The following is a 57,171-nucleotide window of genomic DNA, read 5'->3' on the forward strand; positions in this document are numbered from 1 at the left end:
ATTGTGTTTTTTCCATGTGTGATAGTGAGCAAACATTGCAAAACCGCTAAACCAACTACCGACAATAACGAGGGTAAGACCGATGTAAAAACCAGGATGAGCTTTTAACGGAGCATAAAATGTATAGAGAACGGTAGCCTTATTTAATAGTATAAAAACAGCAGTAATGGCGGTCCCGATTGTCATAAGCCAAAACCCAATCCAACCTACCCTGCGCACTCCTTTTGAAAGAGTGCCTGTTGTTTTGCTCATACAAGCAAATAAAAAACCTATAATAAAAAATGTTGTTAATACGAGTCCTAGTAATACGCCGTGTGTTGTTAACACTTGATAATAACCGATTCCAGCTGGAAGATTAAACTTTCCAGATCGGACAAGTACTTGCAATAACCCGCATCCCCCCCCTAAGAATAGAGCGATAAATGCAACATGTATATGAGCCATTGCTAATTTTGCATCTCGTTTACTTATTTTATCTTGCAGTGCAATCATTTCTCGGTCACCTCTACTTTCGCGCTCATCATATGATGGCCAGTACCACAATATTCATTACATACGATTAAATACTCACCAGCTTTTTGAAACACTTGAGAAGCTGTGCTCACATAGCCGGGCTCAACCATCATATTCACATTTGTTCCCGCGATTTCAAAGCCATGTACAACATCTTTCGTCGCGACAACAAAGTCAACTTTGGCTCCTTTTGGGACTTTAATGACATTTGGTGTAAAGGAAAATGCTTGTGAGACAATTGTTACTTGATAATGATCTTTACCAACCTGTTTTACACCAGGATGATCAAAGGGAGCAGTCGCATTTACTTTTTCTGGATCGATTGTCGTTAAGCAGCTAGGTGGCTGGTTTCCCATATAAAATGCGCTTACTCCAATTACAGCTAAAAATACAAATAATGAACCAACACCGAAAATGAGCCAAATTTTTTCATACTTATGCAAGTGCATATCCCATCTCCCCCTTGTTTCTGAGTAACACTACAATCGATTTAAAAAAATTTGATATACACTAAACCATGTGAAGATTAAAAAGAAACCAAGTAAAAAAACAAAAATTAATGTACCTTTGAGTGAACTCTCCTTTTGTTTTCTCTTCACTGATTGTTGTAAATTACGTTCTCCCATGTGTTCTCCCTCCTTGAGAAAGTGAATCTTATATTTTTATCATACGAAAGATTCGGACAATTTCCATATCGCCAGCGTGGCTTTCAAAAATTGTTCATTGATATAATTAAAACTATGTTCATGATGAAAAGTTGATAAATCATGATTCATTACCGATTTTGTAATGGTTAAATGTGAAAAAAATGTGAAGTGAATGTTGGATTTGCGATTTTATTAAGGAAATTATAGAAATACAAATTAAAAAATCGACATAAAAATCCTCTTTCCTTTTAGGCGGACGAGAGCATCTGGCCATGCATAGAAACGATCAGGGCTTTTTTCTACCACATGCAAGGTTTCAAACAAAAGGAGAAAGTAAGTAGCGGTCATGTTGTATTCTGCGTAGCAGCGACTTATAAAGAAAAGCGGAAGCGGCTCGCTCAGAACAAGAGGGGGATGGAGCTAGACAAAGATGTTGAAAATGGTGAATGATTATTATGGAATGGAAGGGGTTGCAAAAATCGAACAAAATTGGTCTGTAATGAATTTTTGTACGTGTTTTTTTAGGAAATGCTTTTCAAAGTGAAAAATGTACGTTATAATCCTTCTATAAAATGAAATAAGTTAGCAACACTCATATAATCGCAGGGATATGGCCTGCAAGTTTCTACCGAGGTACCGTAAATGCTTCGACTATGAGTGAGGACGAATATACTGCTATAGTTGCATTCTTTTTTTGCGAGGCTCCAAAAGCACGTCTCTCACTTGTATTGGGTGAAGGCTGCTTTTGGAGTTTTTTATTTGCATAAGAGGAGGAACAAACTATGAAATTATTACAAGAGAAGATTATGTGTGAAGGAAAAGTATTGTCAGATGATGTGTTAAAAGTAGATGCATTTTTAAATCATCAAATTGATCCAGTGCTTATGCAAGAAATCGGAAAAGAGTTTGCAAAGCGTTTTAAAGACGATAAGATTACAAAAATCGTGACGATTGAGTCTTCAGGAATTGCTCCAGCTGTGATGGCTGCATTACAATTTGGTGTAACGGTTGTTTTTGCAAGAAAGCGTAAATCGTTAACATTACAAGATAATATGTATACTGCAAAAGTATATTCCTATACAAAGCAAGAAACGAACGAAATCTCTATATCGAAACAATATATAAATGAAGACGATCGCGTTCTTATTATTGATGACTTTTTAGCAAATGGTCAGGCAGCACTTGGTTTAATGAATTTAGTAGAGCAAGCTGGAGCAACGGTAGCAGGTATCGGAATTGTAATTGAAAAAGCATTTCAAGATGGAGGAAGTAAATTACGTGAGAGCGGTGTTCGTGTAGAATCGCTTGCGGAAATTGCATCGCTTGACAACGGGACAGTTCGTTTTGTGGAACGTGCGGTAGCGGAGGTAGAATGATGAAACTACATCCTCTTAAAATCGCGTCTCTTGGTATTCAACATATGTTGGCGATGTATGCCGGGGCAATTATCGTTCCGCTTATTGTTGGGGGCGGACTTGGATTGAATCAGCGTGAGCTTATGTATTTAGTATCAATTGATTTATTAATGTGCGGCATTGCGACGATTTTACAAGCGTTAACGAATCGTTTCTTTGGCATTGGACTTCCCGTTGTGTTAGGCTGCACTTTCACGGCGGTTGGACCAATGATTGCAATTGGTAAGCAGTACGGGGTATCTGCTGTGTACGGTTCTATTATTGCAGCAGGACTTTTCGTTGTGTTATTTGCTCGTGTGTTTGGAAAGCTTGTAAAACTGTTTCCACCAGTTGTTACAGGTTCAGTTGTAACCGTTATTGGAGTTACATTAGTTCCAGTTGCGATTAACGATATGGCTGGCGGTGTAGGAAGTAAAGACTTCGGTAGTGTATCCAATTTAGCGTTAGCATTCGGAGTATTGTTATTTATCATCATCATGTATCGTTTTTTTGATGGTTTTATTCGCTCTATTTCTATCTTATTAGGTTTATTATTTGGTACAGCAATTGCTGCGTTAATGGGAAAGGTAAGCTTACAAGCTGTAGCAGAAGCGGATTGGTTTCATGGCGTGCAGCCATTTTACTTTGGTACACCAACATTCGAATTAACACCGGTCATTACAATGATTCTCGTTGCTTGCGTAGGAATTGTTGAAGCAACAGGTGTGTATTTTGCACTATCTGATATTTGCAACAAAGAAATTGGTGAAAAAGAATTAGCGAAGGGATACCGCGCAGAAGGGATTGCAATGGTGTTAGGTGGCATTTTTAACGCATTTCCGTATACGACATATTCACAAAATGTCGGTCTTGTCCAATTAACAGGTGTGCGTAATCGCGTTGTTATTTATACATGCGGTGGTATGCTGATTGTCCTTGGATTTATTCCGAAGATTGCAGCAGTAACAACAATTATTCCAAAGCCAGTATTAGGCGGTGCTATGCTCGCTATGTTCGGAATGGTTATGGCGTACGGTATTAAAATGTTAAGCAGTGTTAACTTTGCAAAACAGGAAAATTTATTAATTGTGGCGTGTTCGATAGGAATGGGGCTTGGTGTAACAGTTGTGCCAACATTATTCTCACAGCTTCCAGAGAGCGTTCGTATTTTAACAGATAACGGAATTGTATTAGGAAGTGCATCAGCCGTTCTTTTAAATATTGTGTTTCATATGATTCCGCAAAGACAACCGAAAGTAAAAGAAGAACAAGTTGCTAAGGGAGAAGAAAGCGTAGCAAATTTTGCAGGTTGAACGGATTAAATAATATATCTTTATCCAACATATTGCCGTCTAAAATATGTTAAAACGTCGTCTGTATTTTCTTTCCTTTTGGAATGAATTTAGAGGTAGCGTTTTTTATGAAAAGAAAAAGAATTAGTGTTCGTGTTGTTGAACTAACAGGTGCGTTTCTACAATAAGTGGAGACGCATTTTTCTTATTGTGCTAATGTGGCAGGTTGGTGGAAGAAAGACAAAGGATAATTCAAGTGTAAAATAGAAAACAGGGATATGATAACAGAGGTGGGATATAGTGATGGAAAGACATTTTAAAGAGGCACATCATTTTTGCAGTAAGAATAGAAAAGATTTAGAAAAGGATATCATATGTGGTTGCTTTTATTGTTTAAAAATATTTATTCCCACTGAAATTGATGAGTGGTGGGATGATGAAGATACAGCAGTTTGCCCTTATTGTGGAATTGATTCTGTTATAGGGGAGAGTTCTGGATTTCCAATCACAAAATTGTTTTTAAAAGGAATGCATAAGGAGTGGTTTTAGTATACAGGCTTGTTAACTACTAACAGCTGATTGTTGCTTAGAAGCTATTATTTCACTAACGGGTGCAAGAGTTGAACAACAAATCTTAAAGGACTTGATACTCTCCAAGTCCTTTTTCCTGTCTATTAGAACCACTTCGGAAGCATAGCGGAGGTCAATAAAGCACACACGCCCACAGATGCTCAAAATGGCTCGTGGAGGCGTTTTAAGAGGTATCTCCTCTCTTTATATAAGTTATGCTTAGCATCATGTAAGCCTAAATCATTGCTTATATAATGCTGTTAATCTACTATTTATTGAGTAATTCAAGTTCATATAAACAAAAAAGGTAAATAAACCCCGTTTTAAATATATAGTATGAAAGAATATACTTAAATTAATGAGCAAGATAGTTGAATAAGAAATATTAACTTATATGATATGTTAATTTTAAATAAATTGATAATCAAATTCAGATAAGTACTACCACCAATTAAGATGTAGGGGCGATTCAAAATGGATAACTGGAGAAATAATACGATTTGGTTTGAGCAAATACCAGATAATCTTCACGCTTACTTAAACTTAAAAGAAGTTAAATTTAATGAGATGAATCATGAAAATATTGAATATTTAACTCTTTGGTATCACAAAAGTAAATTACATAATTTAGTTGATTTATCTATTCCAGAAAGTCTTCTCTATCTCGATTTAACTTGGGCGAATATACATAATTTCATCGGAATAGAAAAATTGACTAATTTAAAGAGGCTAGAATTACACTATTGTACTAAATTACAAACTGATTCTGGTTTGTGTGGATTAGCAGATACGCTAGAACATTTACATATTAATCAATCAAAAAACTTCGTCCCAAATGAGGATTTATTCTCTTTGAAAAACCTTCGAGTTCTTCGCCTTAATTCTTGCGGTAATCTGGAGAATTTGCATTTTTTAAATCAATTTCCTAAGCTAATTGAATTTCGATTTGTTGATACTAATGTGTTAGATGGAGACTTATCACCAATATTAGACCATCCAACAATCCGAAGTGTAGGCTTTCTAAACAAGAGACATTACAATATTAAAGATGATAAGATGGATGCTATGTTAAAGGATAAAAATGGTGGAGAAAAATTTGAAACTGCTATCAAGTTTGGAAAATATGAGACTTTTAGATATATTTATTAACTAAATTTGTTATTAAACTAACGGGACAGGTTTGTTGGAGAAGAACAATCGATTATTATAATTAATTATTAAGGTAGTATCTAGTCCTTAAGGGGGATTCAAAATGGCTAAAGAAAAATCTAAAAACGCAGTATCAATAGGAGATATCTTTGCAGTAAATTTACCAGATGGTAGATATGGGGCAATAAGAGTTGCTGACCACATAGACAATTCTTATCTTATTATTACAACACCATATATCGGAACAGAAATTCCATCTATTAGAAATGAACTTTTAGGTAATATCCTTCTTCAGAATCGTTTTTTTATGATAATAGCCGTGCATTAATTTGGGTTGATGGAAAAGCACCTAAAGAGGTTATTTACATTGGGAATATTCCTTTGACGAATAATAAAGGAAAAATAATATGTAACTCATTCAGTGGGAAATGGGACAATTTTGTTGGAATGGAAGCCTTTTTAGAGTGGCGATGGGAATATGATAGAGAAAACTTTGAGAAAGAAATTGGGGAAGAAGAAAAAAGAATTAAAGAAGAATATGATAGTAAACCTCAAAAACCTAAAAAAGTGATGCAGGATAAAGCCTTTTGGTCAATTATTTCCCTACTTAATTTTAATGAAAATGATGAAGAAAAAGTAATAGAACCTGCTGTAAATGCACTGGCTAAAATGAGTGTAAAGGATATAAAACAATTTGAAGAAGCATTGTCATATAAACTATATTTATTAGACACTAAAGAACACGCTAAAAACATAGGGGAATATTCATATAGTGAAATAAAAGAGCATTTCTCAGTGGACTTATTCTTGTATATTAGGTGTTCAGTCATTACTCAAGGGAAAGAGTATTTTGAGGACTCCCTCAAAAATCCTCAAAATATGCCGCAGGATAACTCCTTTGAACCTTTACTGTTATTAGCATCCGAAGCATATACAAGAAGAACTGGAAAAGAGTTCGAATATATCACAGGTTGTGATTATGAATCATTCTCAAATATTGAAGGTTGGGGTACCGTCAGGAAAATGCGGATTTACAACGATAAGGAAATTCCAATATTAAAAACCCCAACTTCTCCGTAAATTTATAGAGAAAATTGGGGTTTGTATTACTTCATTAAGGCTCCCTTTTCTTGAATAAGGCTGATAGTAAAACCATCTTCAAAAGTCCTTTTCAATACGAAAATATATACAAATTAGTTAATCCAATGAGAAGGTCGATGTATATGAGAAGGTAATGATGTCTTTACATCACCTTTAGCCGAATTAATCTGCATTTGGGTCAAAAACATACTGGTGGACAGATTTGCACCACTAAAATTAACATCTCGCAAATCCGCACCAATAAAATTCACTGCCCTTAAGTCCGTATTTCTCATGTCCGCGGCAATCAAATAGGCTCCCCTAAAATCAGTTGCTCTTAAATCTTTTCCCTTTAACTTTTTACCCATCAAATCAGCTCTCGCATGGTTAAACTCTTTAATTTTTCGAAGACTAGGCATTTTATCGATTGTATTTCTTCTGACAAAATCACTTGCTGAAGTAAGCAGTTCATTTAAAGAAAATCGATACATCACCAAATCAAGTGACAATAAATTATCTGCGTCCAACTCCGTTAAATCCTGCAATTCCTTTAACTGTTTTCTCAATTTATCAGCTAAATCATCCGGTATATTGTAAGACAGAGCTTCTGCCACGTACGCTATCATTTCATGTATTTGCTCCATGATGGGAAACACTTGAAACATTTTCTTCCCAATGTCAGGGTTTTCTCGCCAACTCTGACCGTTAAAAGTAACTTGAGAAACGACTTGTCCAGCACCCAAACAATCAAATACTGTACAGCCTTTGAATCCTTTCTCCCTCAACTGACTATGAATTTGGCAACTATAATCAGACTGCAAATTCATACAAGGAGTGCCTGCCGATTTGTTAATCGGAAAATCACTTGATGCTACAATATTAAGTGCTGTGCAGCAAAGTCCAAAGCACTTCGTACAATCAGCTGTTAAATTTTCTCTAATATTTTTAGCTGTTTTATTATCCATTTTCTACCTTCTATTCTTTAGTTAAAAAACTTTTTAATTTATTATATAAGACTTGAAGAATATGCTCCTTTAATGGAATAAGGAATGACTATTTGTTCCCTTCCGATAGCTTTCTATATAATGAAGCCCTGGATACATTTGTAATTTCGCAAATTTGATTTACAGTCATTTCTCCCTCTTTATATAGCTTTACTGCATAATTCATTCCTGCGTGATTTTTATGATATTTCTTTAACCGGCCTTTAAACTTCCCTTCTTTCTTAGCCAGATCAATCCCTTCACGTTGACGCATGCGGATAAGATCTCGCTCTAATTGGTTAACACCAGCCATTACTGTAATTAAGAATTGGCTGTATGGATTATCCTCTGATAAATCTAGCCATGAATCCTTGATTGATTTTAAGCTTGCCTTTTTACTTCGTATTATATCAATCAATTCAAATAAATCCTGCGTACTTCGAGTGATCCGAGTTAGATCTGTAACATAAACAATGTCATCTTTCCGTAAATCCTCTAACATTTTTTGAAGGTGCTCACGCTCCTTTGTTGCTTCAGAAACTTTTTCTTCAAAAATAATATCCATTCCGATTTCGTTTAATTGCTGAAATTGCCTTGAAGGATTTTGGCTAGTCGAACTGACACGTATATAGCCGATTTTTCGCAAAATATCACCTCTTTTTTGAGACAAGTCTTATGAGACACTCTTAACTATGATTTTATCATTCTACTGCACTTGTATCAATAGAGTACACTCTATTGATATATAATTGAACTAATTAACTGAATAATTACAGAAATGAGATGATACTGTATGAAAATTGTGAGAGGTAGAGAATTACTTACACCGGAACAGCGACAGGCCTTTATGCAGATTCCTGAAGATGAGTGGGTGCTAGGAACCTACTACACCTTTTCCAAACGAGATTTAAAAATTATAAATAAGCGAAGGAGAGAAGAAAACCGTTTAGGGTTCGCCGTTCAATTAGCCATTCTTCGGTATCCTGGTTGTCCATACACTCATATCAAAAGTATCCCAGATTCAGTCATACATTATATATCGAAACAAATCGGTTCCACTCCATCTTCGCTTAGTCTTTATCCTCAAAGAGAAAATACACTTTGGGATCATTTGAAAGAAATTCGTAATGAATACGACTTTGTAACTTTTACTCTAAAAGAATATCGAATGACATTTAAGCACCTTCATCAATTAGCTTTGGAAAATGGTGATGCCATTCATCTACTACATGAATGTATAGATTTTCTAAGAAAAAACAAAATCATACTGCCTGCTATCACTACACTTGAAAGAATAGTGTGGGAGGCAAGGGCAATGGCTGAAGAGAAGCTATTTAATACGGTTAATAAATCTCTAACAAATAAGCAAAAAGAAAAGCTTGAAGAAATCATTACTTGGCAGCATCCATCGGAATCCAATAAAACGATATTGGGTTGGTTAAAGGAACCACCGGGTCATCCTTCACCCGAAACATTCCTAAAAGTAATAGAACGACTCGAATACATACGCGGAATGGAATTAGAAACGGTACAAATTAGTCATTTGCATCGCAATCGCCTGTTACAGCTATCTCGCTTAGGTTCAAGATATGAGCCTTATGCATTCCGTGACTTTCAAGAGAATAAACGATATTCGATATTAATTGTCTATTTATTACATCTTACTCAGGATTTAACTGATAAAGCTTTTGAAATTCATGACAGACAAATACTCAGTCTGTTATCAAAAGGCCGTAAGGTCCAAGAAGAAATTCAGAAACAAAACGGTAAAAAGCTGAATGAGAAGGTCATACACTTTACGAATATTGGCCAAGCTTTAATCAAAGCAAAAAAGGAAAAATTAGATGTTTTTGACGTTTTAGAATCCGTTATTGAATGGAATTCTTTTGTCTCCTCAGTGGAAGAAGCTCAGGAACTTGCACGTCCTGCCGACTATGATTATTTAGACTTGCTGCAAAAACGATTTTATTCACTTAGAAAATACACGCCGACGCTATTAAGGGTATTGGAATTTCATTCTACAAAGGCAAATGAACCACTTTTACAAGCTGTAGAGATTATTCGAGGAATGAACGAATCTGGTAAGCGAAAAGTACCTGATGAATCACCTGTTGATTTTATTTCGAAGCGTTGGAAAAAGCATTTATATGAGGATGACGGTACAATCAATCGTCATTATTATGAAATGGCAGTCTTAACGGAACTAACAGAACATATTCGTGCTGGTGATGTATCCATTGTGGGGAGTAGACAATATAGAGATTTTGAGGAATATCTGTTTTCGGAAGATACATGGAATCAAAGGAAAGAGAATACGAGGTTATCGGTTAGTTTATCATTCGAAGACTATTTGACGGAGAGAACCAGTAGTCTTAACGAAAGACTAAAGTGGTTGTCTGCCAATTTCAATAAATTAAATGGGATTTCTCTTGAAAAAGGAAAACTGTCAATTTCACGCTTAGAAAAAGATGTTCCAGAAGAAGCAAAAAAATTTAGTGCAAGTCTTTATCAAATGCTACCAAGAATAAAATTAACCGATTTACTTATGGATGTTGCTTATATAACAGGATTTCATGAGCAATTTACTCATGCTTCCAATAATCGAAAACCAGATAAAGAAGAAACGATCATTATCATGGCTGCCCTTTTAGGAATAGGAATGAATATTGGGTTGAGTAAGATGGCTGATGCCACACCAGGACTTACATATAAGCAACTAGCCAATGTATCCCAATGGCGCATGTATGAAGATGCAATGAATAAAGCCCAAGCCGTATTAGTAAATTTTCATCACAAATTACAATTGTCTTCCTATTGGGGAGACGGTACAACTTCTTCGTCAGACGGAATGAGAATGCAGCTAGGTGTTTCATCACTTCATGCAGATGCAAACCCACATTACGGAACTGGAAAAGGAGCCACCATCTATAGATTTACAAGTGATCAATTCTCTTCTTACTACACAAAGATTATTCATACTAATTCAAGGGATGCAATTCATGTTTTGGATGGTTTATTACACCATGATACTGATCTAAACATAGAGGAACATTATACAGACACGGCCGGTTATACAGACCAAATTTTCGGATTGACTCATATATTAGGATTTAAGTTTGCTCCAAGGATAAGAGATCTTTCGGACTCAAAACTATTTACAATAGATAAAGCAAGTGAATATCCAAAACTAGAAGCTATTTTACGTGGACAAATAAATACAAAGGTCATTAAAGAAAATTATGAGGATGTTTTGCGACTTGCTCACTCTATAAGAGAGGGAACAGTCTCAGCGTCTCTTATTATGGGGAAACTAGGCTCTTATTCAAGGCAAAACAGTTTAGCTACAGCCTTACGTGAGATGGGAAGAATCGAAAAAACAATCTTTATTCTAAATTACATTTCGGATGAATCTTTAAGAAGAAAAATACAAAAAGGATTAAATAAAGGAGAAGCCATGAATGGACTTGCAAGAGCTATTTTCTTCGGAAAACAAGGTGAGCTTAGGGAACGAACCATACAACATCAATTGCAAAGGGCCAGTGCCTTAAACATAATTATCAATGCCATCAGTATCTGGAATGCTTTACATCTAACAAAAGCAGTTGAATATCAAAAACGGATAGGTAGTTTTAATGAGGACTTATTGCATCATATGTCACCTTTAGGTTGGGAACATATCAATTTACTAGGAGAATACCATTTTAATTCAGAGAAAGTGGTCTCATTAGATTCTCTAAGACCATTGAAACTTTCTTAGCGTTGTTAAAAATAGGGAAATCGTCTTGGAAATGGGCTTAGCGTTGTAAATCCGCATTTTCCTGATGGTACCCCATTATAAAATCCTTAAGGTGACCCCAAACAGGCGATCTCTATACTTGCTACGTAATACATACTGGATTTATGGAAACATTTCTCAATATTATATTATCGTTATATACACTATAATATAAGTAATTCTTTTTTTATTTATATTTTGTTATTTCCTGTTGCAAGAATCCTTATGATAAGGATTCTATTTTTTTGCATCAAATTTCTAGAAAGAAAAGAGATAAGATCGGAGAATGCAATCTTATCTTCAGCATAAGGAGTAAAACAAAGGGTAATAACCATCTTATTTTTATTATATTATATTTTTTAATATTAAAACCATAGATAACAGTTACATCTATATTGAGAAATTTATTACAAAATTAGTTGTAAATGTTTTTAAAAATGAAAGTAAACTTTTGAATATTTGTTTACATTCGTTTCCCCTTAATCATTGACTTCACACTAAATCCCTTGACATCCTCAAAGTTAACCGAAAAAGTATACATTCAAAATACTATAAATAAAGAGCTTGAAAAGTCCTTTCAGATTTTCTAAATTATATTTCATTTAATACCGTGATTTTCAATTGACAATTTAGTACGAACGTACTAAAATTAAATTATGACAAAAACAAAAGATAAAATCATTCAAAAATCAATCGAGTTCATCTCAAAATATGGTTATGCTAATTTTTCAATAGGAAATATTGCTAAAGAGTTGCACATAAGCAAAGGAGTCGTTAATTACCATTTTCCTCAAAAGGAGTTGTTACTAAAAACAATAATCACTCAATTTTATGAAAAAGCAGCCACTTATATGGGCGAGCACATGGAATTAAATACGGACGCAAAAAGAACTTTAGAATCGTACATCGAGTCTAATTTGAGATTTGTATCTGAAAATAAAACAGAAACATTAGCGCTAACAGAAATAGTGTTAAATGCAAGAAATGAAGATGGAAAATTAATCTTTATGGACGAAGATAAAGCCGTGTTCAAGCCGTTAATTGAGATGTTTAAATATGGCCAAGATGTTGACAAAAGTTTTAGGAAATTCTCTCCTGAAATAATGGCCAGAGCGGTTAGAAGTGTAATCGATAATTTTAGTTCAGTAATTGCAAAAGGTGAAATAAATGATGTTGATTCAGTAATAAACGATATAAAAGCAATATTTGATAAAGCGACAGAAAGGAGTAATTAAAAGTGAATAAAAATGATTTACTCAGACTAGCTGGGGTTATCTTTTTTATTTTTTCAGTTCAAGGGATTTTAAGACCTTTAATCAATATGTTTCTTGGTCATCCATTAGTTTTTAACTTGTTCCATCTTTCTAGTCCCATTTCACTCGCAATCTATGTGATTCTTTTCGGATTAGGAATTTTGTTAGTTGTAAAGACAAAACCGTTTAGTAAATAAAAAATTAATGCATTTTCCTTTCCCGCTGTATACCATATTGAAATCAAGTTAACATAACCCCACTTATCAGTAGTCACTGTATCTAGAAAAAACCCCTTCAATTTACTTGCTGAAGGGGTTTCGTATTTACATAATTTTCGTTAGAGGAAGTAAAAGCACACCTCTCCTCATTTTGGAGATGGTACTGTATTTTATTGTTTTGCTAATCTACAATTTCGTATAATGCTATAAGTCCCTATGGCCAAGAACATGATACTCAGTCCGATAAACGTAGTACCCATCCCCTTGTTGCCCTGTGAGAAGTTCTCGATTGCATATAACACCATGGTCAACATACTGATAAACAGAGTAACAATACTAAAAGGATGTATCTTTACCATCTTTACCATCTCCATTTCATAATCTTATGTATACATATTATACCAATGAAGTTGTAGGTTAGATACAGATTTCCCCTGTATACCCTATACATGTTCAGTTAACATAACGCCCTATTATCAGCAGTAAAAAAGCTAGCGATAAACAAATATTGAATATAAATTTTTAATTACTGTTTTTTAATGGAGTGTTTTTAAATTTATGTAGAAATATAGATATTCCTAACAATAATATTCCTACAGAAAACATAATAACTTTACTTTGAAATACTTCTCGTCCATTCCAATAGTCTAAAAACATTAGTATTCCATTTTGCACTAACAGAAAAATAGAAAAAAGCGTTGTAAAAGATTTAATTAAACCAAATGTAGATCTTTTCATATATTACACCTTCTTTTTTAGAACTATATTTTAAATATATACTAATCCTTTTTATTCCATTTTAACACATCAATAAATTTAAACAATTTAATATTCGCGCAAATCCTTTTAGTGGTAGAAAACATGTGAATACCTTTCCGTACATGCTTGCTTTTCCTAAAAGAAATCATGTCCTTAAAGGTATACCTTTACAAGCGTCCAAAGAACATCTATGAAACATTGAAATATCAAGTTTATAAAGGTAATAAGAATTATTTTATAAACGTTTATTTTTAATGAATACCTTTATAAACGAAAATGGTATAATCGTGGTAACGAATGTAAGGAGAATATCAAACTGATGAATATTTATGGATATACAAATGAATATAATACGTTATAGTCGCTATTATAACAAAAACGAAGAGTATTGCGAATAAAAAGAATACTATAATAATTTTTTTGGGTGTTAGTTAAAAAAGCTTCGGAAATAAACCTTTTATAAAGGTTTATTTTAAATATGATTATTGTATTTCGAGGGGCTCCTTATAAACCTTAGCTATATATTTTACAAAATCAATAACGGGATAGTGTATGAGTGAACGATGCTGAGCAAAACGAACCCCTGCTTTTTCCATTTTCGAAATGACTTGTTCAATTTCCACCTCTTTTTGTTGTATTCTATTATAATTTTGATATACAATGTTTTTCCATTTATAAGAAGAACCGTGAAAATAACTCTCTCCTTTTACCCTGTGACTGAATATTATTTCTATTTTTTCTCTACGTTGTTTTTCCTTCATATGCGCTTCCTGTGACTGCATGTTTATCGCCTCTTCCCTTTGTGTTGTATACTGTTTCACAAAATTCGGTCTAACTCATCATAACCAATGTACATTGTACTTGTTGAGAATTGTCGTTTAAGGCTATCTCATCAACTGTATTTGTTTTTCAAGCGCTTAATCTAATATCTTGGATCTTACGTCTAAATAAGTTGTTAGTGTGTATAAAACACTATCAATCTTTATTATAAAACGATTCTTTATAGGCATGCACCTTTTACACTCACCAAGATTTACAACATGACGAGTATCTTCATCCATGAATGTTATCCTCAGTATCTCTTTTATAAAAAAAGAAAATACATGTAACGGTTCCCCTTTTGATATGAAAAAATCATATCAAAACATAGCGCTCTTAAAGAATTTTGTTACAAATTTATTATGTTTGACTTTAAAAAAGGAACGTAATATTTATTTGTAGAAAATTTTTAATGATAAAAATGAATGTAAATATAGAATGACTATTTATGATAAGAAAAGGGGGCACTTATATATGCTAACAAATGATTTAGATTTCCGATTAGAACCACGTTTAAAAGAACTGTATGAACAACATAAAATAAGAGCGCAGAAGATAGATTGGGGTTATCATGAGTTTTTACCATGGGATAAGGGAATGGACTTTAAAAGAGTTCCTTGGGATGATAGTCAAGTTACTCTTCCTTCTGGTGTAATTACGGCCATTGAAACAGCTTTATTAACAGAAGTGAATTTACCATGGTTTACAACTTATTTATCTGCGACTTTTAAAGGATCCCTTTCTGTTATTACAGACTTTATACATACTTGGACTTCAGAAGAGGATCAACATTCGAATTTATTGGAGACCTATTTACTACTCACTCGAAGTGTGAACCCTAAACGATTACATGAATTAAGAAAGTCAGTAGTTGAGGGTGGATTTGAACCTGATTTTCATACACCAATCGAAGCGATGACGTATACGACGCTACAAGAACTTGCAACGATGGTGTTTTACAATAATGTAGCTAAGGTTGCAAGTAAGCATGATCCAGATCTTGCTACATTATTACGCCGTCTCGCCAAAGATGAGACTCTTCATTATGCGTTTTATCGAGACGTCATTCGAACACATTTGGAATTAGAACCTAATTATTGCTATCATATTGCCAATGTGATTAAGAATTTTAAAATGCCAGGTGCCGTCATGCCTGATTTTGAAAATAGAATGGCTGTGATTGCAAAAGAAGCGAATTATGGACCACTACAATATTTTGATCAAGTACTTGATGTAGTAGTTGATTATTGGGGGTTAAAAGACTTACGACCAATTGCACCTTTAGCTGAAAAAGCAAGAATTGAGATTTTGGAGTACCACACAAGATTGAAAAAAATACGGGATCGATTTGGTCGTTTTCAAGAGAAAACTGATCTACGTTAATGAGTAGAGGTTTCAAAATATACGCGGGGAAATTCCCCTTCCCTTTATTGGAAATCTGACACACTCCCTATTGTTTTGGGGCTGTTTTTATTTAATTTGATTTTTTTGAAAAAATAATTGACACTAAAAATAATTTTATGGTAATATAAAATATTTGATAAAAATCAACATATATGTTAAAGTTAAGAAGGTTACCATATATGGAGGTGGATTATATGTTTCAAATTGGTGATAACATTGTTTATCCAATGCACGGAGCAGGTATAATTGAAGCCATAGAAGAAAAAGAATTCTCAGGGAAAAAACAACAGTATTATGTTATAAAAATGTCAATCAGTAATATGCAAGTCATGATTCCTATGGGTAAAATATTAAGTTCGAGTATACGCCCAGTTACTGATATACTTGCATTAAAACACATTATACACATTTTTCAGCATGGAGAATCAGATAAATTATTGCCGTGGAAACAAAGGTATAAAGTGAACACGGAAAAAATAAAAACGGGTGAAATACAAGAAGGTGCTGAAGTTGTACGCGATTTAATGCGTATGCAGAAAGAAAAAGCACTGAATACAAGCGAAAAAAAAATGTTGGATAACGCACATGAATTTTTGATTAGTGAACTAGGATTAATTAAAGGGATCACTGAAAATCAAATAAAAAGTTTCTGTTAAGATTCATTATAGATAATGTATTACATCCCCCGAAAATATCCTGAATTTTTCGGGAATATGATGATTATTTAAAGTAAATCATTTCAAAGACATTCAACTTCTTCAACTCACTTTTAGAGTAGGAACCTCTTTTGTTATTACTTCAATCTAATCCATTTTTATTTTTAAATTTCTTTTACGAACGTTCGAAGTTTCATCAAATAACTCGATTAAATAGTCACTTGATTTTTGAAATCCTGATTCACACTGGCACGGACAAGGAGCCGTAAGGATGAAAGAGAGGTAGGGCTTTCATTGTTTTAGGTAATATACTATCTAAGTCATTATTTCTAGAAGAAAAAACAATCAATCTCACCGCTATCTTTAAGAGTTCCTTACATCTACTGATACAGTGAATAGTAATTGTTTATCTTCTTTACGTAAAATTGATAAACGAACTGGTAACACCATATGGTCAACTACAAAAAATGGTTTCCAGACCAGGAAACCATTTTAAATTTTATTTACATACCAATAGTAAATTAAGCAGTAAGAAGGAGTGACACATGAAAAAAATGTTAACAAAAGAATTAAGTAATGAATTAAAGAAGCGAGAAGGGATCATTTCTATTACAGTTGAGCCTTATGAAAAAATCGAAGTTGGTGGAATTCGTGTAGATGGACCAGCTGTTATTCTAATTAATCAAGAATAGCTAAAAATAGTTGAATGAACGAAGAAAAGGATCAGCCTTTACGAGAAGGGAAGATCCTTTTTTGTTTGCTGCAGCTAATATGGGATACACATAATTTTCATCTGATGTGTTGAGGTTAAAAGGAAGGAGAGGGTCGGGATTATCATAGTGGAAAGCGTAATATTGGTAGGATTTCTTTTCATGTTATATAAATTAGTTGCTAAAAAAACAAACTAATTATTTAAATGGATAGATTTATCTTTTTAAGGTCGGGTTTATTTTATAGTGAAATGGATAATGTAAAGGAGAAATTTAGATGGATGCAAGGAAAGAACGCATAAAATACGAAAAGATGTCAAAGAATTATGACCGTATTTATTTCGTTTCGTTTATCCTATTAATTGTACTTGTTTGTAGTAGTGTGATTATCATAGGAGCTACAGGGGGAAAATATGGATTGTTTTTATTGTTAGCAATTTTACTTAACGCACATATTACGAAAGAATCTCAAAAAAAGTATGAGCACCATTCTAATAAAGGGCGTATTTAAAATGATACATATCCTGAAAGGAAAAACCTAGATGTACATGCAAAGTATCCCTATATCATTACCTATTAACTAGTAAAAAAGAATCTTATATAAATAATTTTTTAGTAATTTAGGAATAGAAAACGTACCTTATTAAAATGTTATTTTCGTTCATATAATGAATTATCCTTCTAACATATTTATAGGATTTATATCATATATTAAGAGAAAGAATGTAAGTTAGAAAGGAGTCTTATAGAATGAGTTATTTGGAGGGAAATGACTTTAGTGAACAAAATATGGTAAGTGTACCTAATCCCTACGTATATCAGACATTACAATCGGTAATTGGTAAACATGTGGTTATTGAAACTGTAAGAGGTAATGTAAGAGGAAAGTTAAAGGATGTGAAACCAGATCATTTACTCATTGAAGATACGGTACCGTATATTGTACGAGTTCAACAAATTGTATGGATTATGCCAAAACAATGATCAAATTACATCTAATTTGATTTATAACAGATTGGCGTCATAGACAACCAAATAAAAACATAGGGTTTTATCTCTGTGTTTCTTCAAATTTTCGTTTTTGAATATATGCTTGCGCATGAATAATTTCTTCCTGAAGCTCTTTTAATTCTTTCATAGATTCTGATTCAATTGCCATGTAAGTAGTAACTAAACTGATCATCATATCCATCTTCTCTACTATATTTTGAATGACCTGTTCAGATTGCTCTTTTTTAGGGTGTTGTATTGCTATTAATACATTTTCTATATAATTGTTCTTTCTTTGCTGGATATCATAAATAAATTGTTTTGTGTTTGAGTTCATTTGTTGTTCCTCCATTTTGGATATATTTTTATTCTATCATATTTGAATAGGAAATATTGGATTCCCCTAAAATCACACCTGTCTCGTACACCTCCTCAAATATACAAACTAATTCCTTAACGTACAGGGAATCGGTTAATTTGTGTCTAAAATGTGTCTAAACGTACAATTTTCTTTTTTTGATATGGTGAGGCCTATTAGTCAATAATGTCACGTATCTCGTATGAATTATCTCGAAAGTCCTATCATTGTTAAATAATCCATTTTTAACATTGCAAGTAGCTAGCTTAGCGTTGTAAATCCGCATTTTCGGGACAGAACCCCTTAATTAATTTAGAGGTACAGCCAACGCACTAACATAAAACCCACGCTAAGGAGTATTTGTACCGTAACAATACTGTGTACGTTTTTGTTACAATGCTTTGTTTAAAGCTTATTACTAAGCAATTTGTTGATTTTGGCGTAACAAAAATGTGTAACAAATTCAATCTGTATCAAAACTTTTTGACATCCTTTTTGTTACAAAGAAATTGAAGATGTTTATTACCTTTTTATAGCATGGAAAACCCTTAGCGTACTAAAATTAAGGATTTAAATTCCAAAAAATGTATTATCGTGGGTTTTATGTCATTTGGTTGGCGGGTCCCCTACTAATACCACACCTTTTTTTATTTTACTCTCCTACTCCTTTTTCCTTTTTAATAAACCTTATAATTAAGTCTTCACCTTTGTATCTAGGGTCTAACTTAATCTCACCTTTATATTCAATTACCTTCACCTTATCCATGACAGTTATACTGTCATACAACTCTTGCTTTACCCATAACTTTTTAACTTTATCATTAACAATCAATTCTAAAGTAGGGTGTTCAAGGATAAGATACTCGGTCTCAACATGTCTCCCAAGAACAGGTGCTTCTATTGACTTACCTTTCGCAACTAGTTCATCGTTTTGATACCCCTCTATTACTGACAAGACTATACAAAACAATACAAAACAACCAAAGTATATCCAATTTTTCTTTCTTTTCTTTTTCTTATATGCTTCCAGTTCTACAATATACGCTTCCAATTCATACTCTGTGTACCCCTTAACGTCTGTAGTCAAATAATAGGTTTTTCCAAACTTTTTACTTGTAAATGCTACATAGTCGTTTAAATACTCTGGGTCTTTCTCATAGTTTATAAATTTCTTTTCACCCATACTGCTACCCCTATCTGTCTTCTAGTATACCTACCCCTATTGTTATAAGAAACACAACAAAGAGTATTAATAGTACTGTCTGTATTCTAAGACTGAATGTATTCTTAGAGCCTTCTAACACGCCCCACAGTATAAGTGGAGAGAGAAGAATACCAAAGAGAATAACAACAAACTTGTTAGTCTCCTTTTCTTTTGGTTTCTCTTCTTCCACTATACGTTCTACCCTGTTTGGTGCTTTTTCTAATGAAGTTAGAGTTTTCTTTTTTTACGTCTATGATTCACTTCGCATACCCCTTTATTTTGTTTCATAGTTGTCTTTTATGAATGCATCCAGTCTGTACTTTAACCCTTCTACTTTCATATTTACATCTACTTTGTCTGAGTAAGTTTTGCCTTTATAAGTGTAGTCTAATTCATAAGACGTATGAAACAAACCTACTTGTTACTTGAATGATAAATTTTAATAAAAAAGCTATATTTAAACACATTATTAATTAAATGATTAATTCTTTTTCAAGAAAAGTTACTACATTATTCCATTCTTTTATTGTTGAACCTTTTTCATATTCAAATTCTCCGAAATTTATATTGTTATCTGATTCATCTTCATAAAGTGAAAATTCTCTTATTAATGAACCTTTTTCTATAATTATAAGTTCTGCATTAAAATTTTCAACATAGTAAGCGTATGTAACAGAATTCTCTTTTGCAAGTTCTATCCAAGATACATTTGATAGACCAAAGAATGCTTCGCCTTCAAGGTCTACAAAATATGTCCATCCATCTTCATGTTCAGAAAAATACACTGATTCATCGATAAAATTCCCATATTCATCTAATTGAAATTCGATATCTTTATTCATCCAATCACAATAACGTTTTTTAGCTTCTTCTAATGATAAACTTATTTTAAAACAACATTCTCTCAATCTAGTTTCTCCTCCTCATTTTATAAATAAAATGTGCAACATTATAGATAGGTTGTTGGTTTTAAAAAACCTATATAGGGGTACAGACCCATTGCTATCAAGCTAATAAAGATGGATTACCCCAAAACGATAAAAACGATTAGAGACCCTGATTTTTTTATACAAGTCAGAAAAATCAGGGCTATTTTTAAAGAATTAAGGATTATTGAATAAGCAATAGTTAATTGATTATGCTAGTATTTTTATTCTTCACTAATAAAGGGAGCAATTATTTTTTTTTCATAAGAAGATAACACGATATTCGTTGATGGCGTACCATATTGCATTGAATTATCAATAAATTGTTCTAAACTTTCTACAGAATACGTTGCTAATTTGACAATATAGCTAATTTCCCCTGCTACTCTGTAACACTCAAGTACATCTGGATGATTATAACAAAAGTTAGCTAATGATTTACAATCCTTTGATTTAAACAATATAAGTGCAGAAATTGGACGATTCATTTTTTTTAGAGAAACATGTGCATGGTAACCTTTAATAATTTGTTGCTCCTCTAACTTCCGTACTCGCTCAGTTACTGACGGAGAAGATAAGTGAACGGCTTCTGCTAAATCCTTCATTGAAATTTTTGCATTTGACTGTAATAATCCCACGATTTTTTCATCAATTTGATCCATAAATCATCCAACCTTTTTTTATAAAAAAGAATAACCTAAATTCTTAATATAATAAAGCCAAACAATCGAATATCCTTATTAAAGCCATTTATTAGCCTTCTATATTTGTATAAAATGAGGATATCGGGAGGCGATTTGCGATATGAAAAAGGTTTTATTATTATTAGCTGACGGATTTGAAGCAGTAGAAGCTAGTGTATTTACAGATGTACTAGGTTGGAATAAATGGGAGGGAGATGGATCAACCGAGGTCGTAACAGTTGGTCTTCGGAATAAATTAACCTGTACTTGGAATTTTACTGTCATACCCGAAAAAACGGTTGATGATATTCAATTAGATGAGTTTGATGCACTAGCTATTCCAGGAGGGTTTGAAGAAGCTGGTTTTTATCGGGATGCATACAGTAGAGAATTCTTAAATGTTATTCAACATTTTTATGCCAAGCAAAAGCCTATTGCCAGTATCTGTGTTGCATCATTAGCGCTTGGTAAAAGCGGAATTCTTACAGATAAAAAAGCCACCACATACAGTCATCCAACGAGTAAACGAAAAGAGCAGTTGAAAAATTTCGGTGCAATAGTACAAAACAATTTAATTGTTCAGGATGGAAATATTATTACATCTTCAAATCCAGGTACAGCTTTTGATGTTGCATTTTTATTACTTGAAAAACTAACATCTAAAACGAACGCTAAACATGTAAAGGATCTTATGGGATTTTAGGCATGGAACTTTAACATAGGGGTGCTTTAATGGCATAAGGGCCACAGAAGTGAACAATTTTTTTTATAAACACGGGGTACCGCCACATCACTATCAAGTTAATAAAACAAAATCTCCCTAAAATGAAAAAATACGCTATTCTTTCTGTAGAATCATAAGAAAGGATAGCGTATTTTAGGCATATAGGAGGTACATATGGAAATTAGCTTGATAGCGATGGGGTAGCACCACATGCCCATCAACTTAAGAACAATAAACGCCCCAAAACGAAAAAATGAGCTGATTTCACAAAGTAACCACCTGTAGAGAAAGAAAATTTTCGTTTAGGGGGTATTTCAAAACCTTAGCTTGATGGCGATGTGGTGCTACCCCCTAATGACATTGGTGGAAATGTTATAAAGAGGAATAATACTACATATTCTGATGCTTATGATGTGAATTTTGAATGTAAGAAAGATAGCCTTTTTTATTAATAAAATGAGGATAATATAAACCTAGACCTGTGACATATCTGCCTTTGTAGGTGATTGTTGGGTCTATTTTTTATTTTTCTTAAAATGAATTTAAACTTCACGTCACTGTTGTTTCCTCTACTCCTTAAGGATTTCAGCCGAGATGAAAAATTTACAGTATTTTAGTTTGAATATTCCAAAAAATAAAATAAATATGGTAAAATAAGTATATAAAAAGGAGGTGTTTATATGTTTGGAAATACAAGAAATGAAATTCAAAATTATCTAATTAAAGAGGGATATGACATTAAAGAATTTTTAAATAAAAATGGAGACTGGTATTACTTTAAGGTAGAAACTCATTGGTCAGGGGTTCATACAATAAAGGTAAAAGAGGGATTTTTTGGATATACAAAAGAAAAGGTTAGCATTTAATAAAGATTATAACTTTAAAGGGAATAGGAAGGGAAATGGATGCTTAATAAACCAATAGAGTTTGTAAAAGTAATTCGCTTTGATAATAAAGGTTTTTTCACAAAGCCATACAACTCTTCTTACTTTCATCATGCATTCGCATTTCTTGATGTGGAAATCACAACGTTGACTAATAATAATCAAATTTTAGACAATGAAAATATGATTATAGAACCTCACTTTGATGACCCTAGCTCATCCGGTTGTTTTGCTTTTTTAAATGAATATAATTCTAAGTTATTCCAAGAAAATCGTCCCATGTATTTTCGATCAGAAGATAAGAGGAATACAATGTACTTAAATACAGAAGAAATAATTTGGGTTAGAAATGTAGACCATAGGAATCAACCCTTCTATACTCAATACAATAAGAATTATGTTCATGATGGAAAAAACTATGAATTTTTAGAGTATATAGACATGGTTGATGTAAAATTAAATTGGGTTAGAATGTCCGTAAAACTTGCACTAGAGCGAACAAGGTTATATAAAGAAAATTTCCCTTCTCAAGAAGGGATTCCAGAAAAGATTACGGAATTTTATCTAACAGAGCAACAAGTAAATCGATTAATTAGTCCGTTCCATATGTATAAACAGCAATTTAAAAAAATGTGTCTACATTTATTTAAGACAAAAAACTTAAAAGAACACTCTAATCAAGACCACACTATACGATAAAACCTAATTAAATTAGGTTTTTTATTTTGTCGAAAAGAATTCAGATAATTTTATCCATTTGTCTTGCAAACAAGACAAATGGAGATTATAATTAAGTTATGAAATATAAAGGGGGATTGTTAACAACTAATGGATGAAAAAAATAATGGAAAATCGAGAACTCCTCTATTTTCCGTTTACACAACAAGAGAAGCTGAACAATTATGGGGACTTGCGGAAAACACTGTTAATAAATGGTGTAATCGTGGAAAGTTCCATGAAAACGAAGCAAGAAAAAGCGGTAAAGTATGGTTAGTCACATGCGAAGGAATGGAAAGATTGACCCGTAAGTAAATTAGAAAAGTCCTCTCTCGCCGTCCAAAGCTAAAAAGAGGACTTCACCAAATATTGTGAAAAAGAAAGGTTGATTTCAGAATGGCAAATAGCTATCTAAAAACACCTAACAGCAAGTACATTTTACCACATACATTAAAAAAAGAAAATTCTATAAATGGTATGAAAAGGACTGTAAATAAGCGATATCAAGTTGTTTGTGAATGGTTAGGAATTGAGGATTGTGTTGTTTCACAAATTTGGTTTTTTGGAACATTTGGACTTTCTATCATCATGATGATTGCTACATATTTAATCGCTGGATCTCTATACGGATTTTAATCAAATTTGGAGGAGGAACAGATATGATAGCAACAAAACCAAAACGTGGTGAATTTTACATTTATAGAGAAGATGGTCGGGTGTATCAAATCCTAGGGTATGCGAAAATGTTCGAGCAAGATGAACAAGACATTATAATTCTGAAACGTATGAAAGATCGAGTGACTATTACACTAAGTTCTGATCTTTTCATTCTCTATATCACCGCTGATAAGTTCATAAAAGATAAAGTACACTCAATGGTTTAAAAGTTAGTCTATAACATTTTAAATTTGGAGGTTATTGTATGAAAAAAGCTATTTCAGTTCCAACTATTAAAATTGGTGACTACGTACAATTTCCACATCGTAAGAATCCTTCATTAAAATTAACTGGTTATGTAGTTAATATTCTAACTAATACAATTATCGTAGATATTTCAGAAATGTTTCAAACTAAAAAATATAAAGAGATGGATACTCGTCATGTTGTAAAGCATGGTTCCTATAAAAAAGTTCGTGTTCAAAAGGAATATAGGAGTGTGTATCATTATTAACTTGATGGTGGTGTGGTAATACCCCATATAGTTCAAATAAAACCGGAATTTATCAAGGTAATATGCAAATGTACCACGCATTTACATCCCACATAGTTCAAATAAAACCTATGACACTAAGTTTCTAAGATACATGTAAGCTCTATTTATATCCCACATAGTTCAGATAAAATATATAATTCTGTTGATGAGTTAATTATCTTTAATAGATTTATATCCCATATGGTTTAGATAAAACTTGGGCTGCCAGACCAAGAAGTGGAAGGGTTGTGGAGCTTTATATCCCATGTAGTTCAGATAAAACCCCGGCTTGTTCCATTGCAACGCAAACTTCTGTGATCCTTATATCCCATAAAGTTCAGATAAAACATATTCACCATTTAGCTTTGCCTCTTGCTTATCAGTCTTTATATCCCATATAGTTCAGATAAAACCCTATCTATATACAGGGGATACACCTTATGATAGCAACATGTTACTACGTGTAGCAACTATCATTTTGCAGTGAATCATCGATCATGTTTTTGGATTCTCTAAAAAAACACTTACAGACCTTATCATAGTAAGGGTTTCTGCATGTTTAACAAAAACGAGGTTCACTGCAAAATTACAGAGGTACCGCATGATTTTTATCTTTACTATATGGGATCAAGAAAAAATCTCTCTTTGCACAGAAAGTTTTTTCCATTTATTTCTACATATTTATTGTATCTTAATTTTTGCATGCATTATAATAATTCTATATTAAAGATTAAGGAGGAAAATGATGAGGTTGAAAGTAAGCTTGACTTGCAAAGTAATTCCTCTCTCGTATCGTTTTATGTTTGTGAGTTTTATCAAAGAAGCTCTAAAAACATCAAACGTAGTATACGCAGAGAACCTATATATCTTTGAGAATAAATCGAATAAAAAAAGCAAGAATTTTACGTTTTCCGTTTATCTTAAAGACTATGTTTTAGAAAATGATGAATTCCTCCTTCAGAATGGATTGGACTGGATTATTAGTTCACCTGATCCTGAATTCATTTCTTATTTAGTAGATGGTTTAAACGAAATTAAAGAATTTCAGTACAAAGGATACAAACTACAGAAGAAGAACATATCTATACTACCGGAAGTCAAAGTGAAAAGTGATACGGTAGTATTCCGCACCCTTTCCCCTATTTTTATTAAAGACCGAGATGGGAAACATCTTGCTCCAACAGAAGAAGGTTATGAAGAGAGTTTCAATTATATTTGTGATATGACTTTGCGTAATTATCATGGAGAAGGCTTAAAAAAACCTTTACAATTTATACCTATGAATTTAACAAAACAAGTTGTAAAAGAAAAATTTGATAATCCCCCCAATCACCAGCACTTTGAAGCTTATAAAGGAACATTCTTGTTAAAAGGAGACCAAGAAGACTTAGAAATCCTTCGTCAAATTGGTACATCCTTCAAAAAGTCACAAGGGTACGGCTGCGTGTCCGTGGAGTACCAATGATTCGGTTATATTTAGAAGATTGGGCTACGAACACTGGTATCTTGGGGTTTTATCGTATTTTAGAGCATGCTGAAACAGATTTATTTGAAATTGAAGAGACATATATAGACTTTGATTCAAAATTGCTTCAAGACTTTCCGGAATGGTTTTTCAATTATGCTTTTGATATGTTTTCTGTTGCAAATGAAAAAGAAGATAAGATGAATGCTTTTCTAACATACGCTACATCCAATTTTAAACGTTCTAAAGACTCTATCTTTACTGATATTAAAGGTACGGAAAATAAGTTGAATAAGCGTTTGCCGATTGAAGGTGGAACCTTAAAAGAGCTGTTTAGCAGAAAAAAAGATGTATCCACCATTGAAGAATTAAAAACAATCACCAAAGATTACCTGAAGTTGTTAAAGCAAGAGCAAGTAAATGAGATTTTAACATTAAATATGATTCGTTCTTATTTAACTGAACTTCATGGACAACCAAGTTTTTTACAGAGAAGACAGAGTACCTTAAATCGAATTGAACATATTGGATTTTTGACAGAAGGCTTCATTCAACCTATTTTACTAGAACAAGAAATTCTTACTATTCTTCGTTCTTCTGATAGTCCTAACGAAGCAATAGAAGGACTAAAGAAAGCAATACAACAATCAAGTAATGTAGCTTTTAAAAAATTATCCAAAAAAATAATTACGAAACTAAAAGATGATGAGTTGCTTTATTGTCCTGTTATTGAGGGACAACTTGCTCTTACAGATTACACGGAAGCAGTCTTCTATCCAAATTCAGTGAGCATTGGTAATGCAACTAATTACACTTGGAATAACCAAGCGTCTTTTCCTATCTCCAATCTGTATCGATTAATTATGTTTTGTTCCGTTTTTGGCCTCCACAGAGAGCAAATAAAAAAAGAGGTAACTTATTCTTTTATTCAAACTGATGAAGACTTCGATGCACTAGCAGAAGTAAATGATTTATTTGTCATCAATAAAAAACAAAACAACCCTTTTGAAGTGTTTTTATACGACACCTTAAAAGAAGCCAAGGATAAAGCAAATTGGATTTCTAAAAATATGCTAATTGTTGAATTCCAAAATAAAGGAAAGAAAACGACTCTTACACATAATTTTTTATCAGAATATGCCATTCAATACATTCAAGAGCGTGGAGGAAAAGAGCTCGATCATATTAAATATCCATCGTTTCGAAACATAATCCTACGTAAATTATTAAATGGAGAGCATTTTTTTCGTGATATCACTAACCAATTGAGGAAAAACGTAAATAACAATTATTCCAGTTACGATACGTATACAGCCACTTTGGCTATGTTTCATTTAAATAGAATAAAGGAGTGTTACGGCATGTCTAATGAAACACGAGAAGCGCAATATGAATCTATGCAAAAGAGAATCCAGTATGCGCTAATGGATGGACGCGAAGTACGTAGAAGACTGACTGAACGTGGAATGGAGAATAAGGTTCCAGGCATTACTTACCGTCTGTTAAATGCCTTAACTACCAATAACCGTCAACAGTTCTTTGAAACATTATTCCGCACCTTTTTATTAGTGGAAAAGAACACTTCTATGTATGTGGATGCTACAAGGGAACATAGTAATGAATTTGAAGGTATTGCGAGTGCTTTACTATCCGGATTAAATGACAAACCCTATAAAAAAGAAGGGGAGGAAACAAACTAATGGCTGGATTAACATTAACGATCGTATTTCAAGGAGATTCATTAAATTATGGAGAAGGAATTGGTAATATCTCCGAATTAAAGAAATTTAATCGTGGAAATGGTGATGTTCATACATTTGCTTCACGGCAAGCTATTCGATACGATATGGTTCGTTTAGGAGCTGAGCGTTATGGTTGGAACTTAGATACAGTTGGCCGTGACAAAGGTGAAGGGGAAGGAAAAAGCAAAAGCGTAGTTCAATATTCTCCTAGTGCTACCATTCGAGAGTCAGAAGAAATGGATTTATTTGGTTACATGAAAACTGTAAAGAAGGAGATGGGGAACAAACGCCCAGCTAGCGTTCGTTTGTCTCATGCCGTTTCTCTTGAACCGTACCGAGGAGACTTAGAATTTTTAACAAATTCAGGACATGCGTCACGTATCAATGAAAACCCAAATATCGCAACATCTGAGCGGCATACAAGCTTATATTCTTATACCATTACTATTGATTTAGATAGAATTGGTGTAGATGGAGAAATTGAATTACCACGTGAAGAAAAGGCAAGACGTATCAAAGAATTCCTAGAAATTGCATTTTTCTTAAATCGTAATATCCGCGGGCGACAAGAAGACTTATCCCCTTTGTTTGTAATTGGAGGTCTGTATGCTATTAATCAACCATATTTCTTAGGACGTACACAATTAGTTCCGACAAAACGTGAATACCGTTTAAATTCTATTATGCTGCAAGAAATTTTAGAACGTCGCAGTATGGGACGGACTGTACAAGAACAAACGCATGTCGGTCTGTTATCTGGCGTTTTCGTGAATGAAGGGGAGTTGCGAAATCTTATTTCAAGCGATTCAACCCATACAATTCAAGGTATGTTAGATTACCTATTACAACAAGTGGAGAATTATTATGTCGGCTAATACAGCGTTACGGGTAAAGTTGTACCAACAAACCGCTTGTTACAAGAAACCAATGGCACAAAAAGCAAAGGAAACCTATCCTCTTCCACCGTATAGTACAGTGAAAGGGTTCCTTCACTACGTGTTAGGTGCAAATGAATTAATTCCAATGGAAATTAGCATCCAAGGTACCCACGAAGGAAAGCTGTTTGATCTGCAAACACATTATTTTTACAAGTCGAATGAAATTACAACCATGCCCACACATGTTCATATGTTGAAAGAAATCTCCCTTATTTTCCATGTACGTGCCGAACAAGGTGTATTGGAACAATTACAAATAGCATTAGAAAATATCAATGAGGCACCAAGCCTTGGTCGATATGAAGATTTAGCGGTCATTGAAGACGTGAAATTGGTAACGTTGAACGAAAGACATACAAAAGAAATCATTACACTAAAAAATGATTTCTATATACCACGTCATTGCATCGCTGATCACCTTGATTATATGAATTATAAGGGGATTTCATATCGTTTAAATACGGTATATCAAGTGAAACAAGGAATTCGTACTTGGGAGACGGTTCAAACGCAGTTCTTCCGTAAAGGAGAAGGTTTAAATTCACCTCAGTATATGGAAGATGAAGATAGTTATATTGTATTTTTCCATGCCTTATGAGTAGGCATGGATTTTTTCAGGAGGAAAAAACATGGAAGATTTCATTTACGCAAAGTGGGATCGGCAAACAGGAAAATTTGAAACATTACAAGAACACACAGGACGAGTATTAGAGAATTTATCTTTACTAAAACACTCGTATGGATTTCTGTTGTCAGAAGAGATTTGGCAACTTGCACAAGTAGCTGCCCAATACCATGATGCGGGAAAGATTTATGAGGGATTTCAACAATTTATTAAACTTAATATGGGGTTATCTCCTTTAACAAAGCAAGAAATTGAAAAAAAACATCCTAATGTTCCTCATGCTTTTATTTCCTTACTTTGTGTTCCATTCTTAGAATTACATTATTCCCAAAGTACAGAACGGGTTGTAAAAGAGGCCATTGCACATCATCATGTACGAAACGTAATGTTTGATGCCCAAATACTAAATACAGTTTTATCAGATTTAAAAGGGAAAATAGACCGTTTGGAGCAAGAATTGTGTTGTTCTGTTAATAAAGATCTTGATACTACAACAATAGGTTGGAAGCCAATTAAGAAAAAGGATAAAGAATATCCTCTTCTTGTGCTTGTAAAGGGACTTTTAAATCGTGTAGATCATACGGCTTCTGCAGGAGAACTTGTGGAATATCATGCAGACAAAGGGGTTGGGACTTATGTCGATGAATTCCTAAAAAAGAATGATCATAAACCACGCAATCTACAACTCTTTTCTTACGAAAATCGAAACAAGAATATTGTGGCTGTTGCACAAACTGGTATGGGAAAAACAGAAGCTTCTTTATTTTGGATTGATGAAGCGAAAGGTTTTATTACACTCCCTATCCGTGTAAGTTTAAATGCCTTGTATGAGCGTATAACAAATGGAATGGGATATGTAGATGAAGAGGGGCAAGCAATTGCTGGATTGCTACACAGTGGTAGTGTGGATTTTCTACAGACATTAAACAATGATTACGAAACCAATGAGCTTATCTATGAACAGTCTCGTTTATTGAGTAAAAAGTTAACATTTAGCACAATTGATCAAATTTTGAAGTTTCCATTTTTATTTCGAGGATATGAGAAATACTTGGCCACAATGGCGTATTCTAAGATAGTTTTAGATGAAATACAGGGTTATTCTCCGAAAATCTTAGCTGTTTTACTCAAAGCATTGGAAATGATTCACCAGATAGGCGGCAAATTTATGATTATGACCGCTACACTTCCTACTGTTTTTATGGAAACAATGGAGAAACGAGGCAAAATCAAGGTTAGTGATTTTGTAAAAGAGGAATTCTATAATGACTTAATTCGTCACCGTATATCTATACGTAAAACAAAGATCGATGAGGACTTAGAACATATTCGTGAAGTTGGACGAAATAAACGTGTATTAATTATTGCCAATACCGTAAAAGAGGCAAAACGTATATATGGGTTGTTTCATAATGAACATGTAAGGTTGTTGCACACGCAATTTATTCAAAAGGATCGTGCCGTTTTAGAAGAAGAAATTAAGAAATTTGCACCTAATGATAAAAATCGCGAAGAACAAAGTGGGATTTGGATTGCCACACAGCTTGTAGAAGCTTCATTAGATATTGATTTTGATTTGTTATTTACTGAAATTTCTACATTAGATAGCTTATTTCAGCGTTTAGGTCGTTGTTATCGTGGAAGGGCCTATGAGGGTACAGAACCTAATGTCTTTGTTTATACAGAAGCACAAGGGGTAGGGAACGTTTATGATGAGGATATTGTTGATAACAGTTTAAAACTCTTAGAACCCTTTAATGGACAAAAACTACATGAAAAAACGAAAATGGAGCTTGTCGAAACATTATATAAAACAGAAAATCTAAGCAAAAAATACTTAGATGAATTCTATCAAGCTTTAAAAGTACTAGATAAACTTCTACTAAATGATATGGGAAATACAAAAGCACAAAGGTTGTTGCGTGATATTGATAATTATCAAGTTATTCCCTGTTCTGTATATACAGAGAATCGTGCGCTATTTACTACATTTAAACAGGAAAAAGATCCAAATCAGCGAAAATTATTACGAATACAAATCGAAAAGCTTACAACTTCGATTTCTATACAACAAGTTCAACAAAACAGGATAGAAACGAAGGAAATTGATATTTCTGGACTTCAATACATTCGTATTTTACATTGCAAGTACGATTTTGATAAAGAAAAGATAACAGGAACAGGAATTGTATTTCCGTAATTTTGCAGTGAACCTCGTTTTTGTTAAACATGCAGAAACCCTTACTATGATAAGGTCTGTAAGTGTTTTTTTAGAGAATCCAAAAACATGATCGATGATTCACTGCAAAATGATAGTTGCTACACGTAGTAACATGTTGCTATCATAAGGTGTATCCCCTGTATATAGATAGGGTTTTATTTGAACTATGTGGGATGTAAATAACATACTGATTACTCCCGAAACCTGGTTCTTTCTTAGTTTTATTTGAACTATGTGGGATATAAATGGTTGTGCTTCACTTGGATCAATTGGTACAGTTAACGTTTTATTTGAACTACATGGGATATAAATGTTTGCCCTGCGAACATGACAGATAAGCTCTCAAATGTTTTATTTGAACTATGTGGGATGTAAATCTCGATAGTACTAGTTGGCAGTGTGTTGGCTGGTACGGTTTTATCTGAACTATTTGGGATATAAAGAAAACATATTTATAACCTTTATACTTGATTGCTTCTGCGTTTTATCTGAACTGTGTGGGATATAAAGTTCTTAATACCCCAACGATCCAATTCAACTACATAATAGTTTTATTTGAACTATGCGGGATATAAAGATGTAATTAAAGAAATGCCCTTCTAATGCCCATTTCTGTTTTATTTGAACTATATGAGATATAAAGAGTGTTATGGCTGAGGTGTCTTTAGGAAAATGTTTCGTTTTATCTGAACTATTTGGGATATAAAGGATCTTGTTGCTTCGCTCCCAATATTATGTTTAGCCAGTTTTATTTGAACTACATGGGATATAAATCTAGAAGTCACAAATTTTAAGAAACTGGAGTTCTTTGTTTTATTTTAGCTATGTGGGATATAAATTCCGTTTACATCTTGACTATACATAACAACTACTTAAGTTTTATCTGAACGATATGGGAATTTGTCAAAAGAAATGAACGGAACAAAAAACATGAAGAGAGTTTAGTTAACTATCCAGAGTGGGATATGCTCGATAGTTAAAACCGAATCCAACCATTGAAATAGAGTCCTATATTAGGACTCTATTTCAATAGCAAATTCATTTGTTATTTATTGAAAAATCCTTAATTTTAAATACAGTCTTTTTTAAGCACTTGTGAACCAATATACAGCAAAATAAATTTCTTCTGTTTCCATAACAAAAAACACATCGTTCCATTCTGGTTCATAAGCATAAGCAAATCTGATTCCATCACTAGGAAATTCAATAGGTTTGATAAAAGGAGCATATCTGTTTCTCACTGTTATAAATTCTTCTTTGGATATCACCTTTAATTCTTTTTGTTCTTCCCTAATTTTTTCTTCGTACTCCCACATAGTCATTTCTTTAACATTTTTCCCTTTATACCAAAACCAATGTCTATTTCTCCCTTCAATGAATTTACATTGTACAGCAAACTCCTCCAAGGTTTTGATACTGGCGTATTCATCTTTTCTTTTGGTATGTTCAAAAACACATATTCTCTCTTCACATCCGCCCATTAATTCATCATCTTCAAATACAAAATATTTCACATTTACCATCCCCTATTGTTCATTTACATATATTTTATATCTGTAATATACCTGATATTTATGTATGTTACCTTATTATCTCTATTGATAATTCTTAACTCATTTCGAGATGTATCATAATAATGGATATAACCCGTTTCCAAATGGATTCTGTTCTGTTTATGATATGAAATACCTACTTCAAGATTTTCAGACATCGCCTCACATACAACGTCATTTATAGCTTCTAATTGCTGTTCATCTAAAATCGGCATTAGAACATGATTTTGTTTTTCATACAATTCATTTAACCCTTCAAATTGCTCTTTTAGGGGTCCCGCCAACCCAATGACATAAAACCCACGTTAAGACATTTTTTGGAATTCAAAGCCTTGATTTAGGTACGCTAAGGGTTGTAACTAAAATGAATATTTTTGCTATAGACAGGAATATTAGAGTGAGTACCAGCGAAGCTGTCACCATTTGCAATAAGGATACGTTAAGATTACAATAAGTTGTTTAAGTTTAACACTTACAATACGCATATCCACCGTACTGTTTTGGATTGATAATATATATGTTCATACTTAGATTCCATTATTATGTATAATAAAGTTAAAAAAATAATGACGCCACTTATGGAGAGTGTATTATGTCAAAAAATGATTCTACCAATTTCGTTTTACATGCAAAAAGTGACCAATTTTACTGGGAAGGAATTGGCCAACTGTCCATAAAAACATTTTCAAATGGTAAAGCCCATTATAAGACTAATAAAGGCATGTTTGCTGTTGAAGAAAGTAGATACCTACTCCTTAATAAAGGTTCATACACAATTTCAATTGATGAAACGAAGGATGTGGAATCTTTTTGTATTTTCTTTAAAGATGGGTTTGAAGCCGAAGTCTTTAATTCATTAAAAGAAACAAATGATAATCTTCTAAACGATCCATTTATGGATACGAGTTCTATTGTTTTTTTTGATAAAACCTATCATAAAAATAATACTTTATCTTTTCAACTTGAAACTTTCAAACATATTTTACCTAGTCTCGAAATTAATTCTGTTGGTTATGAGGAACACTTTCATAAGTTAATGCAATATATTTTGAATGAACATTTTAATACATACAAGGAAGTTGAATCTTTAAGTGCAATACGGACTTCTACACGTGAAGAATTATATAGAAGGATATGTATAGCACATGATTACATAAGAGCTTATTATGACAAAACCATTAAATTAAATGACATTGCACGGATTTCTTGTCTATCTCCAAATCATTTATTAAGAACATACACACAAATATATGGTAAAACTCCTCATCAGCATATTTCAGAGTTTAGAGTAACAAAAGCAAAACAACTATTATCAGAATTAAGTAATAATATGACCGATATAACCTTTAAACTTGGATTTCAAAATCCTGTATCCTTTAGCAAAATGTTTAAGCAACATGTTGGCATATCTCCTAAAGAATATCGAAAAAAGGTGATATTGGATAAGAAAAATTAGGTGAAATAATTTATCCTTTTAATAATAAGATATTTTGAAGGGAGCAAATTTTTATGGAAACTAATATAATCCAAAAAATTGGACAAATTGGAGTACCTGTAAAAGATTTAAATAGAGCACTAGATTTTTATAAAGAAAAATTAGGTCTCTCGCTTTTGTTTAACACTAATAGTATGGCATTCTTTGAATGCAACGGATTGCGTCTCATGTTAACACTTCCAGAAAAAGAGGAATTCGCTCTTTCAAGTTCAGTAATTTATTTTGAAGTAAATAATATTAAAGATACTTATGAACGCTTATTAGGTAAAGAAGTTACTTTTATCGACGAACCACATGTTGTAGCTAAAATGGGACAAACAGAAACATGGATGGTATTTTTTAAGGATACCGAAGACAATACTCATGCATTGCTGAGTGAAGTGCAAGTTTAAGAAAAATAAAAGGAGACCGTCTAAATAATCCGAATGGTCTCCTTCATTTTATGTTAGCCTATGTAGTACTTCATAATCTAGAGTTAGTTTTTAACTTTACTACTTTTTTATAGAGTAGTATTTTTTATGATATCACCGTAACAAAAACGACCATTTTTGTTACAGTAGTTTGTATCAAGATATGAAGTCAAGTAAACTAGCAATCCAGACGTAACAAAAATATGTAACAAAATTATTTGTAACAATATATATTAAAAGACACTTTTGATACAATAAAAATAAAAAAGGAAGAATTACATGAAATTTGGATATATGCGAGTGTCTACGATTGATCAAAATTTAGATCGCCAAGAACAACAATTAAAAGAGGCCGGTTGTGAACGTATTTTTTTTGAAAAAATAACAGGATTTAAACGAAACCGCCCTGAGCTGAATCGTATGTTAGAATTTCTACGCCAAGGAGATACAGTAGTAGTAACAGATTTGACTCGTCTTTCTCGTTCTACAAAAGATTTAATTGAAATTGCCGAACTCATTTCTCAAAAAGGAGCAAACTTAAAAAGTCTAAAAGAAGCTTGGCTTGATACAACAACAGCACATGGAAAAATACTCTTTACTGTTTTTGCAGGGATTGCTCAATTTGAAAGAGATTTAACCTCTGAACGAACAAAAGAAGGAATCATAGCAGCCAAGAAACGTGGGAAACATCCTGGAAGACCCAAAACTGATGAGGAAAAGGTAAATTATGCTTTATATCTTATAGATCAAGGGATGAATCGTACGGATGCTGCAGAAAAAGCTGGTATCTCTCGCATGACGCTGTATCGTAAAATACAACAAAAAGATAATTAGCAATATAAATGAATGGGGCAGAGTGGAAATAGTATATCATTATTTGCTACTTTGCCCCTGGTTACAGCAACGCTGGTACTGGGCCTAAAAGAAGAGCAGATTTCAATACAAAGTACTGTTTCTGAAGCGTAAGAGAAAGCAGTGTCTCAAGATGAGATACTGCTTTGTTTTTTTAGCGGCATGCTTTTTCCATATGTGCCAAGGCGCCAAATATATTCAAGCGGTCCGTATTGATAACGAGAGAGCCACCAGCGGCTGATAAAGATTTGAATGATATAGAAGCCAATACAAAAAAGTGTACCGCCCCATAGTGGGAATATGATATTTGCTTTAAATAGTAATCCAAATACGAATAATGTTACGACCGTTTGCGAGATATAGTTCGTTAATGCCATACGGCCAACATATTGGAAAGGACGGAATACCTTTTGCCATTTCGCATGCTGCAAGAGACGCATAAGTGTAAAAATATAGAAAATGAATAGAGTCTTTCCACTTAGTGTAATAAAGGCGATCATTGTAAACGGTACGTATGGATCGTTTATAGTAAAATAGGTAATAATAATTCCCCATGTTGGCAAGGTAGAAAGGAAGGTAATGATTTGCCATTTTTTTAGCTTTGTATCAATCTCGTTTACGCGGCGGAACATTTCTTTTTTTCCGGCATACAGACCGAGTAAAAAGAGACCAACTGTTTCTGGTAGCATGATAAGAGATGAGCTAATTGCTTCTGAATAAAAAGCAGTAAAGCGATCTTGAACTTGCAAGCTCCAATCTAACAATGGAACGACAGGAGTAGAAAAAGCGTTAGGTGTTTCGTGGGGAATGAGCAGCATTATTAAATTCATAAACAACACAAAAAGTTCCCAAACACTTAACAAAATAAGTGACCAAATTAATAAGGTTTTTGGTTGTCTTTTATAAAATAAAAGAAGTAGGAACCCACCTATTGCATAATCATGTAAAATATCACCGTCCCAAAGTAGTACATAATGTAAAAATCCGAATAAGAATAAAATAAGTAGTCTCCGTATAAACAATAATTTTGGATGAGGTGTCTTTTTTTCTGCGCGCTCCATAAAAATATAAAAACCAAGACCAAATAAAAAGGAAAAAATTGTGTAAAATTTTGTTTGGACAAACAGATCATAAAATAAGCGAATGTAACGATCGAACCCTTCATAATCACTCGTTAAATCTCGGGATTCAACTCCAGCTAATACGGGCCAATTTACAAGGAAAATACCAAAGATGGCAATCCCTCGTATAATATCAATAGAATGAATTCTTTCGTTTTGTGAAATACTGTTCATACTTCATCTCCTTATATATATTTCTTTAAGTATAATACAGTATGAATTATAAGGTAAATATATCCATTTTAATTTTCAGCATACAAGTCGCTGCTATGCAGGATACAGCATGACCGTTACTTGCTTACTCCTTTTGTTTTAAACTTTGCATGTGGTAGGAAAAGGTCCTGACCGTTTCTATGCGCGACCAGATGCTCTCGTTCTCCTAAAAAGAAAAGGGGGTTTTATATCGTTTTTTAACTTGTATATATGCATTTCCAAATTTTTTAACTGTTAACAATTCGCCTGTGAGTTATAATAAGAATGCACAACAATTTACGACTTCCTTTAAAACAGGCAGAATGAAAGCTCTCCAAAAGGGAGCTTTTCTTTTTGAATTATATATTGATAATCATTCTCTTTAATGATACAATATGTTTAAAATTGATAATCGTTATCAAAAATAAGGTGTGATAAATATGGTATATGCATTTTTGGGCGGAACAATTGTTTTATATGCAGTTGTAACAAAGCATGTGTTACATCGAGTAGGAGCAACTAAATAATGAACTATACTACATAGAAATCCTTTTCGTTCCACAGAGAATGAAAAGGATTTTTTTATTTTTTTACTGTGAAGATGCTGAAAATTTAGTAATATAAAAGATGGATACATCATGGAATAAAGGGGTACGAGGGGATGACAAACACAGTGCAAACAAACAGTTTACAAAAGCTCGTTTGTTTTTATGAAGAATGGCAGAAAAAAGGCGATATAGAACATAGTGAGAAGTTGCTTGAAGTTGTACGGAAATATAAAGAAGAGAAGCTTATGATTGCATTTTGCGGTCATTTCTCTGCTGGAAAATCAACAATGATGAACTATTTATATAAAGATCAATTGTTGCCAACAAGTCCGATTCCAACGAGCGCGAATGTTGTAAAGATAGAAAAAGGACCGAATCGAGTTGTTGTTATTTTAAAATCAGGGCAAAAATACGAGTATGACGGTATGTATACAGCAGAAGAGTTAAAAGAGCTTTGCAAAAATGGTGATGAAGTAATCGGTATTCATATTTATCGCACGGATGCACCGCTTCCAGAAGATGTTGTTCTTGTTGATACGCCTGGCATCGATTCAACTGATGATGCGCATCAACTTGCAACAGAATCTACGTTGCATCTTGCTGATGTTATTTTTTATATGATGGATTATAATCATGTGCAATCGGAAGTGAATTTACAGTTTGTTAAAGAGTTAAAACAGCGTAACAAAACCGTTTACCTTGTTGTGAATCAAATTGATAAACATAAAGAAAATGAATTGTCTTTCGAGACATATCAAAAAAGCGTAGCGCAATCATTTTTTAATTGGAATATAGAAGTTGATGGTATATTTTATACGTCTTTACGTATGCCGAATCATTCACATAACGAATTAGGGCAGTTAGAGCAACGACTTTCCTCGATAGTAAAGGAAAAAAATGTGTATGTGAAAAGAGGGATGGAGAGAGAAGTATCTTATTTGTTACAAGAACATTTCTCATTTTTACTTTCACAATATGAAAAACAATTGGAACCGTTTCAACAAGAGTTAGCATCGATGTTATCACTTCAAGATGTAACGGTGATTTTAGAACAGCTTGCAGAAAAAGAAAAACATATTACAAATACAGAAGCGGAAATGAAAGAGGAGTTTTTTAGTGGTCTGCAAAATATTTTAGACAATGCATATTTAATGCCGTTTGAAATACGTGATTTAGCAAATCAATATTTAGAAACGAAGCTCACTAAATTTAAAGTTGGTTTACTGTTTTCGAAAGGAAAAACAGAGCAAGAAAAACAGCGTCGTTTAGAAGTGTTTTATGAGTCACTAAAGAAAATAGTAGAGACGCAGCTTGATTTTCATATGAAAGAGTACGTTGTATCTTTTTTAAAGCAAGAAGAGCTATTCACAGAAGAACTTGGAAAAGTAATATATGACATAAATGCGGACTTTGGTCGGGCATTACTGGAAGCAACTATTAAACAAGGAGCTGGATTTACTGGAGATTATTTGCTTCATTATACAGCAGATGTCGCAAATGAACTGAAGAAATGTTATCGCCTCGCAGCACAGAATATACTTGAAAAAAGTTTGCCACTCTTGCAAAGTAAAGTGCAAGTAGACATGCAACGTATACGAGAAGAAATAGCACAATATGAAGCTGAAAAAGAGGCTAAGGAAATAAAGTTACAGTGCATGCAAGAGTATGATCACTATGAAAAATATTTACAAGATATATGGCACGATCGTTTTTCTGTTCCGCAAAGTATTGATATAGAGGAAGTTTTACAGCAAACAAAGAAAGTAACAAACGAAAAATTTCAAATACAAACGCAAATGGAAAAAGAGGATGAACTTACTTATAACGAGTCAGAAGCAGTTTCGAAAACAAAACTTAATATCACTCGTATTATGGAGCATGTTAAGGATGCAGAACGTGTTTTGCAGAAACTTCCAGCTCTTAAACATGTACAACAAGAGATTATGGAGAAAAGGGAACGTGTGGAAGCGAAACAGTTTACAGTGGCGCTATTTGGCGCGTTTAGTGCTGGGAAATCTTCTTTTGCTAACGCGTTATTAGGAGAAAAGGTATTACCGGTATCACCTAATCCTACAACAGCAACGATTAATCAAATTTTACCAGTAACAGACGAAAAACCTCATGGTACGGTAATTGTACAGTTTAAATCAGAAACGGCACTCTTTGAAGATTTAAAGGCTGTTTATAAATTATTTTATCGTGATATTACCTCCCTAGAAGAAGCGCTACTGCAAATTGATGATGTACTGCAATATCCAGAACCAAGCGGTAGACAAAAAACAACGTTTAGTTTTTTACGCGCTGTGCAGCATGGATATACGGAAGTAAAGCATCGGTTAGGAGAACAATCTCGTGTAACGTTATCTGAATTCGCTGATTATGTTGCCAATGAAGAAAAGTCCTGTTTTGTAGAGTATATGGAGCTTTATTATGATTGTGAATTGACAAGACAGGGGATTGCGCTTGTAGACACGCCAGGAGCAGATTCTATTAACGCGCGTCATACAGACGTAGCGTTCCAATATATCAAGAATGCAGATGCAATTTTATTTGTAACGTATTATAACCACGTATTTTCACGAGCTGACCGAGAATTTTTAATTCAACTTGGACGTGTAAAAGATACGTTTGCACTTGATAAAATGTTCTTCTTAATTAATGCGGCGGATTTAGCGCAATCAGAAGAAGAATTACAAACAGTAAAGGGTTATATTAGCGATCAACTGCTGCAGTATGGAATTCGTAATCCACGGTTGTTCGCAATATCTAGTTTATTTGCATTGGAAGAAAAGCAAGGAAAAGATATTTCGAAAGAAGCGTATGGCATTTTACAACAATCTGGTCTTGCACAATTTGAACAAGCTTTCACTTCGTTTATTATGAGAGATTTAATGCTTGTATCAGTTCATTCTTTATACGGAGCACTTCAAAACAGTTATAAGCTTCTTGCAAATATGATTGAAAGTGCAATGCAAGGGAATGAAGAAAAAGAACAAAAACGACAAAAATATGAAGCAGAACGTGAAGAACTGCTTCATAGGATCTCTTCGCACAGCGTTATAACAGAAGAAAAGGCATTGGAAAATGAAGTGAAAGAACTTTTATATTATGTAAAGCAACGTTTATTTTTACGATACAATGATGTGTTTACAGAATTTATTAATCCAGCTTCTTTGCGAACACAAGGGAATGTGAAAGAAAAATTACAAGAGTGCATGATGGAGTTAATAGCTTTCTTACAACATGACTTATTGCAAGAAATGCGTGCAACTTCACTGCGTCTTGAAAAATGGATAAATGAAACGATGAGACATGTGCAAGAAGGCGTAGCAGAGCAATGTGTTACAAGGAATGAACAGCTCGTAATCCATACAGATGTAACATATGATTATCGCGTTCTTATGAATGAAAATCCATTTCCAACTATAGAAGCAACACAATTTAAAAAAGCATTATCTCATTTTAAAAGCGAGAAAAATTTCTTTGAGAAAAATGATAAAGCATTGATGCAAGAAGAAATGAAGCAAACGTTAGAACCGTTTGTAGCGGATTACGTAACAGAAGAACAACGCTTATTTGTTAACCATTATAAACAAGAATGGCTTCATAGATGGGAACTTGTGAAAACAACTATGATGCAAGATATAGCACAATACTATGAAAGTTTATTATTTGCTTTATTGGAAACGATTGATGTTTCTGTATACGAACAGCGAAAAGAAGAATTAGGAAAGCAGTTACTAAAAATAGAACATGAAGTAGAAGGATTATAAGGATTAAGAGAAAAAAATACGTTCAATACGTTTTTGTAGTACAGTATCTAATGATTTTACAAATCCAGCAAATTCATCTGAGGAAACCATATGAGTTAAGACGAGACGTCTTCCATCTGGCGTTTCGCCGCATAAGACGAAGGAAGTGAACTCATATGGTTTTCCTTCTATCACTAATTTGGGGTAGGAGTACGTACCGTTTTTCTTTTTCTTCTCATCAATGGAGATTATATTGCACTTCTTTTCATTGTTGTCCATAGTAATGACCTCCTTTGTATTACTTATGGAAGACAAGTATGGTTTAGAACAAGGAGGGGAGAGAATTTTCATGGGAGAATTAGTAATTGAATATGTTTCACCAAATGAAGCACCGCTTTCGTTATTATTACTTGCCGATCCAAGTGAACGACAATTGAAATCGTATCTCCATAGGGGCATCATTTATATCGCAAAGCGTCTTGAACGTGTGATTGGTGTATATGTATTGTTGGAAACGCGCCCCAATACAATGGAAATCATGAATATTGCTGTTTCTGAAAAAGAACAGGGAAAAGGCATCGGAAAGCAGTTGCTACAGCATGCGATTATAACGGCAAAAGAACAAAACATGCACACGCTTGAAATTGGAACAGGCAATTCTAGTGTTTCGCAGCTTGCTTTATATCAAAAATGTGGATTTCGCATTTTTTCTATTGATTTTGATTACTTTTCAAAGCATTATGAAGAAGAGATTATGGAAAATGGCATTGTATGTCGTGATATGATTCGGCTTACGATGGACTTATAGTAGGAGGAAGAGAACATGGAAGTACATGAAGCAATTACAGCACATTCTCGCAAACAAAATGAAGTGGTGAAAGCATTTCTACAGTTAGACGCACAGCGTGAAGCGGCGATTGAAGCGGCTGTATCACTTGCGTTAAATGGGAAATCTTTCTCTGTTGATGTAATTAATATGGTAACAAAACAAATTAATGAACTTGCAAAAAACGGCATTGCACAGCAGCGCAAGATTGTAACAGAAGAAATGGTAATGGAATACGTAGGGCGTTTAAAAGAGAAAGAAGGTCGTTAAGTATGATCGTTACAGTCGAATGGTTACATGAACATATACAAGATGAGCATGTTAGAATTATTGATTGCCGTTTTGACTTAGCAAATCCAAATTGGGGAAGAGAACAATATAATGAAGCACATATTCCAGGGGCGCTCTATTTTGATTTAAATACAGATTTATCAAGTCCAGTTACAAAGCATGGGGGGCGTCATCCGCTTCCAAGTATAGAAGAGTTTGTACAAAAACTTTCACAAGCTGGGATTGATGAACATACGACAGTTGTGGCATATGATAGCCAAGGAGGAGCAATGGCTTCTCGTCTATGGTGGCTCTTAACATATCTTGGGCATAATAAAGCATATGTGTTAAATGGTGGTTTCCCAGCATGGAAGGAACAAAATTTGGAAGTAGTGAATGAGATGTCGGTCTTCGCACTGAAGACATTCGTTCCATCAGTGCAACATGATACTGTCGTAACAATGGAAGAGCTGCAAGCTAAAATTAGCAAACATGCTGATATAACACTGATTGATTCGCGAGAACCAAAGCGTTATGCAGGATTAGAAGAATTAGTTGATAAAGCAGCTGGTCACATTCCAAATGCGCAAAATTATTTTTGGAAAGATGGTGTAACAGAGTCTGGTGCTTTTAAGGAGCAGAAGGAACAAGAAGAGCGATTTATCCATCTTGATAAAAAGAAAGAAACGATTGTTTATTGCGGATCTGGTGTAACGGCGTGTCCAAACGTATTAACATTAAAAATGACTGGTTTTACAAATGTAAAATTATATGTAGGCAGCTGGAGTGATTGGATTTCTTATCCTGAAAATATAATTATGAAAGAAAAACAGTAGCCTATTGCACGTCAAAAAAATTTGTATTACAATAGGGACACAAACAAGAAATACTTAAAAACAATATATTTTACACGTTGCGAACAATGTGATAAGATAACGATAAATAAATAAAACATCCTGCGGTGTGCGTAACTTATTTATGTCTAAAACCGATGATAGTAATACGGAAGTTCGATATTTAGAGGCCAACATCATGCCTTTCTTTGAGAAGGAAGATGAAAGGCAACTGTGAGAACATCCACCTGCGAGTAGCGGGTTTTTGGACATTTACGAGGGACGGCACGTGCGGGGTTCTGTTTATACTTACGATTAATAATAACTGCCTACGATGTACGTAGCTTGTGTATGTCTTAAACCAATGATAGTAATACGGAAGTTCAATATTAAAATGTAGCCATCAAGCCATCTTTTTAAGAAGGAAGATGAAAGCATTTTTGAGAACATCCACCTGCGAGAGCGGGTTTATGGACATCTAGAAGAGAACGGCATATGTGGGTCTATATAAAAAACCTTACGTTTTATACGTAAGGTTTTTATTTTATTGAGAAAACATTTTTATTTTTTGTCAGCCTACTAGGAATGATTTGAGTTTTATCCCGCATTAACGGGCAGTAAGACCCCCACTGATGGAAGTTTCACTTTATTATGTGGAAAATATAAGTCGCTGCTATGCAGAATACAACATGATCGCTACTTGCTTTCTCCTTTTGTTTTAAAACATTGCACGTGGCATAAAAAGGCCCTGACCGTTTCTATGCGCGGCCAGATGCTCTCGCCCCCCTAAAAAGAAAGGAGGTTCTTAACTTGTATTATAACATAGGATTTTAAAATGTTACCTGCATTCACCTGTAAATTCTCCATAATAAACATAGCACTTTCGATCTTCATCAATTTCTCTCGAGTCTAAGGTGAATTCCATCAATATTCCGTCCCTTTGAACGTACAAAATATCTGAATGAAGGTACGTTAAGATTTCTTCATGGTTCCATACATCTTTACTTTCTATCAAAATCGAATTTATTCCTTGTAGTTCTCTAATCTCAAAACCTATATGGGAATATGTTTTTTCTGAGGAATCATCGAAGAACTTTTCTCTTTCGACATACAATACCGCCGTTCCGTCAGAATCCATCGCGGTCGCTGTTACGACATACGTATCTCCTTCTTTAACGAAATACTCACAAGTCATCCTTGCGACGGTTTCAGTGATAGAAATATCCGCATAGTTCCATAAGGCAGGATATTGTTTGACTTCATCATTGAGTCGATATTCTAACCGCAATAGTAATCCCCCTTCCTTTTTCTTCTATTTTATCATGAATTCTATTATAATAAAAATATAATCTATAAAGGAGTGTAGGAAGGTGACAAAAACGAAATGGTTAGTAACAGGTGTTCTTACTTCTTTGATGGCCAGTACTTTATCTGGCTGTACAAAAGATCTCCCTCCAAAACCAAATGATAAGAGCTGTTCTGATTGGGATTGGGATGATGAACTTGGGGTGTGGCGGTGTGATGATAAGCATTCAAGTTATCATGGGCATTATTATTACAGTAGTAGCTATTATCAAGATAAATCAACTTTCAAAAATTCACCTGAATTTAAGTCCTATCAAGCTTCGTCTGATTTTAAAGGGGGAATTGGAAGCGGTTCAAATGGCGGATCCGGAGGTTAAATCATGTCGTTTTACATAAAGGAACGAAGTCAATTTTATTCAAGGTTCCCTCACTTTTGGTCTGACTTATATGGGAGTGAGTATAGCCTTTTTCATGTTTTTGAAATAACAGAACAAACTATTAGGCATTTGCAATTAGCAACAGAACGAATGGGAAAAGTATTCTTTAAGACTGCTAGTCTTCTTCGGACTTTGCCGGATGATCAGCTTCTTGAACTTGGTTTTCCATCTTCAAGTCTACCTTTTATTAGAATGAAATCTCTGTTTCCTGAATCTGTTATTTCACGGTTTGATTTTGCTGTGACAGATGGTGGTATCAAAATGCTTGAGTTTAATAGTGATACCCCAACTTTTATTGTGGAATGCTTTCAAATGAATGGAAAAGTATGCAAAGAATTAAATTATCATGATCCAAACGAGAATCAGGAACGTCTTCTTTCTTCTGGTATCACAAAAGCGGTAATGGAAGCTGCTAAAGGAATAGAAATGCCAAACGTTGTCTTCACAGCCCATCATGAACATATAGAAGATTGGAACACGACTAGGTATTTGAGTCAGCTATGTCAGGTTAAAAACAAAATGATGTCAATGTCAGAACTCAGAATTACTGAAGATGCTTTGGTTGACAGAGACGGTGTGCCAATTGATATTTTGTATCGTCAAACATATCCAATTGAAGATTTAGTTGAGGACCGGGATCCTAAAACTGGAGATTTTGTAGGGATTGAGTTGCTGCAGCTTGTAAACAAAGGAAAGCTCTTTATTATAAATCCTATTTCATCCTTTCTACTTCAGCCGAAATCGATACAATGCTTGATTTGGGGATTAGCTGAGATAGGCGCTTTTTATACAAATGAGGAACGACAATGGATTAAGGAATATATGTTGCCTACTTACTTAGAACCAGATCTATTTTTAGGAAAAAGTTCTTTTGTTCAAAAACCTTCGTTCGGTAGAGAAGGTGATACGGTTACAATTCGTGACAAAGACACGAGTATTATGATTCAAAATTCATATCAAACGTATAAAAAAGAACTTCCTGTGTTTCAAAAATACATAAAGCTTCCAGTTGTTTCTCTTGAGACTGAAAAAGGGAACGAGGAGCTGTCGTATGTGTTTGGATCGTTTTTAATTGCTGGGAAACCAAGTAGTATTGGTATACGTGCCGGTGAAAAAATTACGGGGAATGAATCTTATTATTTACCTGTAGGGATTAAAAAGGAGGATTATAAATAATGAATTTTTTACTTTATTTAGCAGTTTCACTCGGTCTTTTATGTATTGGTTTGTTTCTTATGGAAGTGACAACAAAAGTAAAGGAATTTTCGTTGATGGCGAAAGGGAATCGAGCAGCAAGCTACTCACTTGGAGGAAGACTTCTCGGTCTTGCTATCGTCTTGTATTCTACTGCTGCTCATTCTGTTTCACTAATAGATATGGCTTTATGGGGAGCGATTGGAGTTTTAGCGCAAATCGTTGTGTTTTATTTAGCTGAATTGTGCACACCGCGTTTTAACATTAATCAAAGCATTGAAGAAGATAACCAAGCCGTCGGACTTTTCCTTATGTTTTTATCAATTTCCATCGGAATTGTGATTGCTGGATGTTTAACATATTAAAAAACCTCACGTTTTATACGTAAGGTTTTTATTTTTTATTCGTTAATCCTTCTGATACATAATCAATAAGTTTGTCTATTACTTTAGGAAATAGTTCTTCGCCGATTTCATCTTTATGTAATCGTAGCATCATAAGAGCTTGTATTACCCCTGTGATTACTTGTGAATCATCTTTAGGTAATACTCCTCGTTCAATGAGAGCGTTGATGACTAGTGTACCTCTCTCCATATTATATTGAGAGAACTCCATCATTTCATTTGGCAATTTTCTCATCAGACGTTCGTGTTCATCATTTTGAAAAACATGTTGTAGAAAAGGATTGTCTTCAACAAATTGAAAGGATGTGTGGAAGAAGGAAGAGAGTAGTTCTTTTGAAGATAGCTTTTCTAGGAAATACTTGTTGTAATGAGGAAAAGTTTGAAATCAAGGTGTTGACATCTATTTTAAATAGGAGTAACATTTTCTATGTAATAAAATATGTCTCTGTTAGGTGAGGCTCCTGTATAGAGAGATGCTACTGCCCAAAAATGTCGAGAGACGCCAATGGGTCAACAAGAATGATCGAATTAAGGTCTTTTTTAATGTAGCTGGTTAAGAACCTATGCTATACAGTGCTAAAGCTCGGCGAGGGAGAGGTGCAATTGTTTTTAATACACACTACATGATACGTAGTTGTATTAAACTTTGCTTATTTATGTATGTTCAGACCTTTACTCGCTCACGGGAAAGGTCTTTTTTATTAGGGTGTATGTTGTACAAAGATACATAGCTAAAAATAATCATATGAGGAGGTGAGGAACAATGTCAGCTTCGGACTCGGTTCCGTTACCCAGGTATTTCGAAAATAGAATGTGTGATGTAGGTAGGAAACGACTTGTTCCTCCCTCTATATCTGTAAATAGATAAATTGAGAAACAATGAGTTTCTTCCTGCATGTGTGAAGGAGGAGACGGACGGTGTTATATGTAAACAAGCGAGAGGGAATTATAAATAATATAACTCATAAAAAAACGATAAAAGTACAAGAGATTTTACAGAAGAATAATGAAATGCTGATGGAAGTTGCTATTCGAGATGTAAAATCTGTGTACGCTTATTTTAAAACAACAAGAAATGGTCTTTCTGTTAAAGAGGCAAAAAGACGTATTGTACAATATGGGAAAAATGAACGATATGTGAATAAAAAAGTTATGTTGACTCATATTATGATGAAGTTAATGGAAAAAGTAAATTTGTTCGAAAAGGAAGCAAATCAGACGAACGCAACAATATCAAAAACAGTTACTGTTTTAAGAGTAGTAAATGATAAAGTAAATGGGATAGATACAGATTCTGAAATGATGAATATTCCAATAGAAGAATTGGTCCCAGGAGATGTGATTTGTCTTTCTGCAGGTGATACTGTACCAGCTGACGCTCGGATTATTTACGCAAAAGATGTATTAGTTGATGAATCTCTTTTAACGGGAAAAGAGATGCTTGTAGAAAAGTATGAAAGTTGTTATCACATTGAAAAAAAACGATTTATGCCGCTAAAACGCATAAAAGATTATAATCCACTTTGTCTTGAAAATTTATGCTATCAAGGTACTCACATTATTAGCGGAACAGCAAAAGCAGTTGTTGTTTCCACTGGAAATAATACGTATGTGGAATTATTACATCAATGTTGTAAGTAATTTTTATGGATGCTAAATAAAGCAAATCATTGTATAATAACAATTACAATCATTATTTGATTATATAACCTTGCGTCATGACGTGAGGTTTTTATTTTTGGCATTAGGAGAGGAATTATGAAAAAAGTATTATTAGTAGATGGTATGGCATTGTTATTTCGTGCCTTTTATGCAACAAGTGTGTACGGACAATTTATGAAAAAACAAGATGGGATTCCAACAAACGGGATTCATGGTTATATGAAGCATTTATTAACAGCAGCTAGTACAGTTGAACCGACTCATATTGTAACGTGCTGGGACATGGGGAGTACAACGTTTCGAACAGAAACATTTTCAAACTATAAGGCGAATCGCGGAGCACCGCCAGAAGAATTAATTCCACAATTTGATTTAGTGCAAGAAATGACTGCACATTTATCTATCCCAGTTATTGGTATGAAAGGATATGAAGCTGATGACTGTATTGGGACATTAGCAAAAATGTATCAACATGAAGCGGAAGTGTTTATTTTAACAGGTGATACAGATTTATTACAGCTAGTTGATACAAAAATTACAGTCATGCTTCTTCGAAAAGGAATTGGAAATTATGAATTTTACACGCCTGAAAAAATTATGGAAGAAAAGGGCGTAGAGCCATGGCAAATTGTTCACGCAAAGGCATTTATGGGTGATTCAAGTGACAACTATCCAGGTGTTAAAGGCATTGGTGAAAAGACAGCATATAAGCTTATTCAAGAGCACGGAACAGTTACAGGTGTTTTGGAAAACATTACATCATTAACAAAAGCACAGCGTACAAAGATTGAGAGTGACTTAGATAATTTACACATGTCACTACAACTCGCACAAATTCATTGTGAAGTACCAATTTCTTGTCGATTAGAAGAAGCTTTTCACACAATTGATAAGGAAAAAATACAATTCGTTTGTGAGCAAATGAACTGGGGTAGACCGGAAATGTTCATAAACATGTTATAGAAAGTGTTTTTTTTTAAAAACTTATATTGAACGAACTATAGATAACGCCCAATCAAATTAAGAATTTGATTGGGCGTTATTATTTATATAAAAAGACATAAAAAAAACTTTCTTTTTGGAGAGAGGCGAGAGCATCTGGCCATGTGTAGAAACGGTCAGGGCTTTTTTCTGCCACATGCGAGGTTTAAAACAAAGGGAGAAAGCAAGTGGCGGGCATGATTTGTTCTGCATAGCAGCAACGTACATATTGAAAAAATAAAAAGGATCCATATATATAAGTTAAGAAAACGACATAAAAACCCCTTTCTTTTTAGGGAGGGACGAGAGCATCTGGTCTTACATAAGCGGTCAGGGCCTTTTCCTGCCACATGCGAGGTAAAGCAAAGGGAGAAAGCAAGTGGCGGTCATGTTGTATTCTGCATAGCAGCGACTTAGATGTCGAAAAAATAAAAAGGATTTATATAGATATGGTTTCTACAATATCTAGCTTCTTTAGAATGATAGTAATAGTAGTACATAAGCTGCTAGCAAAGTTACGTTTCAATAGTAAAATGATATACATACTAACTCATGTAAAAATATACGTAGTTTTCATTTGAATTTCAAATGGATTTCACATGAATCTTTTATTATTACACAATAAAGATAATTATTTATCTTTTATATAAATAAAATTTTGTATCCCGTATTAACGGGCAGTAATCCCCGCTGCAAGGTTTAAAGAGAAATGAAGAAGAGAGGCAGGGGATGAAAAAAACTCTCACTTAGGGAAGTTTCACTTGTAATAATTAAGGAGGAAGATTGATATGCGAAAAAAAATAAGAAAATCCTTTAAACAGTTATTAATAGAAAATAAACAATTATTATTGAATGATAAAGAAAACATAAGAGAAATTGAAGAAAAAATTGAAAAAAGACATATATCATATAGAGCAACGAGTAATTGAGTAAAGAGCGGCAAAAAAATAAAGTGGAACTTCTATTCGTGAAAGAAGTTCCACTTTATTTTAATCGTTCGAATCTATAGACGTTTCTTTAACAAATGATACGTCTACTTTAAAGACCTCATGGTGTGTATGTTTCCCTTTTTCTACTACTTTGTACTCCTTATCATCGTTTAACCATTTTACATACATTTCATACTGCCAACCACCGTCTGTATCTGTTCTAGTATACTCGTCTAAGTTTGGAATATAAACTTTCAATTTTTCCTCTATAAAGTCTAATAACTCTTCCATAGTAGAAACAGAATATCCCATACAGACAAACATTTCTACCCAACCTTCACCACTATACAGTCTGTTATACTCTGCTTCTTCACCGTTAATATCTTTTATCTTTTCGTGTATTGTCATATAATAAGCATTTGTATATTTTTTCATTTGTTTCTACTTCTCCTATATTAGAAAGGCTAGATTAATTAAAGTCTAACCTTATTAATTCTTAGTATATCATCTAGAACTTTACCTTTACGCCATAATCTGTTTACAATCTCGTTCCCTTGTCTATCTTTTCTACTTTCTGTTACTACGATGTAGTAACACTTAATTCTGCTCTCATTCTATTTATTTTATCGCTTTGCTAGAGTGATAAAAAGAAGAGGAAATTACCGATAAAAAAGCGCGATAGCTTTTTTGCGGAAGTTACAATCATAAGTTCACGCAGCCTGCGCTTCTTTTTTTCGTTTATTTGGTAGTTCTACAAAGATCATTCCTAAGAAAATGCAAATACACCCAATGATAGCTGATAGCGATAATTGCTCATTTGCAACAAGAACACCTGTTATTGCTGCGAAGACGGGTTCCATTGCAAAAATAATAGCGACGCGGGTAGGAGATGTATATTTTTGCGCGGTTGTTTGAATAAAAAATGCAAGGGAAGTGGCAAAAAGTGATGTTAGTAAGAGTGCAAATAAAAATGAGCGATTTGTCCATAATGACATCGAAAATAATTTCTCCCAATCTTCAAACAGAAAAGCGCAAATAGAAGAGAAGAGTCCAACCGCTAATATTTGTGTTGTACTTAATAATAACGGAGATACCTTTTTGGAAAAGAAGCCATTTACAAGGATATGAGCAGCAAATGCTACAGCACAACCTAAAATAAGAAGGTCTCCCATATTGAATTGAAAAGCGTCTCCAGCTGTTAATAAAAAGAGTCCAATTGTAGCAGCTGTAATTCCGAGTACGATAAATAGATTTGCTTTTTGTTTTAAAAAGATAAACGATAAAATGGGTACCATGACAATGCTGAGCCCTGTTAAAAATCCGGCTTTAGAAGAGGTTGTATATAATAAACCAAACGTTTGTAGTAAATACCCGACAAATAAAAAGAATCCTACAATCATACCAGCACCGCTACTAAAGCCTACGTGTTTAATGGGTATTTTTTTCATAGAAATGAGCTGAATGATGAATAAAATCATTCCGGCTAATAAAAAACGTACACCATTAAAAGAAAATGGCCCGACAAATGACATGGCATTTTGAACGACAACAAATGTAGCTCCCCAAATGAAAGCAACAAACAATAAAGCGAGAGGCGCAATCCACTCTTTTTTCAATACACTACCTCCGTTCATTTTTTTGTATAGCTTTTCGTGCCAATTCATCGGCTGCTTTATTTTGGCTGCTTGGAATCCACTTTATAAAAAAGAGATCAAATTGCTGAATCATTTCCAGGGCTTCATCTAAAAGTGGTGCATATAATGGATTTTTTACATATTGTTTTTCAATCGCTCGTTCTACAAGCTGTGAATCTGTTCGAAACGATACAATTTTATAATTATGTTCGGTGCAATATTTTAATGCAGTAAGTAATGCATGATACTCTGCTTCATGGTTGCTCATAATCCCAAGTGGAACAGTGAGCTCTACAGGTGGTTGAATCCCTTTAATAAAAACCCCAGCGCCGGAAGGGCCAGGGTTTCCTTTTGATGCACCATCGATGTACACTTCAATCAAACTGAAACCCTCCAATTAACCGATTGTAATACTATAGCAGCATGTAAATGTTTCATTCGCTTTTAACATTTGAATTCCTTTTTTCTCTTTAAAGTCTTTTGCAGGCTCTAATTCATCGGCGATGCCATACCAAGGTTCAATACATAAGAACGGTGCATCATTTCCTGGTGTCCATACACCGACAAATGGGAATCCTTCAAATGAAACTTTGACAAACTTATTATGATTGTGAGAACGGATGGTAATTTCATTTTTGTTCATATCCTCAAATATAAGTGCATCGTTTTTAAATAAATCGTATGTAAGTGGAAGCTTTGTTGCTTCTTCGGCTATTACGAGTTTATTTTTAGAAAGAAACGGTCCTTCTAGTACACTTGCTTCTAAGCGCTCTGGAGTACTGAAAGATAAGTAGTAGTCTGTGAAAGATTCATTTGGTAATAACGGACAATTAAAACCAGGGTGTCCTCCAATTGAAAAATACATTTCTTCCGAGTTAGAATTGATTACTTCGTATGTTACATATACAGATGTTTCATTTAGTTCATAAGAAACAAGTAATTCAAATGCAAACGGATAGTTTTGTAAAGTTTTTTCATTACTTGTTACTGCGTATGTAATTTTTGATTCACTTTGTTTTTTTATCGTAAATGTTAAATCACGAGCAAAGCCATGTTGTGTTAACGAATATGATTTACCATTAACATAATATGTATTGTCTACTAATCTCCCGACGATTGGAAATAAAATAGGAGCGCGTCGTCCCCAATACTTTGCATCTCCTTGCCACACATATTCTGTATGATCTTCTTTTAAGCGAACACTTTGTAGTTCTGCACCTTTTTCAGAAATGGACACGATCATTTTTTCGTTTTGAATCGTTGCTGTCATGAACAAACCTCCTAAATCTTTCATGTTTTTATTATACGTTTTATAAAAAGAAAAGAATAGTGTATGACTATCCTTTTGTAATTTGTTCATTTCATACATATAGCAAAGTTTTTTCTATATTGACTTGGATTCGAATCATAATTATAATGTAGTTTTGTTTATTATAATATTTACGTGGTTCGTAACCATCCCACGAAAAAAAACTAAGGAGAGCGTATAATGAAGATTAAGACACTTGTTGGGAATGGTATTTTAGCGGCACTATATATTGCTGTTACTATGCTTATTCAACCTTTTGGTTTTACGAATATTCAATTCCGTATTTCAGAAATGTTCAATCACCTTATTGTGTTCAATAAAAAATATATTTACGGAATTGTGTTAGGCGTATTTTTAGCAAACCTCTTTTTCTCACCAATGATTGCATATGATCTTGTATTTGGAGTAGGACAATCTATTATTGCCTTGCTTTGTACGATTGTTTCTATGCGTTTTATAAAAGGAATATGGGCGCGTATGATTTTTAATACAGTGGTCTTTACATTTACAATGTTCATAATTGCGATTGAACTACATCTTGCATTTGACTTACCATTTTTGTTTACATGGTTAACATGTGCGATTGGTGAGTTTGTTGTAATGGCAATCGGGGGACCTGTTATGTATTTTATTAACAAACGAGTACAGTTTGAAAAATTTGTGTAAGATTCATCAGAGAGTTGTTCACTTTATCGTGGCAACTCTTATTTATTTTTTCGTGTTATCTTGTTGATGGATATAAATCCATTTTAATTTTTCATCTGCTATGCAGAATAAAACATTTTTTCTTTTGATTTCACGATTACATGTGGCAGGAAAAAGATTTGACCGCTTCTATACGCGGCCAGATGCTCTCGTCTGCCTAAAAAAGAGGGATCTAAAGAGATAAATTCATATCGGAGATCGTTATGGATTTCGAATAGAATACTGTCCTGATAGACAAAATAGGATAAAATGAAAGTGTAATATTTCGTATGAACGTGTATGGGTTTTGTATATAAAAGGGGGGAGCAAAATGAAATATAAAATTACTTGGTTATATCGAACAAAAGATGGCTTAGAGACTAGTCTGGAAACAGATTTTCTTCGTTTAGAAGAGGCAATGCAGTTCGCCACGGATTTTGAAAAAACAGGGAGAACGAAGGAATTGTTATTTCAGGATGAAATGGGAATAGAATGGACGTTAAAAGAAGTTAAGAAACTAAGTAAACAAGTTGAAGAAGAACCGCAAGATCTTACGCTGTATTTTGATGGAGGATATGATATTGAGACGAAAGAAGCGGGCGCAGGGGTAAGTATTTATTATAAGAAACAGGGGAAATTGTATCGAATTCGCCGCAACGCTTACATAGAAGGAATTGATGATAATAATGAAGCGGAATATGCAGCGTTATTATATGGAATGAATATACTGGAAGAGCTAGGTGTTAAGTATGAATCGGTTATACTGCGCGGTGATTCTCAAGTGGTTCTTCAACAATTGGCGGGTGAATGGCCATGTTACGAGGAGCATTTGATTCATTACCTAGACCAGATTGAACAAAAAGCAAAAGAGATGAAAATAAAACTAGTATGTGAACCGGTTTCTAGGAAACAAAATAAAGAAGCTCATCAATTAGCAACACAAGCACTGGAAAGAACGAACATTGATAGTCATAAAGAAATAACAGAATAGGAGTGTAGAAGGAGTGAATCGTAAGCAACTGATTACCGAGGTGAATGATTTATTAGAAACATATTGCGATGGTTGCTTTTTGCAGAAGCATTTTCGAAAGGAACATAGTAAATATTATGCTCACTCCTTTTGCATTCGGCAATGTACGATAGGAGAAAAGCTACAAGAGTATGGAAAACAATTACAATAGCCTCCTTGCTCAGGTGAAAGTTTTTTATTTCATTTCTGAACTGGCTACGCTAAAGATATAATAGGTGTACAGGTAAATAACTGAAACACATGGCTGGACAGATAAGTGAATTGCTTCTATTTGTATGATTATGCAAGGACAACCTTTATATAACGTCTTATCTGATGGAACACAGACATATAAGGTTTGGACAAAAAGCCCAATCGAAAATCCCTTACCACCATCGGATAAGGGATATTTTTCAGTTGATTGCACAACGGATATAAGTTCTCTGTCGGATGAATATGTAGCCAATATGCTGTTAAAAGTCAGCGATAGACCTACAAGCAATTTTATACAAGAAGATTATCTATCCTTGAAAGACCATTGCTAACGGAAAGGGGCGACTTTTTATCAAGAAAAGATAGACTGACGATAAGTGTTGTATTCTGGAAAAAATTTTTAAAAAAATTCAAAGAGTCATAAGTAATACTTATCAAATATTATAATTAATCAATATTTCACTTATTGTATTTGGCGATATAAAATGAAAGAGGCTTTAGAAAGTGTTAAAAAAATTATTTGGTTATAGAAGAATTCAAATTTCAATTGATAATGGGAGTGGATTTTATGATTCTTGGTTTGCATCACGCTCAGATAACTATTCCAAAAGGTGCTGAAGAAGAGGGAAAAAAATTTTATTGTGGAATTCTTGGTCTACCTGAGAAAGAAAAGCCCGAATCACTAAAGGGGCGCGGAGGATTTTGGTTAAAAGTCGGAGATAGAGATGTACATATAGGTACAGAAGAAGGTGTTGATCGATTAAAAACAAAAGCCCATATAGCTTATCAAGTAGAGGATATATCGTACTGGAGAAATGTGTTAGAACAAAATAACATTCAGATAATTGAAGGAGTACCAATCCCAGGCTTTGAACGTTTTGAGTTCAGAGACCCATTCGGAAACAGAGTGGAAATGATTCAAGAAATTTAGTTACGCCATTAATTAAATTTGGTATTTAGATGAAGATAAATATAATTAAAAAGTAACTACTCAGTCACTCTATGAAAAACCGGTAGAAAAGCCTTTTTTAAGTGGTCAAGAGGGACTGGCTATGTATAGGAGCGGTCAGGGCCTTTTCCTGCCATACGCAAAGTTTTAAAACAAAGAAAGGCAGCGAGGTGGAGGTCCATTTTTATCTTCATGGCAGCAATTATAGGTAAGCGTATTTTCGCTGGAATTATACTCCTTACCAAACTTCTAAATGAAATGTATGGCTGAGTAGTTACATTAAAAATAGACAAAGAGCTTAGGGGAATTTTCTAAGCTCTTTGTTGTGATTTATAATGAGAATTCGTTTGATATTTAATTACGATTTACGATGAGAAGTGGTACGTTTTTTATCGTTTTGCACCTCAAAAGTGAACCTGTTAGAAACTTCTCTGGATGTTTTTTAATTCTTTGCTTCTTGTAATTGATGCTCGCATCTTTCTAATTTTTCTTCTTGATCCAATAGAAACGGTGCATCTAAATCTGTTGCTACTTCTTTCATTGTTTCGAGCTGATGACGAGCGGATTCAATGGCATTTGTAGCGTGCTGCAATGATTCAGGGTCCATTGTGACTGTCGCAGAACCAACCATCTTTTGCGCAGTTTCTACGCGGAATTTTACTTCTTCAAAATCGTTTACAGGTGAACCCATTATTTTCTCCTCCTTATTTTTTCATTT

Annotated in this window: 65 protein-coding genes, 2 other RNA genes and 3 riboswitches (1 of these 70 cut by a window edge); of the genes, 45 read left to right on the forward strand and 22 right to left on the reverse strand. The window is 33.8% G+C overall.

Annotated elements, in window-relative coordinates:
- The 3 genes in view from BM350_RS09815 to BM350_RS09825 are tightly spaced (at most 30 nt apart) and all read right to left on the reverse strand, a layout consistent with a single transcriptional unit that may run on beyond the window.
- On the reverse strand, window positions 1-492 hold the 5' end (the start) of the coding sequence (locus BM350_RS09815; RefSeq protein ID WP_090912464.1) for a b(o/a)3-type cytochrome-c oxidase subunit 1. It extends 1,158 nt beyond the left edge of the window; only the first 492 of its 1,650 coding nucleotides appear in the window; it begins with the start codon at window positions 490-492; its stop codon lies off the left edge, out of view.
- Window positions 489-962 carry a cytochrome c oxidase subunit II gene (locus BM350_RS09820; protein WP_090912462.1) on the reverse strand — a complete coding sequence of 158 codons (474 nt, stop codon included), beginning with the start codon at window positions 960-962 and terminating at the stop codon, window positions 489-491. The genes BM350_RS09815 and BM350_RS09820 overlap by 4 nt, the downstream gene beginning before the upstream one ends.
- 30 nt (window positions 963-992) lie before the next feature.
- The gene (locus BM350_RS09825) at window positions 993-1,139 is read right to left on the reverse strand and encodes a cytochrome c oxidase subunit 2A (protein ID WP_090912460.1); all 147 of its coding nucleotides are present in this window, start codon (window positions 1,137-1,139) and stop codon (window positions 993-995) included.
- 593 nt (window positions 1,140-1,732) lie between these two features.
- Window positions 1,733-1,834: riboswitch (purine riboswitch) on the forward strand.
- 108 nt (window positions 1,835-1,942) lie between these two features.
- Here BM350_RS09825 and BM350_RS09830 point away from each other — a divergent pair.
- From BM350_RS09830 to BM350_RS09855, 6 genes are all read left to right on the forward strand, one after another.
- Window positions 1,943-2,536, forward strand: a complete 594-nt coding sequence (locus tag BM350_RS09830) for a xanthine phosphoribosyltransferase (RefSeq protein WP_090912458.1) — start codon at window positions 1,943-1,945, stop codon at window positions 2,534-2,536.
- The gene (gene pbuX / locus BM350_RS09835; RefSeq protein ID WP_090912456.1) at window positions 2,536-3,867 is read left to right on the forward strand and encodes a xanthine permease PbuX; all 1,332 of its coding nucleotides are present in this window, start codon (window positions 2,536-2,538) and stop codon (window positions 3,865-3,867) included. Before BM350_RS09830 ends, pbuX begins: the two co-directional genes overlap by 1 nt.
- Window positions 3,868-4,149: 282 nt before the next feature.
- Complete coding sequence (locus tag BM350_RS09840; RefSeq protein ID WP_090912454.1) at window positions 4,150-4,395, forward strand: cytoplasmic protein; 246 nt, start codon at window positions 4,150-4,152, stop codon at window positions 4,393-4,395.
- A gap of 495 nt (window positions 4,396-4,890) precedes the next feature.
- Window positions 4,891-5,565, forward strand: a complete 675-nt coding sequence (locus BM350_RS09845) for a hypothetical protein (protein WP_090912452.1) — start codon at window positions 4,891-4,893, stop codon at window positions 5,563-5,565.
- A 103-nt stretch (window positions 5,566-5,668) separates the two neighbouring features.
- Window positions 5,669-5,893, forward strand: a complete 225-nt coding sequence (locus BM350_RS09850; protein ID WP_090912450.1) for a hypothetical protein — start codon at window positions 5,669-5,671, stop codon at window positions 5,891-5,893.
- Between the two features lie 53 nt (window positions 5,894-5,946).
- Window positions 5,947-6,645, forward strand: a complete 699-nt coding sequence (locus BM350_RS09855; RefSeq protein WP_090912449.1) for a DUF4240 domain-containing protein — start codon at window positions 5,947-5,949, stop codon at window positions 6,643-6,645.
- A 113-nt stretch (window positions 6,646-6,758) separates the two neighbouring features.
- Here BM350_RS09855 and BM350_RS09860 read toward each other — a convergent pair whose 3' ends face one another.
- Window positions 6,759-7,610: a pentapeptide repeat-containing protein gene (locus tag BM350_RS09860; protein WP_090912447.1), complete on the reverse strand. Its 852-nt coding sequence runs from the start codon at window positions 7,608-7,610 to the stop codon at window positions 6,759-6,761.
- Between the two features lie 88 nt (window positions 7,611-7,698).
- Window positions 7,699-8,274: a recombinase family protein gene (locus tag BM350_RS09865; RefSeq protein ID WP_090912445.1), complete on the reverse strand. Its 576-nt coding sequence runs from the start codon at window positions 8,272-8,274 to the stop codon at window positions 7,699-7,701.
- 147 nt (window positions 8,275-8,421) lie between these two features.
- On the opposite strand from BM350_RS09865, the gene BM350_RS09870 reads away from it, so the two are divergent.
- The 3 genes from BM350_RS09870 (at window position 8,422) to BM350_RS09885 (ending at window position 12,853) form a co-directional block, all read left to right on the forward strand.
- Window positions 8,422-11,385 carry a Tn3 family transposase gene (locus BM350_RS09870; protein WP_090912443.1) on the forward strand — a complete coding sequence of 988 codons (2,964 nt, stop codon included), beginning with the start codon at window positions 8,422-8,424 and terminating at the stop codon, window positions 11,383-11,385.
- A 674-nt stretch (window positions 11,386-12,059) separates the two neighbouring features.
- A complete protein-coding gene (locus BM350_RS09880; RefSeq protein ID WP_090912441.1) occupies window positions 12,060-12,638 on the forward strand; it encodes a TetR/AcrR family transcriptional regulator in 579 nt (192 codons plus the stop codon).
- Window positions 12,639-12,640: 2 nt separating this feature from the next.
- Entirely contained in the window at window positions 12,641-12,853 is a 213-nt protein-coding gene (locus BM350_RS09885; RefSeq protein WP_090912439.1) for a hypothetical protein, read from the forward strand.
- 543 nt (window positions 12,854-13,396) lie between these two features.
- Here BM350_RS09885 and BM350_RS09895 read toward each other — a convergent pair.
- Together BM350_RS09895 and BM350_RS09900 are read right to left on the reverse strand one after the other, a co-directional pair.
- The gene (locus BM350_RS09895; RefSeq protein ID WP_090912435.1) at window positions 13,397-13,612 is read right to left on the reverse strand and encodes a hypothetical protein; all 216 of its coding nucleotides are present in this window, start codon (window positions 13,610-13,612) and stop codon (window positions 13,397-13,399) included.
- A 503-nt stretch (window positions 13,613-14,115) separates the two neighbouring features.
- Entirely contained in the window at window positions 14,116-14,415 is a 300-nt protein-coding gene (locus tag BM350_RS09900; RefSeq protein WP_090912433.1) for a hypothetical protein, read from the reverse strand.
- Between the two features lie 511 nt (window positions 14,416-14,926).
- On the opposite strand from BM350_RS09900, the gene BM350_RS09905 reads away from it, so the two are divergent.
- The 5 genes from BM350_RS09905 (at window position 14,927) to BM350_RS09925 (ending at window position 18,206) form a co-directional block, all read left to right on the forward strand.
- On the forward strand, window positions 14,927-15,835 hold the full coding sequence (locus BM350_RS09905) for an acyl-ACP desaturase (protein ID WP_090912432.1): 909 nt from the start codon (window positions 14,927-14,929) through the stop codon (window positions 15,833-15,835).
- Between the two features lie 215 nt (window positions 15,836-16,050).
- Window positions 16,051-16,512 (forward strand): CarD family transcriptional regulator, encoded by a 462-nt coding sequence (locus BM350_RS09910; protein WP_170857675.1) that lies wholly within the window; start codon window positions 16,051-16,053, stop codon window positions 16,510-16,512.
- A 545-nt stretch (window positions 16,513-17,057) separates the two neighbouring features.
- Entirely contained in the window at window positions 17,058-17,204 is a 147-nt protein-coding gene (locus tag BM350_RS09915) for a BC1881 family protein (RefSeq protein WP_000738547.1), read from the forward strand.
- A 295-nt stretch (window positions 17,205-17,499) separates the two neighbouring features.
- The gene (locus BM350_RS09920; protein WP_090912427.1) at window positions 17,500-17,733 is read left to right on the forward strand and encodes a hypothetical protein; all 234 of its coding nucleotides are present in this window, start codon (window positions 17,500-17,502) and stop codon (window positions 17,731-17,733) included.
- Window positions 17,734-17,972: 239 nt separating this feature from the next.
- Complete coding sequence (locus BM350_RS09925) at window positions 17,973-18,206, forward strand: YuzF family protein (RefSeq protein ID WP_090912425.1); 234 nt, start codon at window positions 17,973-17,975, stop codon at window positions 18,204-18,206.
- 67 nt (window positions 18,207-18,273) lie between these two features.
- On the opposite strand, the gene BM350_RS09930 is transcribed toward BM350_RS09925, so the two are convergent.
- The 4 genes from BM350_RS09930 to BM350_RS09950 all read right to left on the reverse strand — a co-directional run bounded on the left by BM350_RS09930 (window position 18,274) and on the right by BM350_RS09950 (window position 21,362).
- Window positions 18,274-18,549: a hypothetical protein gene (locus tag BM350_RS09930; RefSeq protein ID WP_001087720.1), complete on the reverse strand. Its 276-nt coding sequence runs from the start codon at window positions 18,547-18,549 to the stop codon at window positions 18,274-18,276.
- Between the two features lie 673 nt (window positions 18,550-19,222).
- Window positions 19,223-19,753 (reverse strand): hypothetical protein, encoded by a 531-nt coding sequence (locus tag BM350_RS09935; RefSeq protein ID WP_090912423.1) that lies wholly within the window; start codon window positions 19,751-19,753, stop codon window positions 19,223-19,225.
- 494 nt (window positions 19,754-20,247) lie between these two features.
- The gene (locus tag BM350_RS09945) at window positions 20,248-20,682 is read right to left on the reverse strand and encodes a hypothetical protein (protein WP_090912422.1); all 435 of its coding nucleotides are present in this window, start codon (window positions 20,680-20,682) and stop codon (window positions 20,248-20,250) included.
- Window positions 20,683-20,924: 242 nt separating this feature from the next.
- The gene (locus tag BM350_RS09950) at window positions 20,925-21,362 is read right to left on the reverse strand and encodes an Lrp/AsnC family transcriptional regulator (RefSeq protein WP_090948235.1); all 438 of its coding nucleotides are present in this window, start codon (window positions 21,360-21,362) and stop codon (window positions 20,925-20,927) included.
- Window positions 21,363-21,504: 142 nt separating this feature from the next.
- Between BM350_RS09950 and BM350_RS09955 the strand changes: the two genes are divergently transcribed.
- The 12 genes from BM350_RS09955 to BM350_RS10010 all read left to right on the forward strand — a co-directional run bounded on the left by BM350_RS09955 (window position 21,505) and on the right by BM350_RS10010 (window position 31,870).
- A complete protein-coding gene (locus BM350_RS09955) occupies window positions 21,505-22,086 on the forward strand; it encodes a DJ-1/PfpI family protein (protein WP_090948237.1) in 582 nt (193 codons plus the stop codon).
- Window positions 22,087-22,787: 701 nt separating this feature from the next.
- Entirely contained in the window at window positions 22,788-22,973 is a 186-nt protein-coding gene (locus BM350_RS09960; protein WP_090912416.1) for a hypothetical protein, read from the forward strand.
- Window positions 22,974-23,012: 39 nt separating this feature from the next.
- Entirely contained in the window at window positions 23,013-23,690 is a 678-nt protein-coding gene (locus BM350_RS09965; protein ID WP_090912414.1) for a hypothetical protein, read from the forward strand.
- Window positions 23,691-23,819: 129 nt separating this feature from the next.
- Window positions 23,820-24,023: a helix-turn-helix domain-containing protein gene (locus BM350_RS09970; RefSeq protein WP_090912412.1), complete on the forward strand. Its 204-nt coding sequence runs from the start codon at window positions 23,820-23,822 to the stop codon at window positions 24,021-24,023.
- A gap of 81 nt (window positions 24,024-24,104) precedes the next feature.
- A complete protein-coding gene (locus BM350_RS09975; RefSeq protein ID WP_090912410.1) occupies window positions 24,105-24,344 on the forward strand; it encodes a hypothetical protein in 240 nt (79 codons plus the stop codon).
- Window positions 24,345-24,367: 23 nt separating this feature from the next.
- Window positions 24,368-24,592 carry a hypothetical protein gene (locus BM350_RS09980; RefSeq protein WP_090912408.1) on the forward strand — a complete coding sequence of 75 codons (225 nt, stop codon included), beginning with the start codon at window positions 24,368-24,370 and terminating at the stop codon, window positions 24,590-24,592.
- Window positions 24,593-24,630: 38 nt separating this feature from the next.
- A complete protein-coding gene (locus tag BM350_RS09985) occupies window positions 24,631-24,879 on the forward strand; it encodes a DUF2187 family protein (RefSeq protein ID WP_090912406.1) in 249 nt (82 codons plus the stop codon).
- Between the two features lie 763 nt (window positions 24,880-25,642).
- Window positions 25,643-26,365, forward strand: a complete 723-nt coding sequence (gene cas6 / locus BM350_RS09990) for a CRISPR-associated endoribonuclease Cas6 (protein WP_244547968.1) — start codon at window positions 25,643-25,645, stop codon at window positions 26,363-26,365.
- Entirely contained in the window at window positions 26,362-28,065 is a 1,704-nt protein-coding gene (gene cas8a1, locus BM350_RS09995; RefSeq protein ID WP_090912402.1) for a type I-B CRISPR-associated protein Cas8b1/Cst1, read from the forward strand. Before cas6 ends, cas8a1 begins: the two co-directional genes overlap by 4 nt.
- Window positions 28,065-28,982 (forward strand): type I-B CRISPR-associated protein Cas7/Cst2/DevR, encoded by a 918-nt coding sequence (gene cas7i, locus BM350_RS10000; protein ID WP_090912400.1) that lies wholly within the window; start codon window positions 28,065-28,067, stop codon window positions 28,980-28,982. The genes cas8a1 and cas7i overlap by 1 nt, the downstream gene beginning before the upstream one ends.
- A complete protein-coding gene (cas5b, locus tag BM350_RS10005; RefSeq protein ID WP_090912398.1) occupies window positions 28,972-29,643 on the forward strand; it encodes a type I-B CRISPR-associated protein Cas5b in 672 nt (223 codons plus the stop codon). Before cas7i ends, cas5b begins: the two co-directional genes overlap by 11 nt.
- 31 nt (window positions 29,644-29,674) lie before the next feature.
- Window positions 29,675-31,870, forward strand: a complete 2,196-nt coding sequence (locus BM350_RS10010) for a CRISPR-associated helicase/endonuclease Cas3 (RefSeq protein ID WP_090912396.1) — start codon at window positions 29,675-29,677, stop codon at window positions 31,868-31,870.
- A gap of 1,106 nt (window positions 31,871-32,976) precedes the next feature.
- Here the strand turns inward: BM350_RS10010 and BM350_RS10015 are convergent.
- Window positions 32,977-33,405 (reverse strand): hypothetical protein, encoded by a 429-nt coding sequence (locus tag BM350_RS10015; RefSeq protein ID WP_090912394.1) that lies wholly within the window; start codon window positions 33,403-33,405, stop codon window positions 32,977-32,979.
- A 23-nt stretch (window positions 33,406-33,428) separates the two neighbouring features.
- Window positions 33,429-33,728, reverse strand: a complete 300-nt coding sequence (locus BM350_RS10020; protein WP_280141371.1) for a YolD-like family protein — start codon at window positions 33,726-33,728, stop codon at window positions 33,429-33,431.
- A gap of 308 nt (window positions 33,729-34,036) precedes the next feature.
- Here BM350_RS10020 and BM350_RS10025 point away from each other — a divergent pair, with 308 nt between their 5' ends.
- From BM350_RS10025 to BM350_RS10035, 3 genes are all read left to right on the forward strand, one after another.
- On the forward strand, window positions 34,037-34,900 hold the full coding sequence (locus tag BM350_RS10025; RefSeq protein WP_090912390.1) for a helix-turn-helix domain-containing protein: 864 nt from the start codon (window positions 34,037-34,039) through the stop codon (window positions 34,898-34,900).
- A gap of 53 nt (window positions 34,901-34,953) precedes the next feature.
- Window positions 34,954-35,331, forward strand: coding sequence for a VOC family protein (locus BM350_RS10030; RefSeq protein ID WP_090912388.1), 378 nt, complete (start codon window positions 34,954-34,956; stop codon window positions 35,329-35,331).
- 297 nt (window positions 35,332-35,628) lie between these two features.
- A complete protein-coding gene (locus BM350_RS10035) occupies window positions 35,629-36,183 on the forward strand; it encodes a recombinase family protein (RefSeq protein ID WP_090912386.1) in 555 nt (184 codons plus the stop codon).
- Window positions 36,184-36,329: 146 nt separating this feature from the next.
- Here the strand turns inward: BM350_RS10035 and BM350_RS10040 are convergent, their stop codons facing one another.
- Entirely contained in the window at window positions 36,330-37,496 is a 1,167-nt protein-coding gene (locus tag BM350_RS10040) for a DUF418 domain-containing protein (protein WP_090912384.1), read from the reverse strand.
- Window positions 37,497-38,175: 679 nt separating this feature from the next.
- On the opposite strand from BM350_RS10040, the gene BM350_RS10050 reads away from it, so the two are divergent.
- On the forward strand, window positions 38,176-41,835 hold the full coding sequence (locus tag BM350_RS10050) for a dynamin family protein (protein ID WP_090912382.1): 3,660 nt from the start codon (window positions 38,176-38,178) through the stop codon (window positions 41,833-41,835).
- 3 nt (window positions 41,836-41,838) lie between these two features.
- Here BM350_RS10050 and BM350_RS10055 read toward each other — a convergent pair whose 3' ends face one another.
- Complete coding sequence (locus tag BM350_RS10055) at window positions 41,839-42,093, reverse strand: DUF3931 domain-containing protein (protein WP_020059547.1); 255 nt, start codon at window positions 42,091-42,093, stop codon at window positions 41,839-41,841.
- A 70-nt stretch (window positions 42,094-42,163) separates the two neighbouring features.
- On the opposite strand from BM350_RS10055, the gene BM350_RS10060 reads away from it, so the two are divergent.
- The 5 genes from BM350_RS10060 (at window position 42,164) to ssrS (BM350_RS10080) (ending at window position 44,251) form a co-directional block, all read left to right on the forward strand.
- Window positions 42,164-42,622, forward strand: a complete 459-nt coding sequence (locus BM350_RS10060) for a GNAT family N-acetyltransferase (RefSeq protein ID WP_090912380.1) — start codon at window positions 42,164-42,166, stop codon at window positions 42,620-42,622.
- Between the two features lie 15 nt (window positions 42,623-42,637).
- The gene (locus BM350_RS10065; RefSeq protein WP_090912378.1) at window positions 42,638-42,910 is read left to right on the forward strand and encodes a YpbS family protein; all 273 of its coding nucleotides are present in this window, start codon (window positions 42,638-42,640) and stop codon (window positions 42,908-42,910) included.
- Between the two features lie 2 nt (window positions 42,911-42,912).
- Window positions 42,913-43,746: a sulfurtransferase gene (locus BM350_RS10070; protein WP_090912376.1), complete on the forward strand. Its 834-nt coding sequence runs from the start codon at window positions 42,913-42,915 to the stop codon at window positions 43,744-43,746.
- Window positions 43,747-43,860: 114 nt separating this feature from the next.
- A non-coding RNA gene (ssrS, locus tag BM350_RS10075) (6S RNA) lies at window positions 43,861-44,045 on the forward strand.
- Between the two features lie 21 nt (window positions 44,046-44,066).
- Window positions 44,067-44,251, forward strand: a non-coding RNA gene (gene ssrS / locus BM350_RS10080) — 6S RNA.
- 330 nt (window positions 44,252-44,581) lie between these two features.
- On the opposite strand, the gene BM350_RS10085 is transcribed toward ssrS (BM350_RS10080), so the two are convergent.
- Entirely contained in the window at window positions 44,582-45,031 is a 450-nt protein-coding gene (locus tag BM350_RS10085; protein ID WP_090912374.1) for a hypothetical protein, read from the reverse strand.
- Window positions 45,032-45,113: 82 nt separating this feature from the next.
- On the opposite strand from BM350_RS10085, the gene BM350_RS10090 reads away from it, so the two are divergent.
- The 3 genes from BM350_RS10090 to BM350_RS10100 are packed head-to-tail and all read left to right on the forward strand — an operon-like array spanning window position 45,114 to window position 47,044.
- On the forward strand, window positions 45,114-45,425 hold the full coding sequence (locus tag BM350_RS10090) for a hypothetical protein (RefSeq protein WP_090912372.1): 312 nt from the start codon (window positions 45,114-45,116) through the stop codon (window positions 45,423-45,425).
- A 3-nt stretch (window positions 45,426-45,428) separates the two neighbouring features.
- Window positions 45,429-46,661, forward strand: coding sequence for a glutathionylspermidine synthase family protein (locus tag BM350_RS10095; protein WP_090912370.1), 1,233 nt, complete (start codon window positions 45,429-45,431; stop codon window positions 46,659-46,661).
- On the forward strand, window positions 46,658-47,044 hold the full coding sequence (locus BM350_RS10100; protein ID WP_090912368.1) for a DUF350 domain-containing protein: 387 nt from the start codon (window positions 46,658-46,660) through the stop codon (window positions 47,042-47,044). Before BM350_RS10095 ends, BM350_RS10100 begins: the two co-directional genes overlap by 4 nt.
- Before the next feature lie 28 nt (window positions 47,045-47,072).
- Here the strand turns inward: BM350_RS10100 and BM350_RS27245 are convergent, their stop codons facing one another.
- The gene (locus BM350_RS27245; protein ID WP_211482627.1) at window positions 47,073-47,273 is read right to left on the reverse strand and encodes a hypothetical protein; all 201 of its coding nucleotides are present in this window, start codon (window positions 47,271-47,273) and stop codon (window positions 47,073-47,075) included.
- A gap of 247 nt (window positions 47,274-47,520) precedes the next feature.
- Window positions 47,521-47,686: riboswitch (M-box (ykoK) riboswitch) on the forward strand.
- 315 nt (window positions 47,687-48,001) lie between these two features.
- Here BM350_RS27245 and BM350_RS10110 point away from each other — a divergent pair.
- From BM350_RS10110 to BM350_RS10120, 3 genes are all read left to right on the forward strand, one after another.
- Window positions 48,002-48,724: a P-type ATPase actuator domain-containing protein gene (locus BM350_RS10110; protein WP_090912366.1), complete on the forward strand. Its 723-nt coding sequence runs from the start codon at window positions 48,002-48,004 to the stop codon at window positions 48,722-48,724.
- Between the two features lie 117 nt (window positions 48,725-48,841).
- Complete coding sequence (locus tag BM350_RS10115; protein WP_090912364.1) at window positions 48,842-49,708, forward strand: 5'-3' exonuclease; 867 nt, start codon at window positions 48,842-48,844, stop codon at window positions 49,706-49,708.
- Window positions 49,709-50,514: 806 nt separating this feature from the next.
- Window positions 50,515-50,655 (forward strand): FbpB family small basic protein, encoded by a 141-nt coding sequence (locus BM350_RS10120; RefSeq protein WP_090912362.1) that lies wholly within the window; start codon window positions 50,515-50,517, stop codon window positions 50,653-50,655.
- Between the two features lie 60 nt (window positions 50,656-50,715).
- On the opposite strand, the gene BM350_RS10125 is transcribed toward BM350_RS10120, so the two are convergent.
- The 4 genes from BM350_RS10125 to BM350_RS10140 all read right to left on the reverse strand — a co-directional run bounded on the left by BM350_RS10125 (window position 50,716) and on the right by BM350_RS10140 (window position 53,559).
- Complete coding sequence (locus BM350_RS10125; RefSeq protein WP_090912360.1) at window positions 50,716-51,090, reverse strand: hypothetical protein; 375 nt, start codon at window positions 51,088-51,090, stop codon at window positions 50,716-50,718.
- Between the two features lie 275 nt (window positions 51,091-51,365).
- Window positions 51,366-52,271: a DMT family transporter gene (locus BM350_RS10130; RefSeq protein ID WP_139207582.1), complete on the reverse strand. Its 906-nt coding sequence runs from the start codon at window positions 52,269-52,271 to the stop codon at window positions 51,366-51,368.
- Between the two features lie 4 nt (window positions 52,272-52,275).
- Window positions 52,276-52,671, reverse strand: a complete 396-nt coding sequence (locus BM350_RS10135) for a reverse transcriptase-like protein (RefSeq protein ID WP_090912358.1) — start codon at window positions 52,669-52,671, stop codon at window positions 52,276-52,278.
- A gap of 15 nt (window positions 52,672-52,686) precedes the next feature.
- The gene (locus tag BM350_RS10140; RefSeq protein WP_090912356.1) at window positions 52,687-53,559 is read right to left on the reverse strand and encodes an aldose 1-epimerase family protein; all 873 of its coding nucleotides are present in this window, start codon (window positions 53,557-53,559) and stop codon (window positions 52,687-52,689) included.
- Window positions 53,560-53,727: 168 nt separating this feature from the next.
- Window positions 53,728-53,772, forward strand: a riboswitch (PreQ1 riboswitch).
- 6 nt (window positions 53,773-53,778) lie between these two features.
- On the opposite strand from BM350_RS10140, the gene BM350_RS10145 reads away from it, so the two are divergent.
- The 4 genes from BM350_RS10145 (at window position 53,779) to BM350_RS10160 (ending at window position 56,435) form a co-directional block, all read left to right on the forward strand.
- Window positions 53,779-54,264 carry a QueT transporter family protein gene (locus BM350_RS10145; RefSeq protein ID WP_090912354.1) on the forward strand — a complete coding sequence of 162 codons (486 nt, stop codon included), beginning with the start codon at window positions 53,779-53,781 and terminating at the stop codon, window positions 54,262-54,264.
- A gap of 349 nt (window positions 54,265-54,613) precedes the next feature.
- A complete protein-coding gene (locus BM350_RS10150; protein WP_090912352.1) occupies window positions 54,614-55,273 on the forward strand; it encodes a ribonuclease H family protein in 660 nt (219 codons plus the stop codon).
- A 13-nt stretch (window positions 55,274-55,286) separates the two neighbouring features.
- On the forward strand, window positions 55,287-55,463 hold the full coding sequence (locus BM350_RS10155) for a zinc-finger domain-containing protein (protein WP_090912350.1): 177 nt from the start codon (window positions 55,287-55,289) through the stop codon (window positions 55,461-55,463).
- Between the two features lie 609 nt (window positions 55,464-56,072).
- On the forward strand, window positions 56,073-56,435 hold the full coding sequence (locus BM350_RS10160) for a VOC family protein (RefSeq protein WP_090912348.1): 363 nt from the start codon (window positions 56,073-56,075) through the stop codon (window positions 56,433-56,435).
- Between the two features lie 460 nt (window positions 56,436-56,895).
- Here the strand turns inward: BM350_RS10160 and BM350_RS10165 are convergent, their stop codons facing one another.
- Entirely contained in the window at window positions 56,896-57,144 is a 249-nt protein-coding gene (locus BM350_RS10165) for a DUF2564 family protein (RefSeq protein ID WP_090912346.1), read from the reverse strand.
- Between the last annotated feature and the right edge of the window lie 27 nt (window positions 57,145-57,171).

The organism is Bacillus sp. 103mf (genome assembly GCF_900116295.1).
Taxonomy (GTDB): Bacteria; Bacillota; Bacilli; order Bacillales; family Bacillaceae_G; genus Bacillus_A; species Bacillus_A bruguierae.

What these genes read in the sequence shown, in the direction of transcription:
- BM350_RS09840 (WP_090912454.1), top strand. Translation starts at nt 4,150, where the DNA reads ATGGAAAGACATTTTAAAGAGGCACATCATTTTTGCAGTAAGAATAGA.
- BM350_RS09925 (WP_090912425.1), top strand. Translation starts at nt 17,973, where the DNA reads ATGAGTTATTTGGAGGGAAATGACTTTAGTGAACAAAATATGGTAAGT.
- BM350_RS10010 (WP_090912396.1), top strand. Translation starts at nt 29,675, where the DNA reads ATGGAAGATTTCATTTACGCAAAGTGGGATCGGCAAACAGGAAAATTT.
- BM350_RS09975 (WP_090912410.1), top strand. Translation starts at nt 24,105, where the DNA reads ATGGCAAATAGCTATCTAAAAACACCTAACAGCAAGTACATTTTACCA.
- BM350_RS09820 (WP_090912462.1), bottom strand. Translation starts at nt 962, where the DNA reads ATGCACTTGCATAAGTATGAAAAAATTTGGCTCATTTTCGGTGTTGGT.
- BM350_RS09860 (WP_090912447.1), bottom strand. Translation starts at nt 7,610, where the DNA reads ATGGATAATAAAACAGCTAAAAATATTAGAGAAAATTTAACAGCTGAT.
- BM350_RS09980 (WP_090912408.1), top strand. Translation starts at nt 24,368, where the DNA reads ATGATAGCAACAAAACCAAAACGTGGTGAATTTTACATTTATAGAGAA.
- cas7i (WP_090912400.1), top strand. Translation starts at nt 28,065, where the DNA reads ATGGCTGGATTAACATTAACGATCGTATTTCAAGGAGATTCATTAAAT.
- pbuX (WP_090912456.1), top strand. Translation starts at nt 2,536, where the DNA reads ATGAAACTACATCCTCTTAAAATCGCGTCTCTTGGTATTCAACATATG.
- cas8a1 (WP_090912402.1), top strand. Translation starts at nt 26,362, where the DNA reads ATGATTCGGTTATATTTAGAAGATTGGGCTACGAACACTGGTATCTTG.
- BM350_RS10115 (WP_090912364.1), top strand. Translation starts at nt 48,842, where the DNA reads ATGAAAAAAGTATTATTAGTAGATGGTATGGCATTGTTATTTCGTGCC.
- BM350_RS10160 (WP_090912348.1), top strand. Translation starts at nt 56,073, where the DNA reads ATGATTCTTGGTTTGCATCACGCTCAGATAACTATTCCAAAAGGTGCT.
- BM350_RS10050 (WP_090912382.1), top strand. Translation starts at nt 38,176, where the DNA reads ATGACAAACACAGTGCAAACAAACAGTTTACAAAAGCTCGTTTGTTTT.
- BM350_RS10125 (WP_090912360.1), bottom strand. Translation starts at nt 51,090, where the DNA reads ATGAAAAAATATACAAATGCTTATTATATGACAATACACGAAAAGATA.
- BM350_RS09825 (WP_090912460.1), bottom strand. Translation starts at nt 1,139, where the DNA reads ATGGGAGAACGTAATTTACAACAATCAGTGAAGAGAAAACAAAAGGAG.
- BM350_RS10030 (WP_090912388.1), top strand. Translation starts at nt 34,954, where the DNA reads ATGGAAACTAATATAATCCAAAAAATTGGACAAATTGGAGTACCTGTA.
- BM350_RS10040 (WP_090912384.1), bottom strand. Translation starts at nt 37,496, where the DNA reads ATGAACAGTATTTCACAAAACGAAAGAATTCATTCTATTGATATTATA.
- BM350_RS09930 (WP_001087720.1), bottom strand. Translation starts at nt 18,549, where the DNA reads ATGAACTCAAACACAAAACAATTTATTTATGATATCCAGCAAAGAAAG.
- BM350_RS09960 (WP_090912416.1), top strand. Translation starts at nt 22,788, where the DNA reads ATGTTTGGAAATACAAGAAATGAAATTCAAAATTATCTAATTAAAGAG.
- BM350_RS10060 (WP_090912380.1), top strand. Translation starts at nt 42,164, where the DNA reads ATGGGAGAATTAGTAATTGAATATGTTTCACCAAATGAAGCACCGCTT.
- BM350_RS10165 (WP_090912346.1), bottom strand. Translation starts at nt 57,144, where the DNA reads ATGGGTTCACCTGTAAACGATTTTGAAGAAGTAAAATTCCGCGTAGAA.
- BM350_RS09905 (WP_090912432.1), top strand. Translation starts at nt 14,927, where the DNA reads ATGCTAACAAATGATTTAGATTTCCGATTAGAACCACGTTTAAAAGAA.
- BM350_RS10025 (WP_090912390.1), top strand. Translation starts at nt 34,037, where the DNA reads ATGTCAAAAAATGATTCTACCAATTTCGTTTTACATGCAAAAAGTGAC.
- BM350_RS09845 (WP_090912452.1), top strand. Translation starts at nt 4,891, where the DNA reads ATGGATAACTGGAGAAATAATACGATTTGGTTTGAGCAAATACCAGAT.
- BM350_RS09965 (WP_090912414.1), top strand. Translation starts at nt 23,013, where the DNA reads ATGCTTAATAAACCAATAGAGTTTGTAAAAGTAATTCGCTTTGATAAT.
- cas6 (WP_244547968.1), top strand. Translation starts at nt 25,643, where the DNA reads ATGATGAGGTTGAAAGTAAGCTTGACTTGCAAAGTAATTCCTCTCTCG.
- BM350_RS09915 (WP_000738547.1), top strand. Translation starts at nt 17,058, where the DNA reads ATGAAAAAAATGTTAACAAAAGAATTAAGTAATGAATTAAAGAAGCGA.
- BM350_RS09970 (WP_090912412.1), top strand. Translation starts at nt 23,820, where the DNA reads ATGGATGAAAAAAATAATGGAAAATCGAGAACTCCTCTATTTTCCGTT.
- BM350_RS10055 (WP_020059547.1), bottom strand. Translation starts at nt 42,093, where the DNA reads ATGGACAACAATGAAAAGAAGTGCAATATAATCTCCATTGATGAGAAG.
- BM350_RS09910 (WP_170857675.1), top strand. Translation starts at nt 16,051, where the DNA reads ATGTTTCAAATTGGTGATAACATTGTTTATCCAATGCACGGAGCAGGT.
- BM350_RS09830 (WP_090912458.1), top strand. Translation starts at nt 1,943, where the DNA reads ATGAAATTATTACAAGAGAAGATTATGTGTGAAGGAAAAGTATTGTCA.
- BM350_RS10095 (WP_090912370.1), top strand. Translation starts at nt 45,429, where the DNA reads ATGTCGTTTTACATAAAGGAACGAAGTCAATTTTATTCAAGGTTCCCT.
- BM350_RS09950 (WP_090948235.1), bottom strand. Translation starts at nt 21,362, where the DNA reads ATGGATCAAATTGATGAAAAAATCGTGGGATTATTACAGTCAAATGCA.
- cas5b (WP_090912398.1), top strand. Translation starts at nt 28,972, where the DNA reads ATGTCGGCTAATACAGCGTTACGGGTAAAGTTGTACCAACAAACCGCT.
- BM350_RS10150 (WP_090912352.1), top strand. Translation starts at nt 54,614, where the DNA reads ATGAAATATAAAATTACTTGGTTATATCGAACAAAAGATGGCTTAGAG.
- BM350_RS10120 (WP_090912362.1), top strand. Translation starts at nt 50,515, where the DNA reads ATGCGAAAAAAAATAAGAAAATCCTTTAAACAGTTATTAATAGAAAAT.
- BM350_RS27245 (WP_211482627.1), bottom strand. Translation starts at nt 47,273, where the DNA reads ATGGAGAGAGGTACACTAGTCATCAACGCTCTCATTGAACGAGGAGTA.
- BM350_RS09935 (WP_090912423.1), bottom strand. Translation starts at nt 19,753, where the DNA reads ATGGGTGAAAAGAAATTTATAAACTATGAGAAAGACCCAGAGTATTTA.
- BM350_RS10035 (WP_090912386.1), top strand. Translation starts at nt 35,629, where the DNA reads ATGAAATTTGGATATATGCGAGTGTCTACGATTGATCAAAATTTAGAT.
- BM350_RS09955 (WP_090948237.1), top strand. Translation starts at nt 21,505, where the DNA reads ATGAAAAAGGTTTTATTATTATTAGCTGACGGATTTGAAGCAGTAGAA.
- BM350_RS09900 (WP_090912433.1), bottom strand. Translation starts at nt 14,415, where the DNA reads ATGCAGTCACAGGAAGCGCATATGAAGGAAAAACAACGTAGAGAAAAA.
- BM350_RS10140 (WP_090912356.1), bottom strand. Translation starts at nt 53,559, where the DNA reads ATGACAGCAACGATTCAAAACGAAAAAATGATCGTGTCCATTTCTGAA.
- BM350_RS09985 (WP_090912406.1), top strand. Translation starts at nt 24,631, where the DNA reads ATGAAAAAAGCTATTTCAGTTCCAACTATTAAAATTGGTGACTACGTA.
- BM350_RS09895 (WP_090912435.1), bottom strand. Translation starts at nt 13,612, where the DNA reads ATGAAAAGATCTACATTTGGTTTAATTAAATCTTTTACAACGCTTTTT.
- BM350_RS09920 (WP_090912427.1), top strand. Translation starts at nt 17,500, where the DNA reads ATGGATGCAAGGAAAGAACGCATAAAATACGAAAAGATGTCAAAGAAT.
- BM350_RS09880 (WP_090912441.1), top strand. Translation starts at nt 12,060, where the DNA reads ATGACAAAAACAAAAGATAAAATCATTCAAAAATCAATCGAGTTCATC.
- BM350_RS10070 (WP_090912376.1), top strand. Translation starts at nt 42,913, where the DNA reads ATGATCGTTACAGTCGAATGGTTACATGAACATATACAAGATGAGCAT.
- BM350_RS09850 (WP_090912450.1), top strand. Translation starts at nt 5,669, where the DNA reads ATGGCTAAAGAAAAATCTAAAAACGCAGTATCAATAGGAGATATCTTT.
- BM350_RS09870 (WP_090912443.1), top strand. Translation starts at nt 8,422, where the DNA reads ATGAAAATTGTGAGAGGTAGAGAATTACTTACACCGGAACAGCGACAG.
- BM350_RS10145 (WP_090912354.1), top strand. Translation starts at nt 53,779, where the DNA reads ATGAAGATTAAGACACTTGTTGGGAATGGTATTTTAGCGGCACTATAT.
- BM350_RS10065 (WP_090912378.1), top strand. Translation starts at nt 42,638, where the DNA reads ATGGAAGTACATGAAGCAATTACAGCACATTCTCGCAAACAAAATGAA.